This is a genomic window from Pseudomonas sp. Rh2, assembly GCF_040762985.1.
Classification (GTDB): Bacteria; Pseudomonadota; Gammaproteobacteria; order Pseudomonadales; family Pseudomonadaceae; genus Aquipseudomonas; species Aquipseudomonas taiwanensis.
In genome coordinates, this window is the sequence record NZ_CP142890.1 from 1,202,351 (window position 1) to 1,260,021 (window position 57,671).

The following is a 57,671-nucleotide window of genomic DNA, read 5'->3' on the forward strand; positions in this document are numbered from 1 at the left end:
GTCTCCCTGGGGTGGGACGGTGCCTGGGCTGGCCCTATTGCCGGCAAGCCGGGCTCGTACAGGTTCAGCGCTCGACGAGGCGGGGCTGAGTGGGGGGAAAGGGCCAGGCAGGTCGTGATGGCGGGTCAATGCAGCGTTTGCGGGTCCGCTGGTTGTTGGACCTGGGCCAGTGCGGTTTCGAGTAACCTTCGCAGGGTTTCGAGCTCGTGCATCGACGCCATGAGCAGCAACGATGCGGGCGATTTGGGCTGCATCAGCATCGCTTGATGGGCGACGGCTTCGGCACAGACTGCGTAGTCCGAGGCCAGGATGAGCGTGTCTTCCAGGGAATGGAGGTGGTGGGGTGGATCCGGCACTATCTTCAACATGATTGCTTCCATATCAGGGCTCTCACTCCCTGCTGTCAAACAGAGGGTGGCAGCTGTACGCGGGTTGACAGACCGGCGGAAACAACAAAGTTCCGGCGCACGCAAGCGTGCCCGCACGTACAGCTGCCATAGAGGCGAGCCGTGCTGTTGTTTACCGTCGCGACCTGTCAAAGTCATGCCGTTGATGAGCAACGACCGCCCGAGACTAAGACCCTGAAAAGACGTCTGAAACGGAAAACAGGCGCGGGGAGTATCTTTGGGAAACGTCCTACATGAAAGGGGTTAAATCTGATTTTCCTGGTTCGCGTACCCAATATGCCAGGCGCAAAAAGACGCACGAAGGCGTCTTCTTTTTTGGAATGTTTGGTGGGCGGGGGTAATCTGAAACAAGTCGGTATCTATTTGTTTTGGCTGGTGGACAAAAGTGCTTGGAATACCAGTTGGAACGCTGTGTGGTCTGGATTCCGATGGACGGTGCGTTTTGAGAACCGCCCCCAGAAACGAATCGGGTCGAATTTATCAAGCAAATGGTCGCACTGTTGATCGTTACCCCTGCGCTCGCCGGTACAGGGGCTTTCTAGCAAACGATATCTTCAATGATTGCCGTGTTGGCTAAGCCGACTCTCGAAGTATTGCGCCGTCTCTTTGTCGGTGCAGTACAGGTAGCAACCCTTCATCCCGCGTGTCATCAGGGTTCGGTACGTATTTTTGATGATCAGGTCTGTTTCACTTTTCGCGAGGGTAGGTTGCTCTTTCATCATTTTTTTCCAGCCGCGAATCGATTTATCGTGCTTGTCGCGCTCATCCGGGGATGTCACTACCTGACCGTCACGTACGACTAGATCTGGCCCGATAATCACGCCGATGTAGTCGACTTCCAAACCTTGGCAGGTATGAATGCAGCCAACCTGCTCGATGGAGTTCTCAGCGATGATCCATAGGCTGCCATCTTGATCCAGGTTCCATTGGCGTTTGTAGTCACCAATGACGATATCAGCAGCGGTGGGGTCTTTCTTGCTCAACCAAGGCCAGCAATAGCCCGCGACCACACGAGCTTTGTTTCCGTGGTTTTTCTCGTTGATTGCGTCATGCATCGCCTGAGGTGAGTCGAACACCTTAAACTCGTACTCTTGGGTCTCAAGCGTCGGATTTGCCGTCGAGCGAATGCCTAGCGTGTCATCCAGCCATGCCAGGTAACCGTCAGAACCACTGCAGCGAAACTGCGAAGACAGCACGTGTTCTTCAACCACAGCACCCTTGGCTTCTGCAAAGGCGCGTATCGCCTGCTTGCTGCCGATATCGCTCAAGGTTACACGCTGGTCCTCATCAATAAAGAAAATGGAGCATTTCGTTGAGTCAATCAGCTCCTTGATCTGGTTTTCCCCAAGGTTTCCATAAAGCCCGCTTTTCTCATTCAGCCGGTGAGCTTCGTCCACGATAAGCGCATCGAATGTGTTGGGCTCAGTATCGATGAATGCCCCAGAGCCTGAGAAGAAATTCGAGAAATGGCTGCGCTTGATGGTGCCAACCAGTTTGCTTTCGTAGACCTTGCGAGGGGCAGCATTCTTGGAGACGTATTTGCTCATCAGCTTCAATTCGGTGAGCTTCACCAGCAGATTGATAGCCAAGACAGTCTTCCCGGTGCCCGGCCCACCTTCGATGATCATCACCTTGGGTGCTTGGTCCGAGGCCTCGCTTGCCGCCGCCAGCGCCGACTCAAAAATTGCTTTCTGATCGTCAATCAATACGAACTCGGGTTTGCCTTTCATCAACCCCCCGAGGGCTTCGGCTAGCGCCTTGGATGGGCGAATTTTCCCTTCGGACAGCTCGTAAAGAACCTCTTTGTTGTCGCCATGACTTATATGCTTCTTCAGAAAGGTTCTGAGTTTACTGAGCTCTTCCGGGCCTTTTAGAAACAGCGGAGCCTTGCTGATGTGGGGCTCATAGTGGGCTGAATCTATGACCCCGTCGCTGACGTAGTTATGGAGGTAGGCGCACGGACGGATTTCGATGCTTTTGTCATACACCGCCTCGTTGAAGCCTTCTAACAGTGCTGCATATGACCACACCTGGTAGGACGGGTGAATGGTCTCAATGAGGCCACCACCCAATGCCGTTTTGACGATTGCGTCTTTGGTTGTGGCGTTGGCCTTGCTCCATTGCTTCAGCTCGATGAGTACGGCCTTCTTGGCCTGGTTTTCGTCGCGACCGGTGAGTAGAAAGTCGATTCGCTTCGACGACTGCGGAATGTGCAATTCAATGGCCAGGCCTGCATCGCTCGGGAGGCCCTCATCTCTAAGGACCTTGGCCATGTACGTCAGGGACCCTTGCCACGATCTGATTTCCGAGGAGCCAACGTTCTTGCCGGTAGCTTCCTTGTAATGCCTGAGGATCACCTCCTCAATGTCATCGTTATCGTTGTCTTTAAGAAATTGCTGTTTGGTCGCAGCGTAAACGATCACGGGTTGTCCTTAGGTGCGTGTGGGTCAGAGTCGGTCGTACTTTTTGCTGCTGCTTCTGGCTTTATCTACGGGGTACTTCTGACCATTCGAGGCGAGTTTCTGTGTCACGGCCTCGTTGAGGTCAATGCCGAGTACGCTGCTCAGGCGAACCAGGTACATCAGTACGTCCGCCACTTCGTCCTTCACGGCTTGGCCGATTTCGGGATCTGTTGCGGCGGAGATCGAGTCGGCATCGCTCATCCATTGGAAAATCTCGCACAGCTCGCCTACCTCGCCAGTGAGAGCCAGGATGAGATTTTTGGGGGAGTGGAATTGCTGCCAGTCGCGATCATCTGCGAACCGCTGGAGGGATGCGGCGAGCTTCACTACGTCAACCATGGGTGTGGATGAGCTGTCTGAGTCACTCACGGGGCTATCTCTTGGGCATCGTTGAGAAAATGTGTAGGAAATACGCCTGAGATTGTAAGAGTTTTTGCTGCTTTCGCATTTTTTTTGTGTCTTGTCTCGCCTGTTTGCTGTTAGCAAGACTGCTAGCCATAGTTCGCTATCCGCATCGAGCGAGGCGGCCATTCGTCCTCGCGAGATGGATGGATGAGCCAATCAAACTGATCGGCAGCAAACGCCCCAAATTTATGGTTGGTAGCGGGATGCTTTCGGCCCTCACCGGCCCATGTCGAAGGGCCGCTGACGGCCAAAAGCGGACGATTGAAGCGCCACCGGTTCAGCAGCCGTTTGGAATGTCTGCTTTAGCTAGATCACTGTGCTCTGCGAAAGGCAGCTTGGGTCGTCTGCTGCCCTCCAGTTCAAGTTGCAGATTTTCGAGATTCGGTTTTAGTTAAATTTTTTGCTGCCTTCATCTGAGATTTTCGTGGCATCTGAAGCGTTTTGCTACTTTTCGTTAAAACACAATAAGCCGATTTGTTGGGCCAATCTTTAATCTCGGTTTTTACCAGTTTTGCCGGGCAAAGCAGTAGCACCTCCCCAAAAGAAAAAAGTGGAAATGCGGAGACCAGAGGATGTGTGCGTAATGTCTCTACTGAATCCCAAACCTCAGTATCGAAGTCTTCTGTAGCGTAATTCTCGGTCAGCAAGAATTTGGCTACCATTGGGTCGCGGACCTTCATCAGGGAAGCCGCTGAGTACACAATGGTCAGAGTGCCTCCCGGTGCCCCCCCAATGATGACTACCGAGACCACGGATGCCGTCGCTAAGCATAGTGATATTCGTTTAAAAAGATCGGCTTTACTGGTATAGAATACGACTACTGGAATCAGCGTCATACTGGCGAAAATAATAGATATCAGCATCAACTTAGTAATGGCCTCAGGCGTATCTTCACCTGAGTAGGCCTTAAGAATGAGGCTCACGGGTAGCACCGTCGAAATAACCGTGCCGATCAGGCTTAATGCCAAGATAATCAAAAAGAAGACGCGAGTCACCTTGCTTTTTAAGCTTCCCGCTAGGTCTATGGTTGTGCAATAGTCCACAGCTTCTCTGAACGTCTGGCTTTTCCGAAGAGCCAAAATTGTTAAACACCCATACAAGACTACGCAAATTAGTTTATAACCGTCAGCGATCGTTACGCCTTTGAAAATCATTACCATCAGCGCTGCAATTCCAAACAGTACTGGGAAAACTAGAACTATTACCAAGTCGGCTTGAAGATTAGGACTGTCATTGAAGAGCGAGACAGATAGCCCAAATAACATGCTCGTTGTCATGAGCACAAGAAAATAGACCGCAACCAATAGCGAGATTACTGAAAGCCAAAGTACCAATGCTGACTTAGCTTCAATTGCTGAAGCCATCAAATCCGGACGACCGATGGCTGTCGTATAGGCCGACAGTGTATAGAATCCCAAAGTCGTCCCAATACCACCTATAATCATACTGAGTGGTGCCCAATATGTAAAAATCCGTTTAAATGTCCTTTTTATTTCCTCTTGAAAGGTTAAAGGCTTCTTTAGGTTCATGCATTAATTCCTTGGCATAATTTAAATACAGGGCGATCGTGCGCGAAGCTTTTGTCGCGAACTTCCCAGCCAGTCCTGTTTTCTGTGTCTGCGTCATCACCCGCGCGCCGGAGGACAAGGCCGCGGGCGCCAACTTTATGAGTATCAAAGTTCTAAGTTGTGGCTGTGTGGTGCTTCCGTCCGCTAGGGCTGGATTGATTGGCTTGTGATCAGGCCACAGTACGGGCATTAATCAGGCGGACTCCCTCGTAAATCTGTAGCAGAGAGTTTCATTCCTTGAATCGCTCATACGCTCGCCGCAAGTCGCTCGTATTCACCATCCAGGTAAGTGTCGACGGCTTTGATGTCGAGCCTTCCGTCCTGGTACCAGGAGTTGAGTTCCTTGAGTGCAAGGGTACCGAAGCGCGCCCAGGCAATAAGATTCGAGCGCAACATGAACTGGATCATGTCGCCGCCCGATCGAATCGCCGCATCGGCGCCATCCACTACGCAAAGCGTGCCGTGCGCCACCAGTAACATCCGCTGAAGTTCGGGGTTGGTGGACGATGGAATGCACTGAGCCCATTCCTTCTCGTGATAGAAGCGCTGTTTCACGATCCACATCACTCGGGTCAACATTTCGCTAAGCATCACCGGAATAGCCATTGCCAGGCCATGACGTAGGTCGTAGCCCTTTTCGAATACTTGGACGGCGATCGTGGCGAAGGTTTGCCGATGTTGCCCAAACTCGCCAACGTTGATGAATTGCAATAGCGAGTAGAACGGAATCGGAATACCCGCCCCCCGTGTCTTCGCGCCAGAGGAACCGGCCACATCCGAGAACAAGTGCCCCAGCCAGTTCATGAAACCGCAGAACAGCTTGGCCACCAGGTTCGATCCCTTGAGTTCGAAGGTATCGGTATTGACACTGATGATTCGGCCGCCATCGATGAAATGTGCGGTACTGATGAATTGATCGAGTATCGAGAAGAACAACCCGACAAGGTCCGGAGAATGCGCCAGGCTCTTGATGTGGTGGTTGCGTGTACTCATCTTGAACAGGCCGCTGACATCGCCCCCGTGCCGATGGTCGTAGTTGACCTTGTACTGCCTTTCAAGGAATCCAATGGCACTGGTTACCGGGTCACTGTCTTTGTTGGGACCTTGCCAACCGTTCCAAGAAGCAAACTTCTGCACCGCTTTATCGGTCATGTCGTCCGTAAAGTGGGTGAGCGCCCCCTTGCCGGGGAGGCCGACGAATAGAACGTCCACTAGGCCGCCGATCAAGCCGCAGGTGCCGGCGATCATGTAGTCGTATTTGTCGCAGTGAGCGCCCTTGTACGAGAACTCGTCGCGTATGCGCTTTTCCAGCGCAATGCGTTGGCTTGCGCTCATCAGGTCGCGGAACGGATCGTGGCCAAACTCGATCCGCTGCCGCTGGGCATAGGCAGTGACTTTGTCGAGGTAACCACTCCAGCCGCTGTTGCCATTCATGTCGATGAAGTCGAGGCTTGGCAACGGCGTGGCGACGCTCACGATGTTTTCCTGTACGACATAGCTGCTCTCGACAAGCACCGCATCGTCGTCATCCACCTCGAAAATCACCTGGTTCCTTTCGACCAGCGTTTGAGCTTCGAACAGCATCAGTTCGAGCTGCTTGCGCCTCTGTGACTGCGTAACCTGCAGGTTTTGCAGTACACCATCGACCAGTCCCAAGTGGTTTTGCGCGGAGTTCAACTGGTGCTTTTGCACCAGCATCGCCTGGGCCTGTTCGGTCAACGCATCCTTCTTGCTCATGAGAACAGGCCAAGCAGCTTGCCCTTGGCCTTGTCTGCGATATCGGCGGCGCCGCCGACAAGTACATCGCTGACGTTGAAATAACCGACCGCTTCGAAAGCTCGGGCAAGGTTCTCCAGTGCCTTCGGCGAAACGCCTGGTTTGATCGCGAGCTTGAACGTCTCGATCTGCTGGCCATCTTTCTCCTGGGAGAACGAACGCTCTTCGTAGAACGACCTGATGAAGTCGTAGAGCTCTGCCTTAGTAGGCTCTTTGATGAGCGTCTTTAGCTTGGCGTCGTCGAGGAAACGAGCGCAGCGCAGTTTGGTCGCGCTGCTTTGGGTCGCTTCGCACTTGTTGGTCAGCACTGTACCGGCGCCGGTCATCTGCCCCATCATGGCGGTAAGGCGCTGAATCATTTGACCTTGCTCGCCATGCTCGGCCAGGGCCTGGTTCAGCCGATCGGTGATGTGGTTGAGGTCTTGCATCAGCAGCGAGATGGTGGCCTGGGTCTGCTTGATGACCTCGATCAGCATCAGTTCGCGTCGCTTCGAGCGCGTGAGCTCATCTGCACCCGTCAGTTTGCGCATGCCTGCGTATGCGCCCACACCGAGCAACACGGCGACACCAATTCCCGTGGTCATGCCGGACAGGCCGAGTATACCGCCCATGCCCAGAGTCGCTAGGCCGGACGTAAGCCCGGCCGCGGACATGCCCACCACCGAACCCGAGAGATACACCGCGGCCAATGGAGTGCCGACAGCCGCGGCCTTCGCCGAAAGAAGTTTCAGTGCGCTGACGATTTGGTCATCGGTGACGTCATCCTTCAGCATGCTGTGGTCGTTACGGATGGCGGTGACAGCGAGATCGATCTCGTCATCGGTGACCTGCAAGAGCGCGCGATTTTTTTGCAGGAAGCCGAAGGTCTCCAGCGAGCTGCCGCCAGTGGAGAAGTACAGGTTGATCAAGTCTTTGGTCAGCGAGATGTGCAGCGGCCTGATCTGCCCCCGTGGGCAATGCCTGTCCAGCTCCGCGAGCAGCGTTTCTAGCGGTGCCACCTGGTTGAAACCGGTCATGTAGGAGCGCATAGTGAGGCGCGACTCGGGTTCCAACTCCAGCCGCGTCATCAACAGCAGGATCTCCGCGAACTCTTTTTCATCGATGACCTCGTCGTTGTCGTAGGCCATGTTCACGATGACTTTGAGGTAAGCCACCTTGACCGCTTCGTCCATCTCTTCGAGCGGGATGAGCTGCTTTTCGTCCTGGAAATCGGTGAAGTTTTCGATCACGCCCTGCAGTACGGATGCGAGCGCCGCATAGTCGCAATCACTCAGGTCCTTGATGACCAGTTGGCTATTGTCCTTGCGCTCGATGATCAGGGCGTGTTCGAGCTTGTCCATGCTTCCAGTGTGCATCTGGGTGTACTTGGCGCTGCGGATCCCCTCGTAGGGGAAATGGATCGGGTCGGCAAATCCGGAGCGGTAGATCACTTGCTCGCCAGTGAACAACAGGCCGTCCTTTGCAGTGCCGAACAGGGTGTTGTCGAACAACGCCACGACATTTCCAGGCAACCCGTTGTATGCGAATGCCTTGAGTGCGTTGTTCAGCTTTTTTTCGTCGATCCCCGGAGCAACGGAAACATTCTTGGAAGAGATAGAGCCGAGGTTTTCGCGGAGATAGGCGCTAACGCTCATGAAAGATCCTTTTCTAGGTTAAGCGAGTCGCGACATGCTAACTCGGATGATGGCGCAATGCCATTTTGACTTTAGGCGATAGCGGCTAAGCGCAGGCCGTTCACGATTGGGCATCCTTGCGTGCCGAATGGGCGCGCTTTAGCTCAGAATATTCGCGGTACAACTCGTAGCTCTTCTTGATCAGCACCACGAGCCCAATGGCTGCCAAGAGATTTTTCATGGCTTGTTCCTTTCGGGATTTGATTTGTTGGATTTGACGCAGCGCCCTGACTCGATGAGGAAAACTGTGTCAGGACAGGGGCACGATATGTAGGCTTCCAGCGCGTATCTAGAGTGTTTACATGTACAGGTAAACAATCCATGCAGGTTGTGGGGGCTGAGGCACGGGTGCATACCTGGGGTAGTTGGAAAGGGGCTGGTAGTTCGATAGGGGATATTCGAGCCTGGGGCCGGGAGGGAAGGGCGCTTGCCCGTGGACTACTCGATGTGGAGCTTCGACAAGTGAGTCAACGGGTGTCGAAGCGCCGCACATCTCTAGCACCATGGTGCGTCGCAAACTTTATATACGTCTGCACACTGGCCGCGATTCAACAGTCGTATCTCCTGCGACAGGGCTTATATATAGAGCCAAGGGGTCAATGTCTCCAGGTTCTTTACGACGATCTGCTGCGCTGAAGCCTTGGGCTCTAATTTTTTCGGATCGATTTGGTAGCGCTGAAGCACGTAACCCACGAGCGCGCACCGCGTCGAAATGACCAGTTCGCCATCGTCCATACCGAAGTCGACTTCGATGATCGCCTTCTGGTCAGGCTTCAGTCGCGAATCTGGCTCGATGATCACATCGATGAAGGTGTTCCATTCCTCGTCATCGCTGATCAGCTTCTCGCTCATACGCTCGAATTCCGGTTCCCCGCGGAATCTGCTCAACACGAAATCCCGATACTTGCGGTTCTTCTCGCAGTAGGCCCGTACATGCCAGCGCATGCCTGTGTAGATCAAGGTATGCGGCGAGATTAGTCGCGTCTCCGGAACCGGGTTGGCCAACGACACGTATTCAACGGCAATCACCTCTCCATTACGGCATGCCTTAAGCAGCGGTCTCAGCACCTCTGGACGAATTGTACGGTCCGGTACCTCCAGCACCTTGGTGTGTGCATAGGCCAGCGCCAGTCCCTCCACATGCGGTGCTCGCGAGTGGGTCTGGTTCAGCAGTTGTAGGTAAGCATTGGCACTGTCGTCGATGAACAGCGGCTTGAAGTGCTTACTCGGCACATAGCCCTTCAGTTGCTTGTCATATGTAAGGTTTTGAGGCGCATGTTCGGCGATGTAGGTATTGATGTCCTTGGACGCCTGCTGGCGGCTGATGCCGAAGCTCTGCATCAGATGGCCTGTGGTCAGGCGGCCTTCCCACCAAGCCACGGTCTCGATCAAACGATAGCGAAGTGCCAGGTCCCAGCGGATCTGATTGATCTCTTGAGTGCGTTTCATGGGCCGTCCATGTGCGTGATTTGTTTACCTGTACAAGTCTACAATCTATACGTGTAAAAAATCACTACATATCCTCTGGCTGTCTTCGGAACAAATTACCTAGCGAAAGGATGAGCATGACTACGATGGATGTGATTTCGATAGCGGCGCTGGTGATGATGGTGGTGATTGCTGTACTGCTGTTGGCCCACTACCTGAAGCTGCAGAAGATGTGGGCGGTGATCGTCAATTGTCGTACGAGCCTGCGTTGGGCGCGTATTCATGAGGCGGAGAATAGGGAACTGCGTTCGGCGTTGCGGGCGGAGAAAGCGCATGTGGATCAGTTGCAGAGGAAGGTAGCTTTAATGAACGCGGTAGGGCCAGAGGGCAAATGAATAGCGCCTCTGGGGCGAGCTGACCATCCTTGTCCTCCCTCACATGGAGGACAAGCCATGAAAACCACTTCGACCAGCAGCCATCAGACTTGGAACAAAGGAAAATTGGTCGGGCGAAAAGCACCGCTCCGACTGAAAGACAGCTGGGCCATTCCGGTAAGGCTTCAAATCGCGGAGGAAACTCGAGATATAGCTCTTTTCTATCTGGCCATCGACAGCAAGCTACGAGTATGTGATCTGACCAAGCTTCGCGTACGCGACGTTGCTCATGGGGAGCACGTGTCATCGCTAGCGATAGTGATGCAGCAGAAAACCCAGCGGCCTGTGCAGTTTGCCAGACCGCTGTGGCTTGATTTCAAACCGAAAAATCGTCGGAAAACGCACTGACGGTTGATGCGATGGGGGCTTAGCCGCAGATGTGGAATGGGCTAGGAAGGCTGTCATAAAGCTGGCATTACCGAGCCAAAACAACCCATTTAGGCACAAAAAAGGCACTTGCGAGGTTCGCTAAGTGCCTGATTTGTAAGGATTATTTGGTGGAGCCGGGGGGATTTGAACCCCCGTCCGCCAGTACTCCGCTGTCGGTACTACATGCTTAGCCGTGTCTACTGAGTTAATCCGCAGCCGCCCGACGGGCAGGGTGCTTTGGACGAGTTGGGTAAGTTTTAGTCGCTTTGCCCCCAACGTGCTACACGACGATCCTGTTCTGTATGACAATCATTTCGGGTTTACAGGCATCCCCTGATGATTGCTGGAGCCGAAGCTACCAGGAGAGCGGGCTCAGCTGCTTACGCAGCGAGAGCGTAGCCCTCGTAGTTTTCGTCATTGGCAACTATAGAAAGTTGCAACAGTGGATTTACGAGTTCTGTTACCAACTCGGCATGCACCTAGAGTTTCGCTACCGGCGTCGAATCCTGATCGGCCCCACGCTACAGCTCTCTAGCTGGCTTACCTTTCGGTACGCACGATGGAGTATACGCGTTTGCGCGGGCGACGTCGACTGTCCGTCCTGTCGCCCGCCCCTTGGGGTCACGCTCCGCTCGGGGAGCCACTGCTCTTGTCGGTTTTCTCCAGACGCTCAAGCACTTTGGTGGTGATGGCGATGCACTCTTTGGTATCGCCTGAGGCTTGTGCTGCCTTGGCTTTGTCGACGTGCTCGGTGATGGCTTTGTCCAGGCCTTCGGAGGTGGCGCCAGCGGTGGCCATGCTGTCGTCGATTTTCTGCAGGTTGGCCGTGCAAAGGTCTTCGGCGGCGAACGCTGGGGCAGCCAGGAGGGTGGCCGCGGCGAAGAGGGCGGAAAGCGCAGTACCTTTCATGGGTGTCTCCTTTGAGGGCCTCTGGAAGGTGGGCCTGTTAGGTGGACTGTGGGGAGGTGCCGAGGGTTCAATCGGGGTGGTGGTGGGGGGGAGGGCTTGGGTTGTTAGGGGGATTGGGCGCGGCGCATCGCGAGCAAGGCTCGCTCCTACACTGGTTGGGGGCCGTTTTTGCCGATGCGATATGCGTGCGAGCGCTTGGGTGCCTAGCGCGATACCGGGTCGTACATACCAGGCGGTCGCGCGGATCTGTCACTGGCGTTATTGGCCCGAAACAGACGTAGGGAGCCAACTGTCTTTGCGCTTACGCCCGACCAACGCACCTATTAGGGCGTGCAGGCGCTAATTCTGCCTCCAGGGTACACGTTCGAACTGGCTGATCACCCCCAAGGCATCGCCCATGGGGGCCTGGGAGATCGAGCGCCGCCTGCGCGGCGCATCGCGAGCAAGGCTCGCGCCTACGATTCCTGCGGGATTCGCGCGCGAACGCCTGGGTGCATGGCACCATATCGTGTCGTACAAACCAGGCGGTCGCGCGCATCTGTCACTGTCGTGACTGGCCCGAAACAGACGTAGGCGCGAGCCTTGCTCGCGATGCGCCGCGCGGGCGGCGCTCGATCTCCCACCCCCTGAACACCTCAAGGCGATCACCTCTCGAGACCACCCACCCCCCTCAACTCAGCCCCGCCGAGGCCGCGTCACGCGGTCCACCAAGTACACCAGCCCGTGGTAGTCGATACCGCTATGACTGGACAACCCAATCTCACAGGTACGACTCGTAGAAATGCCCTCACTGCAATACTGCACCGCATCCTTCAAGCTGCGCAGCGAATGCGCATTGAGCTCAGGCGTGGTGAAGCCCTTGTCACCGGCAAAGCCGCAGCAGTGAATACCTTCCGGGATCACCACCTGATTGCTGCAACGCCGCGCCAGGTCGATCAGGGCCTGGCTCTCGCCCAGGTGCTGGGTGCTGCAGGTCACATGCACGGCCACCGGCTCGTCCTGAGGGGTGAACTCCAGCTTGTCGAGCAGGTGAGTGCGGATAAAGCGCACCGGGTCGTACAGGTCCAGGCGGGTTTCACCCAGGTCCTGCACCAGGCGCAGGGTGCAGGGGCTGGTGTCGCAATAGATCGGGTCGAGGCCGCCACGGCTGGCATGCAGCAGGGCGTTGATCAGCTCCTGGCGCTTGTGCTCCGCTTGCTCGGGATAACCTTTCGAGGCGAACGGCTGGCCGCAGCACAGGCTGTCGGCGTTCTCCGGGAACACCACTTGGTAACCTGCCTTTTCCAGCATGGCGCGGGTCTTGTCGAGCAGTGAACTTTGCTCGCGGTCGGCATAAGCCGGGCCCATCACCCGCGAGACGCAGGCAGCCAGGTACACCACGCGTGGTCGGGCGTCGTTGCTGGCCGTGCCGAAATCCAGCGGGCGCAGCGGCTGGGGCATCGCCGGCGTCCACTGTGGCAAGCGGCCTTTACTGGCTTTGCTCAGGCTGGCGCTCAGGCGGCCCAGGCGGGGGGCGCCGAGCAGCTTGCGGGCGGTGTTGGCGGCGGTCAGGGTCAGGCGGGCACCGCCCAGCGCGGTGCCGAAGTGGTCGGCCAGCCAATCGGCGGTCTTGCCATGCTCGGCGGCCTGGCTGCGCAATTTCTTCACCAGTTCGCCGGTGTTGATGCCCACCGGGCAGCGCTGGGCGCACAGGCCGGTGGCAGCACAGGTGTCGATGCCTTGGTATTGGTAGGTCTGCAGCAGTTCGCGGGTGTCGATGCCGGCGCGTTTCTTGGCCTGGATGTCGCGCCACATGACGATGCGTTGGCGTGGGCTGAGGGTAAGGCCCTTGGACGGGCACACGGGCTCGCAGAAGCCGCACTCGATGCACTTGTCGACGATCTCGTCGGCCGCCGGCAGGGGCTTGAGGTGCTTGAGGTGGATGTCCGGGTCTTCGCTCAGCACCACGTCCGGGTTGAGGATGCCGTTGGGGTCGAGCAGGCGCTTGAGCGTCCACATCAGCTGATAGGCATCATGGCCCCACTCCAATTCGACGAACGGCGCCATGTTGCGGCCGGTGCCGTGTTCGGCCTTGAGCGAACCGCCGAACTCCACCGCCACCAGTTGCGCCACGTCATCCATGAAGGCTTGGTAGCGCGCCACTTCCTCGGCGCTGTTGAAGCCTTGGGTGAAGACGAAGTGCAGGTTGCCCTCCAGCGCATGGCCGAAAATGATCGCTTCGTCGTAGCGGTGCTTGTCGAACAGCTGGATCAGCCGGTTGACGCCTTCGGCCAATTGCTCGATGGGGAAGGTCACGTCTTCGATGATTACGGTGGTGCCGGTCTGGCGCACGGCGCCGACAGCGGGGAAGGTGTCCTTGCGGATTTTCCACAGCTGGTTGTACACCGCGGGGTCTTCGCTGAAGTCGACTTGCTGCTCCAGCGGGAACTCGGCGATGGAGGTCATTACCTGCTGCAGTTGTTCGTGCAGCAGGCTCCGACTGGCGGCGCGGGACTCGATCAGCAGGGCGCAGGCGTGGTCCGACAGGCCTTTTACCCACAACGGCATGCCGGGCATGTCCTGCACTGAACGCAGGCTGCGGCGGTCGAGCAGTTCGACGGCGGAAACCGGCTGGCGCTTGAGCACGGTCACGGCGCGGCAGCAGCTTTCCACGCTGGGGAACACCAGCAGGGCGCTGGCTTTGTGCGGGTGGTCCGGCACGGTGTCGTAGGTGACGGCGCTGATGAAGCCCAGGGTGCCTTCGGAACCGACCAGCAGGTGCTGCAGGATATCCAGCGGTTTGTCGTAGTCCACCAGGGCGTTCAGCGACAGACCGGTGGTGTTCTTGAGCCGGTACTTGTGGCGGATGCGGTCGGCCAGTTCGGTGTTGGCGCGGGTTTCCCGACCGAGGCGGGCCAGGGCTTCGAGCAGGCTGGCGTGGCTGTTCTCGAAGGCTGCGACGCTGGCGGGGTCCTCGCTGTCCAGGCGCGTGCCATCGGCCAGCACCAGGCGCATGCCGGCCAGGGTGTGGTAAGTGTTCTGGGCCGTGCCGCAGCACATGCCGCTGGCGTTGTTGGCGACGATGCCGCCGATCTTGCAGGCATTGATCGAGGCCGGGTCGGGGCCGATCTTGCGGCCAAAGGGGGCCAGCCAGGCGTTGGCCTGGGCACCGATGACGCCGGGCTGCAGGCGGATCTGCTCGCCCTGGCCACGGATTTCGCGGCCGTTCCAGTTGTCGCCCAGGACGATCAGCACCGAGTCGCTGATGGCCTGGCCAGACAAGCTGGTGCCAGCCGCGCGGAAGGTGACCGGCACGCGTTCGCGCTGGGCCAGGTGGAGCAGGCCGACCACTTCGTCCTCGGACTCGACGCGCACGACCAGTTTGGGAATCAACCGGTAAAAGCTGGCGTCCGTGCCGAAGGCCAGGGTCGAGGTCGGGTCGTCGAAACGGCGTTCGGCGGGGATCAGGCGCTCGGCATCACGCAGGAACGCGGCGGGCAGGCTCATGCAGTCTCCTCGCGGGGCCGGGCGTCTGTCGCGCCGCGTGCCCCGGGTTTATCAGGCAGTCAGGCGGGGATGGCTTCGTGGGAGCGGCTCAGCGCGCCCAGTTCGCGAACCAGCGAATCGCGGGTGATTTCGCTGATCGACTTGGCACCGGTCAGCACCATCGCCACGCGCATTTCCTTCTCGAACAGTTCGAGCAGGTTCTTCACCCCAGCCTGGCCGTGGACGGCGAGGGCATAGAGGAAGGCGCGGCCGATCAGGACGGTGTCGGCACCCAGGGCGATCATGCGCACCACGTCCAGGCCACTGCGAATGCCGGAGTCGGCGAGAATCTTCAGGTCGCCTTTCACCGCGTCGGCAATCGCCGGCAGGGCGCGGGCGCTGGACAGCACGCCGTCGAGCTGGCGGCCGCCGTGGTTGGACACCACGATGCCGTCGGCGCCGAACTTGACCGCGTCGCGGGCGTCGTCGGCGTCGAGGATGCCCTTGATGATCATCGGGCCGTCCCAGAATTCACGAATCCATTCCAGGTCTTTCCATGAGATCGACGGGTCGAAGTTGTTGCCCAGCCAGCCGATGTAGTCGGCCAGGCCGGTGGGGTTGCCCCGGTACTTGGAGATGTTGCCCAGGTCGTGCGGGCGGCCCATCACGCCAACATCCCACGCCCATTCAGGGTGGGTCATGGCTTGCAGCACCCGGCGCAGCGGGCCGTTCTTGCCGCTCATGCCGGAGTGGGCATCGCGGTAGCGGGCACCCGGCACTGGCATGTCGACGGTGAATACCAGCGTCTTCACGCCGGCGGCCTTGGCGCGCTCCAGGGCGTTGCGCATGAAGCCGCGGTCTTTGAGGACATACAGCTGGAACCACATGGGCCGGTCGATGGCCGGAGCCACTTCTTCGATCGGGCACACCGAAACCGTGGACAGGGTGAACGGAATGCCATGGGCAGCGGCTGCGCGCGCCGCCTGCACTTCACCACGGCGCGCGTACATGCCGGTCAGGCCAACGGGCGCCAGGGCCACGGGCATGCTCAGGGTTTCATCGAACAGCTGGGTCTTCAGGCTCAGCTCGGACATGTTCTTCAGTACGCGCTGGCGCAGGGCGATGCTGGCCAGGTCCGAGACGTTGTGACGCAAGGTGTGCTCGGCGTACGCGCCGCCGTCGGCGTAGTGGAAGAGGAAAGGGGGCAGCTTGCGTTGGGCCGCGGCGCGATAGTCGGTGGAGGCGGAAATGATCATGGATTCTCGCAGCGTGGGTTGAGGAAGTTACCGGGCGCGCCATGGCGCCCGGCCCCTTTCACTTTAGTGATGAACCAGCATGCCGGTCAGCCAGTAAGCCTGGATCAGGGTGATCAGGCCGACGATGGTGGCGAAGAACAGGCTGTGCTTGACGGTGAAGCGGAACAGGTCGGATTCCTTGCCGACCAGGCCGGTCGCGGCGCAGGCCACGGCGATCGACTGCGGCGAGATCATCTTGCCGGTCACGCCGCCGCTGGTGTTGGCAGCCACCAACAGGGTGTCGTTGACCCCGATCTGGTGCGCGGTGGTGGCCTGCAGCGAGCTGAACAGCGCGTTGGACGAGGTGTCGGAACCGGTCAGGAACACGCCCAGCCAGCCGAGGAACGGCGAGAAGAACGGGAACGCAGCGCCAGTACCAGCCAGCACCAGTGCCAGGGTCGACGACATGCCCGAGTAGTTGGTGACGAAGGCGAAGGCCAGCACCATGCCAATCGAGAGAATGGGCCAGCGCAGCTCCCAGAGGGTTTCCTTGAAAGTGGTCAGACCAGTTTTGACGTTGATCTTGAGCACTGCCATGGAGATCAGCGCCGACAGGAAGATCGCGGTGCCGGTGGCGGAGATTGGGTCGAGCTTGAACACGGCCGGCATTGCGGTGGCGGTGGTGACGATCGGCGCGGTCTTGATCACCAGCTGGTCAAGGTGCGGGATGGCGAAGTTGAACACGAAGTTGTACATCGAGCCGCCAGCGGCGAAGGCGGCTTTGAACGGCTTCAGGGTCCAGAGGGTGACCAGCACGGTGAGGATCAGGAACGGCGACCAGGCCTTGAAGATCTCGCCCAGGCTGTAGGGCGAAGGCTGGCTGCCACCGCTGCTGACCACGGCGGCGCCGACACTGCCCTTGGCTTCTGCGAACGAACGCTTGGGTTGCCACACTTTCAGGAACAGGGTCAGGGCGATCAGGCTGGCCAGTGCCGAGGTGATGTCCGGCAGTTCTGGGCCGATGAAGTTCGAGGTGAAGTACTGGGTGACGGCGAAGCTCAGGCCTGCGACCAGGGCTGCTGGCCAGGTTTCTTTCACGCCGCGCAGGCCGTCCATCATGAACACCAGCCAGAACGGTACGAACAGCGACAGCAGCGGCAGTTGACGACCGGTCATGGCGCCAATGTGGAAGGCGTCGATACCGGTGACCTGGCCCGCAACGATGATCGGGATACCCAGGGCGCCGAAGGCGACGGGCGCGGTGTTGGCGATCAGGCACAGACCGGCGGCGTACAGCGGGTTGAAGCCCAGGCCGACCAGCAGCGCGGCCGTGATGGCCACCGGTGCGCCGAAGCCGGCCGCGCCTTCGAGGAAGGCACCGAAGCAGAAGCCGATCAGCAGCACCTGCAGGCGTTGGTCATCGGTGATCGACAGCACCGAGCTGCGGATGACTTCGAACTGGCCGCTCTTGACCGTGAGTTTGTAGAGGAACACCGCGGCAACGATGATCCAGGCAATTGGCCAGAGGCCGTAGAGGAAGCCATAACCGGCGGCGGCGAAGGCCATGTCGGCAGGCATCTGGAAGGCGAAGATCGCCACCAGGATCGACAGTGCAAGGGTGATGCTGCCGGCGACGTGGCCTTTGAGGCGGAACACGGCGAGCGCGAGGAAGAAGAACACGATAGGGATGACCGCCGCCAGTGCGGACAGGCCGAGACTACCAAGCGGGGTATAGAGTTGTTGCCAGGTTTGCATATGGGGTGGCCCCTAATTGTTGTTGGTCAGGCACTGGCATTGGATAATTGGTAATACCAATTTACAATGGCTGGACGCTAGGTTAAAAGCGCTGTCGTGGGTGTGTCAATTTGTCCGAGGCAAAACTTTGGTCGCGTGCCGATGAGTGGCCAGCTGATTGGCTGGCAAAATCCATAGCTGATGGGTGTCTGCGCGGCGCGGATCGGCGAGAATAGACGCCCCCCGAAACAAGCAGGGGGTTCGTGGAGAGCATGTGATGGTTTTTGATCAGGTCCGCCAACGGCGTCTGTCCGACGACATCGTCGATCGGTTGGAAGGGATGATTCTCGAGGGTACCTTGACCTCCGGGCAGCGGCTTCCTGCGGAGCGCGTGCTGGCCGAGCAGTTCGGGGTGTCCCGTCCGTCGCTGCGCGAGGCCATCCAGAAGCTGGTGGCCAAAGGGTTGCTGGTCAGCCGTCAGGGTGGCGGCAACTATGTCGCGCAGAGCCTCGGTTCGACCTTCAGTGACCCTCTGCTCCAGCTGCTCGAGCACAGCGCCGAGGCGCAGCGCGATTTGCTCGAGTTTCGCCATACCCTGGAGGCGTCCTGCGCCTATTACGCGGCGCAGCGTGCCACCGAGCCTGATCGCGTGCGCCTGAAGGCAGCATTCGACACCTTGCAGGACTGCTATACCCGGGTCGATGAAGTCACCCGGGCGGAGGAGGGCGCAGCCGATGCGCGTTTCCACTTGGCCATTGCCGAGGCCAGCCACAATGCGGTGCTGCTGCACACCATCCGTGGGTTGTTCGACCTGCTCAAGCGTAACGTGGTGACCAATATCGGCGGCATGTACCAGCAGCGCTCAGAAACCCGGGACATGCTGATCAGTCAGCACCGGGAGCTGTACCTGGCGATTGTCGAGGGAAGGGCTGACGATGCGCGGGAGGTGTCCAGCCGGCACATTCTGTATGTGCAGGAGGTGCTGGAGGAGGCGCATGAAGAGGCGCAGCGGGTCGCGCGGGCGGAGCGGCGTAGCGGGCGTTGAGTACGCTGGCCTTTTCGCGGGTTTGCCCGCGAAAGGGCCAGCGCAGGCCGAAGCGTATTACTATTCCTTGCCCTTGTTGCGCACCGCACGCTGCAGCTCGCGGTTGGAGTCGCGTTCGCGCATGGTATCGCGCTTGTCGAACTCCTTCTTGCCCTTGCCAAGCGCGATTTCGCACTTGATCAGGTGCTTGCTCCAGTACAGCGACAGCGCCACGCAGGTGTAGCCTTTTTGCGCCACGGAGGCTTCCACGCGCTCGAGCTCGCGCTTGTTCAGCAGCAGCTTGCGGGTGCGGGTGGGGTCGGCGATGACATGCGTGCTGGCGGTGGTCAGCGGGGTGATGTGGCTGCCGAACAGCCAGGCCTCGCCATCCTTGAGCAGCACGTAGCTGTCGGTCAGGTGTGCCTTGCCGGCCCGCAGGCTCTTTACTTCCCAACCGGACAGGACCAGTCCGGCCTCGAACTTGTGTTCGATGAAGTAATCGTGTCGCGCCTTCTTGTTTTGCGCGATGGTCCCGGTCGGATGTTTCTTTTGTTTAGCCATAGGGGCGGCATTATAGGCAGTCGCTGCGTCGTCGGCTACGGGATTTCAGTGTGCTTGAGCCAGTGGAATGAATACCGGACAATACGGGCCCTGTCTTTTGCACAGAACCTGTTTTCGGCACGCTGCGAAGCGCCGCCACCCAGCCTTGGAAGTGACGCCTGGATGACTACCCATATTCAACGCTCCGCCCTGCTGCCGTATCCCGCCCAGGCGCTGTACGATCTGGTCAACGACGTAGCCAGCTACCCGAAGTTCCTGCCCTGGTGCTCGGCATCGACCGTGATCGAAGCCAGCGATACGCACATGCGCGCGAAGCTGGAAGTGGCCAAGGGTGGCATGAGCCAGCAGTTTGTAACGAGCAATGTGCTGGTGCCAGGCCAGTCCATCGAGATGAATCTCGAAGAAGGGCCGTTCACCCAGTTGCATGGTGTATGGGTGTTCAAGCCGCTGGGTGAAAAGGCCTGCAAGATCAGCCTGGACCTGTCCTTCGACTATGCCGGGCCTATCGTGCGGGCAACCCTGGGGCCGTTGTTCAACCAGGCGGCGAATACCCTGGTAGATGCGTTCTGCCAGCGCGCCAAGCAGCTCAATGGTTGAGCGCTCGCTGAAAATCGAAGTGGTCTACGCCACGCCCGAGCGCCAGTGGTTGCTTGCCTGCGAAGTGCCCCGTGGTACGACCGTACGCGAGGCGTTGCGTGTTTCGGGGATTGCGGGGCAGGTGGCCGGTCTGGATGTCGAAGGTTGCCCTGTGGGCATTTTCGGCAAGGTGGTCAGTGACCCGGCGGTGCGCGAGGTAGAGGAGGGCGATCGCCTGGAGATCTATCGGCCCCTGCTGGTCGACCCTCTGGAGGCGCGCAAGCAGCGCGCCGCCAAGGCCAGGGCCAAGCGCTAGTCGCCTGGGGTGCACAAAAAAGCCCGGATGCGATCCGGGCTTTTTGTTGTCCGCAATATTACTGCGGCGAGGTTTCCAGCGGTGCTGGGGTCGGGACCGGGGTGGTCTCGATGGTGTCGATTTCGCGCTGGATGGATTCTTCCACCGAACCGGGTTTGGCAGGTTTTTCTTCCGGCTGCGGCGTCGGTTGGCCTTCGCCGGCTGGGCTGACGGTGGTGTCGCCGCTGCCGCCGAGAATTTCCTGGTCCTTGCTCACGCCGGGCATGAAGTCGCCGGACAGGCTGACCAGTTGGTCGCTTTCGTTGAAGAAGACGCTCATGCGCTCCTGCTGGCGCTGCCCGCCACCAGGCTGCAGACTGTACAGGTAGTCCCAGCGGTTGGTGTTGAACGTGTCCTGAATCAGCGGGTTGCCCATGATAAACCTTACTTGCCGGCGGGTCATTCCGGGACGTAATTGGTCTATCATGTCTTGCGTAACGACATTGCCCTGCTGGATGTCGATTTTGTAAACCCCGGGAAACGAGCAACCGGCGAGTGCGAGCAGTCCCACAAAGGTGAGGCTGGTTAGCAAGAGCTTGGTGTTTTGCATCGGTGGGCGACTTCCACTATCTTGGCTGGACAACGTAAACCCCGATCATACCCGTATTAAGAGAAGCTGCGAAGCAGCATCGGCGAGAAAGCTGACCATGGTTGAAAATAGCGAATTGCGCAAAGCCGGTCTCAAGGTGACCCTGCCTCGAGTCAAGATCCTTCAAATGCTGGACTCGACCGAGCAGCGTCACATGAGTGCCGAGGATGTCTACAAGGCGCTGATGGAGGCGGGCGAGGACGTCGGTCTGGCTACTGTTTATCGCGTACTGACCCAGTTCGAAGCAGCGGGTCTGGTGGTTCGCCACAACTTCGACGGCGGTCATGCAGTGTTCGAGCTGGCGGACGGCGGTCACCACGACCATATGGTCAACGTGGACACCAGCGAAGTCATCGAATTCATGGATGCCGAGATCGAAAAACGTCAGAAAGAGATCGTCGCCGAGCATGGCTACGAGCTCGTGGACCACAATCTGGTCCTGTATGTACGTAAGAAGAAGTAACGATTTTTATCGTTGTTCATGACAAAGGCGACCTCAGGGTCGCCTTTGTACTTTAGGGCTCGGGTGATTCATGTCTGCCCAATCGCCAGCGCGCCGGCTCGGACACGGTTCCGGTGGGCCCGAAGATCTCAAGCCTTCCCGCTGACCACCATCTTGCGCGCATGCGCCAGGGATTCCTTGGTCAAGTCGATACCGCCGAGCATCCGCGCCACTTCCTCGACCCGCTCGCGCTTGGCCAGGCTGGTCACTGCGGTGTGAGTGGTGTCGCTGTTGCGCACCTTGTGCACGAACAAATGGTGATGCCCTTGTGCGGCGACTTGCGGTAGGTGGGTCACGGTCAGGACCTGGCCGCGTTCACCCAATCGGCGCAGCAACTGGCCGACGATTTCGGCGGTGGGGCCGCCGATGCCGACGTCGACTTCGTCGAACACCAGCGTCGGGATGCGGGAGGTTTGAGCAGTGATCACCTGGATCGCCAGGCTGATGCGTGACAGTTCACCGCCCGAGGCCACCTTGGCCAGGCCCTTTAGGGGTTGCCCAGGGTTGGCGCTGACCAGCAGTTCGATCTGCTCAAGGCCGTGGGGCGACAGTTCCTGGCCGTCGTTTGGTGTCAGTTCGATGCAGAAACGCCCGCCGGGCATGCCCAGGCGCTGGATCTCCTGCTCGACGGCAGTTGCCAGCTGGCTGGCGGCCTGCCGACGCAGTGCGCTCAGTTCGCTGGCCTTCTCTTTATAGTGGTGGGCGTAGGCGGTCAGCTCATCGCCCAGGCGTTCGATGGATTCGTCACTGGCATTGAGCCCTTCCAGCTCTTCCATCAGCTGTTGTTGCAGGTGCGGTAGCTCGGTCGGGTGCACGCGGTGCTTGCGTGCCAGGGTGTAGAGGGTGTCGAGGCGTTCTTCCAGGGCTTGCAGGCGCATGGGGTCGGCATCGAAGTTGTCCAAGAAGCGGTTGAGTTCGCCCACGGCCTCTTCGACCTGGATCTGCGCGCTGGCGATCAGGTTGGCGGCCTCTGCCAGTGCCTTGGGGGCATGGTTGGCGGCGCCCAGCCGGTTGAGGCTGGAGGTGAGGGCGCTCAGCACATTGCCCGAGTCGCTCTCGCTGCACTGGTCGATGACCTGGCGGCAAATGCCGAACAGCGCCTCGGCACTGGTCAGGTTCTTGTGTTCCTGTTCGAGTTGTTCGAGTTCGTTTTCGCCCAGGCCCAGGTTGTCGAGTTCTTCCAGTTGATAGCTGAGCAGCTGATGGCGAGCGCGTTGCTCGTCGCTCGAGTTGGTCAGGCGCTCCAGTTCGAGGCGGGTCTGGTTCCAGCGTTTGGCGGCCAATTGCACCTGGCGCGCCAGGTCGATGGCACCGGCATATTCGTCCAGCAGGCGGCGATGGGTGTCGGTCTTGAGCAGCGACTGGTGTTCGTGCTGGCTGTGAATGTCGATCAGCAGTTCGCCCAGCGCCTTCAGGTCGCCCAGCGGGCAGGGTGTGCCGTTGATGTAGCCGCGGCTTCGGCCCTCGGCGGTGATGACCCGGCGCAGGATGCACGGCCCGTCGATGTCCAGGTCGCGTTCGGCCAACCAGGCGCGTGCCTCGGGGATGTCCACCAGGTCGAAGGTGGCGAGGATGTCCGCCTTGTCTGCGCCGGGACGCACAACGCCGCTGTCGGCACGGTCACCCAGGGTGAGGCCGAGGGCGTCGAGCATGATCGACTTGCCTGCGCCGGTCTCACCGGTGATGACGGACATGCCACGGGCCAGTTCGAGGTCGAGGTGCTCGACGATGGCGTAGTTGTGAATGGACAGGTGCACCAGCATGAGGGCGGCTCCCGAAGCGGTTGGTCTGGTTATTTATACAGTAGTTTTTTCGAGGCTGACAATGCCCGTTGGCAGATTCTTGCGTTGCCTGAAAACCACATTGCCCCTTGAAGCCTGTTTTTCCGGCCCCATATAGCCGACAAACAAGGCGAGCCAGGCTCGCAGACCAGAAATTTGCGGAGGAGAACACCCATGGCTGACGAACAGCTGGATGAAAACACCCTTAATACCGAAGAGGCTGGTGCGACGTCCGTCGATGCCCGCGTCCAGGAGCTAGAGGAGCAGCTGGCCGCCGCCAAGGATCAGTCCCTGCGCACCGCCGCCGAACTGCAGAACATTCGCCGTCGTGCCGAGCAGGACGTCGAGAAGGCGCACAAGTTCGCCCTTGAGAAATTCGCCGGCGACCTGCTGCCGGTCATCGACAGCCTGGAACTCGCCCTGACGCACTCCAGTGCCGAAGACGAGCACGTCAAGCAGATTCGCGAAGGCGTCGAGCTGACCCTGAAGATGTTCCAGGACACCCTCAAGCGCTACAACCTCGAAGCCATCGACCCGCACGGCCAGCCGTTCAATGCCGAGCACCATCAGGCGATGGCCATGCAGGAAAGCGCCACTGTCGAGCCTAACAGCGTGCTGAACGTGTTCCAGAAGGGCTACCTGCTCAATGGCCGCCTGCTGCGCCCCGCCATGGTGGTGGTCAGCAAGGCGCCAGCAGCGCCACAACCTTCTATCGATGAAAAGGCTTGAAATCCGTCAGGGCATCCCCATCTAGGTGTCAAGCCTTCAAGTATTACCGCAGTTGGCTGAATGAAGTCGCTGCTACCAAATTCAAGTTTCGGGAGATTCAACATGGGTAAAATCATCGGTATCGACCTGGGGACCACCAACTCGTGCGTCTCCATTCTGGAAAACGGTAACGTCAAAGTCATCGAGAACGCCGAGGGCGCGCGTACTACCCCTTCGATCGTGGCTTACGCCAACGATGGCGAAATCCTGGTTGGCCAGTCGGCCAAGCGCCAGGCCGTCACCAACCCGCACAACACCCTGTTCGCCGTGAAGCGTCTGATTGGCCGTCGCTTCGAAGAAGACGTCGTGCAGAAAGACATCAAGCTGGTGCCGTACAAGATCGTCAAAGCCAACAATGGTGACGCTTGGGTCGAGGCCGGCGGCAAGGAAATGGCTCCGCCGCAAATCAGCGCCGAAGTCCTGAAGAAAATGAAGAAGACCGCCGAAGACTACCTCGGCGAGCCGGTCACCGAAGCGGTCATCACCGTTCCGGCCTACTTCAACGACAGCCAGCGTCAGGCCACCAAGGACGCCGGCCGCATCGCGGGTCTGGACGTAAAACGCATCATCAACGAACCGACCGCTGCTGCCCTGGCCTATGGCATGGACAAAGCGAAGGGCGACCACACCGTGATCGTCTATGACCTCGGTGGTGGTACCTTCGACGTTTCCGTGATCGAGATCGCTGAAGTCGACGGCGAGCACCAGTTCGAAGTACTGGCCACCAACGGTGACACCTTCCTGGGTGGTGAAGACTTCGACATGCGCCTGATCGACTACCTCGTCGACGAATTCAAGAAAGAGTCGGGCATGGATCTGAAGAACGATCCGCTGGCCCTGCAACGTCTGAAAGAAGCGGCTGAAAAGGCCAAGATCGAGCTGTCCTCGTCTCAGTCGACCGACGTCAACCTGCCGTACATCACTGCGGACGCTACCGGTCCTAAGCACCTGAACGTGAAGATTTCCCGCGCCAAGCTGGAATCGCTGGTCGAAGACCTGGTCAACCGTACCATCGAGCCTTGCCGCATCGCGCTGAAAGACGCGGGTATCGACGCAAGCAAGATCGACGACGTGATCCTGGTCGGTGGCCAGACCCGTATGCCGATGGTGCAGAAAGCCGTTGCCGACTTCTTCGGTAAAGAAGCACGTAAGGACGTCAACCCGGACGAAGCCGTTGCCATGGGCGCAGCCATTCAAGGCGCGGTACTGGCCGGTGACGTGAAGGACGTACTGCTGCTGGACGTCAGCCCGCTGACCCTGGGTATCGAAACCATGGGCGGCGTGATGACTCCGCTGATCGAGAAGAACACCACCATCCCGACCAAGAAGTCGCAGGTGTTCTCGACTGCCGATGACAACCAGGGCGCCGTGACCATCCACGTTCTGCAGGGTGAGCGTAAGCAGGCTGCTCAGAACAAGTCGCTGGGCAAGTTCGACCTGGCCGACATTCCGCCGGCCCCGCGCGGTGTGCCGCAGATCGAAGTGACCTTCGACATCGACGCCAACGGCATCCTGCACGTCAGCGCCAAAGACAAGGCCACCGGCAAGTCGCAGTCGATCGTGATCAAGGCCAACTCCGGTCTGTCGGACGAAGAAATCGAGCGCATGGTGCGTGACGCCGAGGCCAACGCCGAGGAAGACCGCAAGTTCGAAGAGCTGGCCGCTGCCCGTAACCAGGGTGACGCGCTGGTTCACTCGACTCGCAAGATGGTCGCTGACGCCGGTGACAAGGTTACCGCCGAAGAAAAAACCGCCATCGAAGCTGCGGTCGTTGCCCTGGAAGCCGCCGTCAAAGGCGACGACAAGGCTGCCATCGATGCCAAGGTCGAGGAGCTGTCGAAAGTCTCCGCGCCAGTGGCTCAGAAGATGTACGCCGAACAGGCTCAGCAGCCGCAGGGCGGTGCCCAGCAGGCTGAGCCGGAAGCCAAGCACGATGACGTGGTTGACGCCGAGTTCGAAGAAGTGAAAGACAACAACAAGCAGTAATCCCTGCATGTTGTCGGCCAGTTGAGCGTCATTTGACGATGAACTGGTAGGATGTCGCCGCGCGGGGGCTTGCTCCCGCGTTGGTGTGTCTGGAATACGAGAATTTTTACAGCATCTGTCAGGGCGCTTTGGGCGTGTAGCGGCAGGTGCTGACGGCATGGAGCATGCCGAACGCCCTCAAGAGTGCAAATGACCTATGGCAAAGCGTGATTATTATGAGGTCCTGGGTGTCGAGCGTGGCGCCAGCGAAGGTGACCTCAAGAAGGCTTATCGCCGCCTGGCGATGAAGTACCACCCCGACCGCAACCCGGATGACAAGGCGTCGGAAGAGCAGTTCAAGGAGGTCAGCGAGGCCTATGAAGTGCTGTCCGACGCGAACAAGCGTGCATCCTACGACCAGTATGGCCATGCCGCTTTCGACGCTGGCATGGGTGGCGGTGGCGGCGCTGGTTTCGGTGGTGCCAACTTCTCTGACATCTTCGGTGATGTCTTCAGTGATTTCTTCGGCGGCGGACGCGGTGGTGCTCGTGGCGGCGCGCAGCGCGGCAGCGACCTGCGATACACCCTGGAGCTGAATCTGGAAGAGGCTGTGCGCGGTACCACGGTCAATATCCGGGTGCCTACGCTGGTCAACTGCAAACCCTGCGACGGTTCGGGTGCGAAGAAGGGGTCGACCCCATCCACCTGCCCGACCTGCGGCGGTGCTGGCCAGGTACGCATGCAGCAGGGCTTCTTCGCCGTGCAGCAAACCTGCCCCCGTTGCCATGGGCAAGGCAAGATCATCACCGACCCTTGCACCTCTTGCCATGGCGAAGGCCGTGTCGAGGAATACAAGACCCTTTCGGTCAAGGTGCCGGCGGGCGTCGATACCGGCGACCGCATCCGCCTGTCCGGTGAGGGCGAGGCCGGTACCCATGGTGGCCCGACCGGCGACCTGTACGTGGTCATCAATGTGCGTGAGCACGCGATCTTCCAGCGTGATGGCAAGCATCTGTACTGCGAAGTGCCGATCAGCTACACCGATGCGGCCCTGGGCGGTGAGCTGGAAGTGCCGACCCTCGATGGTCGGGTCAAGTTGAAGATCCCCGAAGGCACCCAGACCGGCAAGCAGTTCCGCCTGCGTGGCAAGGGCGTGGCGCCGGTGCGTGGGGGTGCGGCGGGCGACCTGCTGTGCCGTGTCGCGGTGGAAACGCCGGTCAACCTCAGCCGCCGTCAGCGCGAGCTGCTTGAAGAACTGCGCGATTCGCTCGATGGCGACAGCTCTCATTCGCCCAAGGCCAGTGGCTGGTTCGAGGGTGTGAAGCGCTTCTTCGGCGATCTCTGACAAGGAACAGACGTATGCGACGTATTGCAGTGATGGGCGCGGCGGGGCGGATGGGCAAGACCCTCGTCGAGGCCGTGCAGCAACAGGCGCCTCAGGCAGGCCTGACGGCGGCGATCGATCGCCCCGACAGTTCCCTGGTGGGGGCGGATGCGGGTGAGTTGGCGGCCCTGGGCCGTATTGGCGTGCCGATTTCCGACGATCTGGCCAAGGTCGCCGACGAGTTCGATGTGCTGATCGACTTCACCCATCCCTCGGTCACCCTGAAGAACCTGGCGTTCTGCCGCAAGGCAGGCAAGGCCATGGTCATCGGTACCACTGGCTTTACCCCGGAAGAAAAGCAGCAACTGGTCGAGGCGGGCAAGGAGATTCCGATCGTCTTCGCCGCCAACTTCAGCGTTGGCGTCAACCTGTGCCTCAAGCTGCTGGATACCGCAGCGCGGGTATTGGGCGACGATGTGGATATCGAGATCATCGAGGCGCACCACCGACACAAAGTCGATGCACCTTCGGGTACCGCCCTGCGCATGGGTGAGGTGGTTGCCCAGGCGTTGGGGCGCGATCTGCAGGAAGTGGCCGTTTACGGTCGCGAAGGCCAGACTGGCGCGCGCGATCGTCAGACCATCGGTTTCGCTACTGTGCGTGCCGGTGACGTAGTCGGTGACCACACCGTGCTGTTCGCCGCCGAAGGCGAGCGCGTGGAGATCACCCACAAGGCGTCCAGCCGCATGACCTTTGCCAAGGGTGCCGTGCGTGCGGCGCTGTGGCTGGATGGGCGTGAGCCGGGCCTGTACGACATGCAGGATGTGCTCGAGCTGCGTTAAGCAGGTCGAGCGGCGGTGGCTTCATCGCGGTAAGCCTGCTCCCGCTCCCGCATGGAATGGCGTTGCTCCGAGGTTTGGCGCGGTGTCTGTAGGAGCGGGTTTACCCGCGAAGGGGTTTTCAGGGATGTCAGTCTGTCGCAATCATGTGTTTTAGAGACACATATGCGGTAGACCTAAAACGCACTTTTCTGTAAGCTACAGCTTTAGTGTGTCCACTAAAAGCGCGCAGCGAATTGAATTCAGCACATGAAAGCGGGGTGACGTGTCCATACGTCACTCCGCTTTTTTGCAACCTGCGATCGCCCTTTCATGCTTGATTAACGGGAGGTCTTCTTGACAAAGCCAGCCATACTCGCCCTTGCCGATGGCAGTATTTTCCGCGGTGAAGCCATCGGAGCCGACGGTCAGACCGTTGGTGAGGTGGTGTTCAACACTGCTATGACCGGCTACCAGGAAATCCTTACTGATCCTTCCTACGCGCAGCAAATCGTTACCCTGACCTACCCGCACATCGGTAATACCGGCACCACCCCGGAAGATGCCGAGTCGAACCGCGTCTGGTCCGCTGGCCTGGTCATCCGTGACCTGCCGCTGCTGGCCAGCAACTGGCGTAACACCCAGTCGCTGCCTGAGTACCTGAAGGCCAACAACGTCGTCGCCATCGCCGGTATCGACACCCGTCGCCTGACCCGCATCCTGCGTGAGAAGGGCGCCCAGAACGGTTGCATCCTGGCCGGTGACAACATCAGCGAAGAAGCCGCCATCGCCGCTGCCCGCGCCTTCCCGGGCCTCAAGGGCATGGACCTGGCCAAGGTCGTTTCCACCAAAGAGCGCTACGAGTGGCGTTCCAGCGTGTGGGAGCTGAAAACCGACAGCCACCCGACCATTGACGCTGCCGACCTGCCTTACCACGTGGTGGCCTTCGACTACGGCGTCAAGCTGAACATCCTGCGCATGCTGGTCGCCCGCGGCTGCCGCGTGACCGTGGTGCCTGCCCAGACCCCGGCGAGCGAAGTCCTGGCAATGAATCCAGATGGCGTGTTCCTGTCCAACGGCCCTGGTGACCCCGAGCCTTGCGACTACGCGATCCAGGCGATCAAGGAAATTCTGGAAACCGAGATCCCGGTCTTCGGTATCTGCCTCGGCCACCAGCTGCTGGCCCTGGCCTCCGGCGCCAAGACCGTCAAGATGGGTCATGGCCACCACGGTGCCAACCACCCGGTCCAGGACCTGGACACCGGCGTGGTGATGATCACCAGCCAGAACCACGGTTTCGCCGTCGACGAAGCCACCCTGCCGGGCAATGTCCGCGCCATCCACAAGTCGCTGTTCGACGGCACCCTGCAGGGTATCGAGCGCACCGACAAGAGCGCGTTCAGCTTCCAGGGCCACCCTGAAGCGAGCCCAGGCCCGACCGACGTCGCGCCACTGTTCGATCGTTTCATCGATGCCATGGCCAAGCGCCGCTGAGCATCCTGCTTCAAGGCCCCGGGCCGGCTCGTGCCGCGCCCGGAAGCGCCTGACCCAGATTGTTCAAGACGGCTTGCCGACTGACCCGCGGATTTGAGTGACAACCCAATGCCAAAACGTACAGACATTAAAAGCATCCTGATTCTCGGCGCTGGCCCGATCGTGATCGGCCAGGCCTGCGAATTCGACTATTCCGGCGCCCAGGCCTGCAAGGCCCTGCGCGAGGAAGGTTTCCGCGTCATCCTGGTGAACTCCAACCCAGCCACCATCATGACCGACCCGGCCATGGCCGATGCCACCTACATCGAGCCGATCAAGTGGCAATCGGTGGCCAAGATCATCGAGAAAGAGCGTCCGGATGCCCTGCTGCCGACCATGGGCGGTCAGACCGCACTGAACTGCGCCCTGGACCTGGAGCGCCACGGCGTTCTGGAGAAATTCGGCGTAGAGATGATCGGTGCCAACGCCGACACCATCGACAAGGCCGAAGACCGTTCGCGCTTCGACAAGGCGATGAAAGCCATTGGCCTGGAGTGCCCGCGTTCCGGTATCGCCCACAGCATGGAAGAGGCCAACGCCGTTCTCGAGCGCCTGGGCTTCCCGTGCATCATCCGTCCGTCGTTCACCATGGGTGGCACCGGTGGCGGTATCGCCTACAACCGTGAAGAGTTCGAAGAAATCTGCGCCCGTGGTCTGGACCTGTCGCCGACCAAGGAGCTGCTGATCGACGAATCGCTGATCGGCTGGAAGGAATACGAGATGGAGGTGGTCCGTGACAAGAAGGACAACTGCATCATCGTCTGCTCCATCGAAAACTTCGACCCGATGGGTGTGCACACCGGTGACTCCATCACTGTCGCTCCGGCGCAAACGCTGACCGACAAGGAATACCAGATCATGCGTAACGCCTCGCTGGCGGTACTGCGTGAAATCGGCGTCGAAACCGGCGGTTCCAACGTTCAGTTCGGTATCTGCCCGAACACCGGCCGCATGGTCGTGATCGAGATGAACCCGCGTGTATCGCGCTCCTCGGCCCTGGCCTCGAAGGCTACCGGCTTCCCGATCGCCAAGATCGCCGCCAAGCTGGCCGTGGGTTACACCCTCGACGAACTGCAGAACGACATCACCGGCGGCCGCACTCCGGCTTCCTTCGAGCCGTCGATCGACTACGTCGTCACCAAGCTGCCGCGCTTCGCCTTCGAGAAATTCCCGAAAGCCGACGCCCGCCTGACCACCCAGATGAAGTCGGTCGGTGAAGTCATGGCCATCGGCCGTACCTTCCAGGAATCCCTGCAGAAAGCCCTGCGCGGCCTGGAAGTCGGTGCCTGCGGTCTGGACCCGAAAGTCGACCTGGCCAGCCCTGACGCCAACAGCATCCTCAAGCGCGAGCTGACCGTACCGGGCGCCGAGCGTATCTGGTACGTGGCCGACGCCATGCGTGCTGGCATGACGTGCGAAGAAATCTTCAAGCTGACCGGCATCGACATGTGGTTCCTGGTGCAGATGGAAGATCTCATCAAGGAAGAAGAGAAGGTCAAGACCCTGGCCCTGTCGGCCATCGACAAGGACTACATGCTGCGCCTCAAGCGCAAGGGCTTCTCTGACCAGCGTCTGGCCAAGCTGCTCGGCATCACCGACAAGAACCTGCGTCGTCACCGCCACAAGCTGGAAGTGTTCCCGGTCTACAAGCGCGTCGACACCTGCGCCGCCGAGTTCGCCACCGATACCGCCTACCTGTACTCGACCTACGAGGAAGAGTGCGAGGCCAATCCGTCGACCCGCGACAAGATCATGATCCTGGGTGGCGGCCCGAACCGTATCGGTCAAGGTATCGAGTTCGACTACTGCTGCGTACACGCTGCCCTGGCGCTGCGTGATGACGGTTACGAGACCATCATGGTCAACTGCAACCCGGAAACCGTTTCCACCGACTACGACACCTCGGACCGTCTGTACTTCGAGCCGCTGACCCTGGAAGACGTGCTGGAAGTCTGCCGCGTCGAGAAACCAAAGGGCGTCATCGTCCACTACGGTGGCCAGACCCCGCTGAAGCTGGCTCGCGCCCTTGAAGAAGCTGGCGTGCCGATCATCGGTACCAGCCCGGACGCGATCGACCGCGCCGAAGACCGTGAGCGTTTCCAGCAGATGGTTCAGCGCCTGAACCTGCGCCAGCCGCCAAACGCCACCGTGCGCAGCGAAGACGAAGCCATCCGTGCCGCTGGCGACATCGGCTACCCGCTGGTCGTGCGTCCGTCGTACGTACTGGGCGGTCGCGCCATGGAGATCGTCTACGAACTGGACGAGCTCAAGCGCTACCTGCGTGAAGCGGTCCAGGTCTCCAACGACAGCCCGGTGCTGCTCGACCACTTCCTCAACTGCGCCATCGAAATGGACGTGGATGCGGTGTGCGACGGCACCGACGTGGTGATCGGCGCGATCATGCAGCACATCGAACAGGCCGGTGTTCACTCCGGTGACTCGGCGTGCTCGCTGCCACCTTACTCGTTGAGCAAGGAAGTCCAGGACGAAGTCCGTGACCAGGTGCGCAAGATGGCCCTGGAACTGGGTGTCGTCGGCCTGATGAACGTGCAGCTGGCCCTGCAGGGCGACAAGATCTACGTGATCGAAGTCAACCCGCGTGCGTCGCGTACCGTTCCGTTCGTTTCCAAGTGCATCGGTACTTCCCTGGCGATGATCGCGGCGCGCGTCATGGCGGGTAAAACGCTCAAAGAGCTGGGCTTCACCCAGGAAATCATCCCGAACTTCTACAGCGTCAAGGAAGCCGTCTTCCCGTTCGCCAAGTTCCCAGGTGTTGACCCGATCCTCGGCCCTGAGATGAAATCTACCGGTGAAGTGATGGGTGTCGGCGACAGCTTCGGTGAAGCCTTCGCCAAGGCCCAGATGGGCGCCAGCGAAGTGCTGCCGACCGGCGGTACTGCGTTCATCAGCGTGCGTGACGACGACAAGCCACAAGTGGCTGGCGTTGCCCGCGACCTGATCGCCCTGGGCTTTGAAGTGGTTGCAACTGCCGGTACCGCCAAGGTGATCGAGGCGGCTGGCCTGAAAGTGCGCCGTGTGAACAAAGTGACCGAAGGTCGCCCGCATGTGGTCGACATGATCAAGAACGACGAAGTGTCGCTGATCATCAACACCACCGAAGGTCGCCAGTCGATCGCCGATTCCTACTCGATTCGTCGCAATGCGCTGCAGCACAAGATCTACTGCACGACCACCATTGCGGCAGGTGAAGCCATCTGCGAAGCGCTGAAATTCGGCCCTGAGAAGACCGTTCGCCGCTTGCAGGATCTGCATGCAGGACTTAAAGCATGAGCATTACCAAGTACCCGATGACCGTCCAGGGCGCTCGCGCCCTGGAAGAGGAACTGACCTTCCTGAGCAAGACCGAGCGCCCGCGCCTGAGCCAGGCGATCGGTGAAGCGCGTGAGCTGGGCGACCTCAAGGAAAACGCCGAGTACCATGCTGCCCGCGAAGAGCAGGGCATGGTCGAGGCGCGTATCCGTGACATCGAAGGCCGTCTGCAGAACTCGGTGGTGATCGATGTCACCACCATCGCGCACACCGGCAAGGTGATCTTCGGTACCACCGTGGACCTGGAGAACACCGAGACCGGCGATCAGGTGACCTACCAGATCGTGGGCGAGGACGAAGCCGACGTGAAGAAAGGCAAGCTGTCGAACAGTGCGCCGATCGCCCGTGCCATCATCGGCAAGGAAGAAGGTGACACCGTTGTCGTCAAGACGCCAAACGGTACGGTCGAGTACGAGATTGTCGAAGTCAAGCACATCTGACCGGCGCCTTCGGGCGCCCTCCCTCGAGGGAATCCTCTGGCAGCTGGCCCAGGTCTTCTGGGTTGGCGGCCTCTGGGTGTTCCATGTGGGTTTGGTGCCTGCGCTCAAGGTCAGTGGCCTGGCGCCATTGCTGGTGCAGGATATCGCTGGGCAGATTGACCGCTGGTTGATCGGCGTGGCGTTGCTTGGGCTGTTGACCCAGCTGGCGGTGCTGGCGAGGGTGGAGGGCCTGGCGGCCTGGTGGCGGCAGTTTCGCGGCCAGATGCTGTTGCTCGGCTTCGGTGCTTGCGTGGGGTACTACACCCTGCGCTATGGCATCTCGATAGGCGAGCGCTGGCAGATGTTCTGTTTTCTGGTGCTGGGCTTCTCCGGCATCGTGCTGGTAGCCCAGCCTGTCCCGGTCAAGACGCGTTCACCGCGCCACTGACAGGGAAGGCGCCGAGGCCTCGACGCTGGCAAGCCGGCCCCCACAGGGTGAATACCTGCGGGGGCCTTTCCGTTACTTGTAACGGTGGATGTTGGACAGCTGCTTGTTCGGCTGCGGGTTCTTGCGGTAGATCAGCGCTTTCTTGCCGATGGTCTGCACCAGCTCCGCGCGGCCAGCCTTGCACAGCTCGGCGATGGCGGCGGCACGTTCTTCACGATCTTCGGAGCGAATCTCGACCTTGATCAGTTCGTGGTCGGTGAGTGCACGTTCCAGTTCGGCGATGACGCCTTCGTTCAAGCCGTTGCCAGCCACGATCAAGACCGGCTTCAGGTCATGACCAATGGATTTGTACTGTTTCTTCTGCTCGTTATTGAGCGGCATAATCTGACCCTTTTCGTCTGATTCTGTAAAATTGACGGGCATTTTACCCGAGGGCCCGTGGCTCCGCCCAGTCAAACACGACGCATATCATCGAGGTGCCCCGTGGCGCAACGTTCCAAAAGCAGCCATAACTGGCTGAGAGAGCATTTCAACGATCCTTTCGTCAAGCAGGCGCAAAAGGATGGCTACCGCTCGCGCGCGAGCTACAAGCTGCTTGAGATCCAGGAAAAGGACCGACTGATCCGTCCTGGCATGAGCGTGATCGACCTGGGCGCCGCCCCGGGAGGCTGGTCGCAGGTGACCAGTCGTCTGATTGGTGGGCAGGGTCGCTTGATCGCATCCGACATCCTGGAAATGGACGCGATCCCCGACGTTACCTTCATTCAGGGCGATTTCACCCAGGATGAAGTCCTCGCCAGCATTCTGCAGGCAGTCGGCGATTCGCACGTGGACCTTGTGATTTCCGACATGGCCCCCAATATGAGTGGTACGCCTGCGGTGGACATGCCGCGCGCCATGTTCCTGTGTGAGCTGGCCCTCGATCTGGCCACCCGCGTCCTCAAGCCGGGCGGCGATTTCCTGATCAAGATTTTCCAGGGCGAAGGTTTTGACGTGTACCTCAAGGACGTGCGCAGCAAGTTCGACAAGGTACAGATGCGCAAGCCGTCGTCCTCGCGGGATCGCTCGCGTGAGCAATACCTGCTGGCCAGGGGCTTCAAAGGGGTGTGAAAAGGCGGGTTGGGGGGTGGTCGATAGTTATTTCCAATCGCCCGCCCCCTCAGGATCGTCCGAACTTCGTGTAGTCTAGGTTTCACAAAGGGTTACAGACGGTGCCTGCGGATGCGTAGGTAATGTAGTAAGTTAGGCGACGAATATCATGCGAGGCACGGCTGCGTCGTGCGCCGGCCTCAGAGGGTAGCGAATTGAACGACATGGCAAAGAATCTGATCCTCTGGTTGATCATCGCGGCGGTCCTGGTGACGGTGATGAACAACTTCTCGAGCCCTAACGAGCCGCAGACCCTCAACTACTCCGACTTCATCCAGCAGGTAAAAGACGGGAAAGTCGAGCGTGTGACCGTCGATGGCTACATCATTACCGGCAAGCGTTCCGACGGCGACAACTTCAAGACCGTGCGTCCGGCCATTACCGACAATGGCCTGATCGGCGACCTGGTCGACAATCACGTCATCATCGAAGGCAAGCAGCCTGAGCAACAGAGCATCTGGACGCAGCTGCTGGTAGCCAGCTTCCCGATCCTGGTGATCATCGCCGTCTTCATGTTCTTCATGCGCCAGATGCAAGGCGGCGCGGGGGGCAAGGGCGGGCCGATGAGCTTCGGCAAGAGCAAGGCGCGCCTGTTGTCCGAAGACCAGGTCAAGACCACCCTGGCCGACGTCGCAGGTTGCGACGAAGCCAAGGAAGAGGTTGGCGAGCTGGTCGAGTTCCTGCGCGATCCGGGCAAGTTCCAGCGCCTGGGTGGCCGTATTCCGCGTGGCGTACTGATGGTAGGCCCGCCCGGTACCGGTAAGACCTTGCTGGCCAAGGCCATCGCCGGTGAAGCGAAAGTGCCGTTCTTCACCATTTCCGGTTCCGACTTCGTGGAAATGTTCGTGGGTGTCGGTGCCAGCCGCGTCCGTGACATGTTCGAGCAGGCCAAGAAGCACGCGCCTTGCATCATCTTCATCGACGAGATCGACGCCGTGGGTCGCCACCGTGGCGCGGGCATGGGCGGTGGTCACGACGAGCGCGAACAAACCCTCAACCAGTTGCTGGTCGAGATGGATGGCTTCGAAATGAACGATGGCATCATCGTCATTGCCGCCACCAACCGTCCGGACGTACTGGACCCTGCGCTGCTGCGTCCCGGCCGTTTCGACCGTCAGGTCGTGGTCGGCCTGCCGGATATCCGCGGCCGTGAACAGATTCTCAAGGTGCACATGCGCAAGGTGCCGGTCGGCGAGAACGTCAATCCGGCGGTCATCGCCCGTGGTACCCCTGGCTTCTCCGGTGCCGACCTGGCCAACCTGGTCAACGAGGCTTCGCTGTTCGCCGCACGCTCCAACAAGCGCCTGGTCGAAATGAAAGAGTTCGAACTGGCCAAGGACAAGATCATGATGGGCGCCGAGCGCAAGACCATGGTCATGTCCGAGAAGGAAAAACAGAACACTGCCTACCACGAGGCGGGTCATGCCATCGTCGGTCGTCTGGTGCCTGAGCATGACCCGGTCTACAAGGTGTCGATCATTCCTCGTGGCCGCGCCCTGGGCGTGACCATGTTCCTGCCGGAAGAGGACCGCTACAGCCTGTCCAAGCGCGCGTTGATCAGCCAGATCTGCTCGCTGTACGGTGGCCGTATCGCCGAGGAAATGACCCTGGGCTTCGACGGTGTCACCACGGGTGCCTCCAACGACATCATGCGTGCCAGCCAGATCGCCCGGAACATGGTGACCAAGTGGGGCCTGTCCGAGAAACTCGGCCCGCTGATGTACGCCGAAGAGGAGGGCGAGGTGTTCCTCGGCCGCAGCGCTGCCAGCCAGCACGCCAGTGTCTCCGGTGAAACCGCCAAGCTGATCGACTCGGAAGTGCGCAGCATCATCGACCAGTGCTATGCCACGGCCAAGCAACTGCTGACCGACAACCGCGACAAGCTCGATGCCATGGCCGAGGCGCTGATGAAGTACGAGACCATCGACGCCGAGCAGATCGACGATATCATGGCCGGCCGTCCACCCCGCGAACCGCGTGACTGGGACGACGACTCGGCTTCGGGCACCTCTGCAACCCAGGGTGATCGCCCAGAGTCGCCGATTGGCGGCCCAGCGGCACAACACTAAGGGCACTTATGAGCTCACAGCAGTACCCGACCCGGTTGCCTTGCGGCAACCGGGTTCTTGATTTGTCCCGTACCCATGTCATGGGTATTCTCAATGTCACCCCCGACTCCTTCTCCGACGGCGGGCGCTTCAATCAGCGCGACGAAGCGCTTCGGCATGCCGAGGCGATGGTCGCTGCAGGCGCCACGCTGATCGACATCGGTGGCGAGTCGACCCGGCCTGGCGCGCGGGCAGTATCGGTTACTGAAGAGCTCGAGCGCGTGGCGCCGATGGTCGAGGCGATCAACAGTCGCCTGGATGTGGTGATTTCCGTGGATACGTCCACCCCGGCCGTGATCCGCGAGTCGGCGCGCCTGGGGGCCGGCCTGATCAACGACGTGCGCGCGCTGGAGCGCGACGGTGCACTGGATGCCGCTGCCGATACCGGCCTGCCGGTCTGCCTCATGCACATGCGTGGCGAGCCGGGCAATATGCAGGATGATCCACATTACGACGATGTGACCGCCGACGTTGCGCGCTATCTTGAACAGCGGATGGCGGCCTGCGCAGCGGCCGGTATCGACGCTGACCGAATCATTCTTGATCCTGGCTTCGGTTTCGCCAAGACCCTGGCGCATAACCTGAGCCTGTTCAAACACATGGAAGCGCTCTACCGCTTGGGGCGCCCGCTTTTGGTGGGCGTTTCGCGCAAAAGCATGATCGGCTTGACCCTGGATCGCCCGGTGGGCGAGCGGTTGTACGGCAGTCTTGCGCTGGCGGCATTGGCGATGACCAAGGGTGCTAGCATCCTGCGCGTCCATGACGTGGCCGAGACCGTTGATGTCGTGCGCATGATCGCTGCGGTACAGAACGCCGAATAAGAACATTGGAGTCCCTATGAGCAGAAAATACTTTGGTACCGACGGCATTCGTGGCCGCGTCGGCGAATACCCGATCACACCGGATTTCATGCTGAAACTGGGTTGGGCTGCGGGCATGGCTTTCCGCAAGCAGGGCAATTGCCGAGTGCTGGTAGGCAAGGACACCCGTATCTCCGGGTACATGTTCGAATCGGCGCTCGAAGCCGGTCTTTCTGCCGCCGGTGCCGATGTCATGCTGCTCGGGCCGATGCCGACGCCGGCCATCGCCTACCTCACCCGGACCTTCCATGCCGAAGCGGGGATCGTCATCAGCGCCTCGCACAACCCGCATGACGACAATGGCATCAAGTTCTTCTCGGGCCAGGGCACCAAGCTGCCGGACGAAGTCGAGCTGATGATCGAGGAGTTGCTGGACCAGCCGATGACAGTGGTCGAGTCGAGCAAGCTGGGCAAGGTGTCCCGTATCAACGACGCCGCCGGTCGCTACATCGAGTTCTGCAAGAGCAGCGTGCCGAGCAGCACCAGTTTCGAAGGCCTCAAGCTGGTGGTCGACTGCGCCCATGGCGCTACCTACAAGGTTGCGCCCAGCGTGTTCCGTGAGTTGGGCGCTCAGGTGACCGTGCTGCATGCCCAGCCGGACGGCCTCAACATCAACGAGAATTGCGGATCCACGCACATCGAGTCGCTGCAGGCTGCCGTACTGGTCGGCCACGCCGACCTGGGCATCGCATTCGATGGCGATGGGGACCGTGTGCTGATGGTCGACCACACCGGCGCCATCGTCGACGGAGACGAATTGCTGTTCATCATCGCGCGCGACCTGCACGAGCGCGGCAAGCTGCAGGGTGGCGTAGTGGGTACCCTGATGAGCAACCTCGGCCTGGAGCTGGCGCTCAAGGACCTGGATATTCCGTTCGTGCGGGCCAAGGTCGGCGACCGCTATGTCATGGCGGAGTTGCTCGAGCGCGAGTGGCTGGTTGGCGGGGAAAACTCCGGGCACGTGGTTTGCTGCAACCACACCACCACTGGCGATGCGATCATTGCCGCGCTGCAGGTGCTGTTGTCGCTCAAGCGCCGTGGCGAGACCCTGGCGCAGGCCCGCCAGGCCGTTCGCAAATGCCCACAGGTGCTGATCAACGTGCGCTTTGGCGCAAGCAAGGTCGACCCGCTGGAGCATCCTGCGGTGAAGGAGGCCAGTGCCAAGGTCACCGAGGCGATGGCTGGGCGCGGACGGGTACTTTTGCGCAAGTCGGGTACCGAGCCGCTGGTGCGGGTCATGGTCGAAGGCGACGACGAAAACCAAGTGCGCAGCCACGCCGAAGCCTTGGCCAAGCTGGTCAGCGAAGTTTGTGCCTGAAATAGGCTTGCCAGCGCAGATCTGGTTGGGTAAGATCTGCGCCCACTTTGACCGACGAGGTAAAGCATGCGTCGCCCCATGGTAGCTGGTAACTGGAAGATGCACGGTACCCGCGCCAGCGTCGCTGAGCTGATCCAGGGCTTGGGCAATATGTCCTTGCCAGACGGTGTGGAAGTCGCGGTGTTTCCGCCGGCGCTGTTCATCAATCAAGTCATTGATGGGCTGCAAGGCAGGGGGATCATCGTAGGTGCACAGAATTCTGCGGTAAAACCCGAAGAGGGTGCGCTGACGGGTGAAATTGCACCCAGTCAGTTGGTTGAAGCAGGTTGCAAGTTGGTTCTGATTGGCCATTCCGAACGCCGCCAAATTATGGGTGAAACTGAGGAAGTGCTGAAAGATAAGTTTGCAGCTGCTCAACTTAGTGGTTTAATGCCGGTGCTTTGCGTAGGGGAAACTCTCGAAGAGCGCGAGGCGGGCAAGACGCTTGAAGTTGTCGGGCGTCAACTAAGCAGTATCATCGATGCATTCGGTGTTAAGGCTTTTGCCAATGCAGTAATTGCTTATGAGCCCGTGTGGGCCATTGGCACAGGTTTGACGGCTTCGCCGCAACAAGCGCAGGATGTGCATGCAGCCATTCGCGCGCAGTTGGCGGCGGAAGACGCCGAAGTTGCCGCGAACGTGCAGCTTCTCTACGGCGGCAGCGTGAAGGCGGCCAATGCGGCTGAGCTGTTCGGCATGCCGGATATCGATGGGGGGCTCATTGGTGGAGCGTCCCTGAACGCAGACGAATTCGGTGCAATTTGTCGCGCCGCAGGAAACTGAACAAATGCTGGAAACAGTTATCGTTGTTTTTCATCTGTTGGCAGCGCTGTCACTCGTAGTGCTGGTTCTGTTGCAACAGGGTAAAGGTGCGGAAGCAGGTGCATCTTTCGGCGCAGGTGCCTCTAATACTGTGTTCGGAAGCCAAGGTTCTGCTACCTTCCTGAGTAAATTGACTGCTATACTCGCTGCCACTTTCTTTTTGACAGCACTTGGGTTAGGATACTTCGCCAAGCAACAAGCTCACCAGCTGAGCCAGGCGGGTCTCCCAGATCCAGCGGTACTGGAAGTGAAAGAGCAGAAGCCGGCAGTTAATGATGATGTACCGGTGCTCCAGGAGCAGAAGAGCGAAACCACCAACGCTGGTGACGTACCTCCTCCGGCTCAAGAGCAGAAGTAACGGGTTTCAAGTAGTAATATTGCCGAGGTGGTGGAATTGGTAGACACGCAACCTTGAGGTGGTTGTGCCCATAGGGTGTAGGGGTTCGAGTCCCCTTCTCGGTACCAATTAAAGCTTGAGAGCCCGCTTTAGCGGGCTTTCTTGCAGGTGGAGGTTAGATTGACCCTGTAGCGGGTTCAGTCTTATACTTTCGCCCCAGCTTTGTCGCGGGGTGGAGCAGCTTGGTAGCTCGTCGGGCTCATAACCCGAAGGTCGTTGGTTCAAATCCAGCCCCCGCAACCAGCTTCAGCGGAGCCCCTTTTCAGGGGCTTTTTGCTAGCCGAACAGTTATCGGCGTCGTTGTCCAACGGCGCTTTCAGGGATGGGCGCTTCGCCCATTTTTTATTTGCACAGCATGCACGAGGGGGTTCAGGTGTCGAGCAAGCTAGAACAGTTGCAGGCCTTGTTGGCCCCGGTGGTCGAGGGTCTGGGCTACCAATGCTGGGGGATCGAATACATCTCCCAGGGCAAACATTCGGTCCTGCGTATCTACATCGACAAGGAAGGCGGAATCCTGGTGGACGACTGCGAAGCGGTCAGCCGTCAGGCCAGTGCCATCCTGGATGTTGAAGATCCGATCAGCAGTGAATATACCCTCGAGGTGTCCTCTCCAGGCATGGATCGCCCGCTGTTCACTCTGGAACAGTTTGCTTCGCATGCCGGCGAACAAGTGAAGATCAAGCTGCGTACGCCCTTCGAGGGTCGTCGTAACTTCCAGGGCCTTCTCCGCGGTGTGGAGGAGCAGGATGTGGTGGTCCAGGTGGACAATCACGAGTTCCTGTTGCCGATCGACTCGATCGACAAGGCCAATATTATTCCCAGTTTTGACTGAGACGTGCCGGGCCCGGCGGACTGTCCGGACCCAATGGCTTGCGCAAGGCGAGGCGTACGATGAGCAAAGAAGTACTGCTGGTTGTTGAATCGGTATCCAACGAGAAAGGTGTACCGCCCGGCGTCATTTTCGAGGCGCTGGAAGTGGCCCTGGCCACTGCAACCAAAAAACGTTTTGAGGACGAAGTCGACCTGCGTGTGGAAATCAACCGCCACACCGGTAGCTACGAGACCTTCCGCCGCTGGACCGTGGTCGACGAGAACGACCTGGACGATCCGGCTATCGAAACCTGGCTGAGCAAGATCCAGGACACGCATCCGGATGCCAAGATCGGTGACGTGATCGAAGAGAAGATCGAGTCAATCGAGTTCGGTCGTATCGCCGCCCAGACCGCCAAGCAGGTCATCGTGCAGAAAGTGCGCGAGGCCGAGCGTGCCCAAGTGGTCGACGCCTACCGCGAGCGCGTTGGCGAGATCATCTCCGGTACCGTCAAGAAGGTTACCCGCGACAACGTCATCGTCGACCTGGGTAACAACGCCGAGGCCCTGTTGGCTCGCGAAGACATCATTCCCCGTGAGACCTTCCGTGTCGGCGTGCGCCTGCGTGCGCTGCTCAAGGAAATCCGCACCGAGAACCGCGGTCCGCAACTGATCCTGTCGCGCACTGCGCCACAGATGCTGATCGAGTTGTTCCGCATCGAGGTACCGGAAATCGCCGAAGGCCTCATTGAAGTCATGGCTGCATCCCGTGATCCGGGTTCGCGTGCCAAGATCGCCGTCCGCTCCAAGGACAAGCGCATCGACCCGCAAGGTGCCTGTATCGGCATGCGCGGTTCGCGTGTCCAGGCCGTATCCGGCGAGTTGGGTGGTGAGCGTGTGGATATCGTCCTGTGGGACGAGAACCCGGCGCAGTTCGTCATCAACGCCATGTCGCCGGCTGAAGTCGCGGCGATCATCGTTGATGAAGATGCCCATGCAATGGACATCGCAGTTGCCGAAGACAACCTGGCCCAGGCTATTGGCCGTGGCGGTCAGAACGTTCGCCTGGCCAGTCAGCTGACCGGTTGGACCCTGAACGTGATGACCGAAAAGGACATCCAGGCCAAGCAGCAGGCTGAGACCGGCGACATCCTGCGCAACTTCATTGAGGAACTGGAAGTCGACGAGGAGCTGGCACAAGTGCTGGTCGACGAAGGCTTCACCAGCCTTGAAGAAATTGCCTACGTACCGTTGGAAGAAATGCTCAACATCGATGGCTTTGACGAGGATATCGTCAATGAGCTCCGCGCTCGTGCCAAGGACCGTTTGTTGACCAAGGCCATCGCTACCGAAGAAAAACTGGCAGACGCCCATCCGGCTGAAGACCTGCTCTCCCTCGAGGGCATGGACAAGGACCTGGCGGCGGAACTGGCGGTGCGCGGCGTGGTTAACCGCGAAGACCTGGCCGAGCAGTCGATCGACGATCTGCTCGACATCGACGGCATCGACGAAGAGCGTGCCGGCAAGTTGATCATGGCCGCCCGAGCCCACTGGTTCGAGTAATTAGGCGCGGCCTGAGGAGAGAAGTGCATGACGCAAGTCACGGTGAAAGAACTGGCCCAAGAGGTCGAGGCACCGGTAGAGCGCCTGCTGCAGCAGATGCGTGAGGCAGGTCTGCCGCACACCGACGCCGGTCAGGTAGTGACCGATAACGAGAAGCAGGTTTTGCTGACCCATTTGAAGAGCAGCCACAAGAGCAAGGCGGAAGAGCCGCGCAAGATCACCTTGCAGCGCAAAACCACCAGCACCCTGCGTGTAGCCGGTAGCAAGAGCATCAGCGTAGAAGTACGCAAGAAGAAAGTATTCGTGCAGCGCAGCCCGGAAGAGATCCAGGCTGAGCAGAAGCGTGAACTGGAAGAGCGTCGTGCGGCCGAGAACGCCGTTCGCGAGAAGGCTGAAGCCGAGGCTCGCCAGCGCGCCGAGGAACAAGCCCGTCGCCAGGCCGCCGAAACCACTGCTACGGCCCCTGCGGCCAAGGCAGAGCCGGCGCCTGCCCCTGCAGCTGCTGCTCCGGTAGTGGCCGAGGCGCCAGCGTCCGAAGACGCTGCCGCACGCGCTGCCGAGCGCAAGAAGGACGAGACTCGTCGCAACGAAAGCCGCACTCGCGACGAAGACCGTCGTGGCGGCGAGCGTCGTGGCGAAGCCCCGCGCGTGTCGATCAAGGTCAAGGTCAAGGAGAAAGAAAAAGCTCCTACGCCTCGTGCCGCGCCACGCACCACCGATGAAGAAAGCGATGGTTTCCGTCGCGGTCGCGGTGGCAAGGGCAAGCCGAAGAAGCGTAACCAGCATGGCTTCCAGAACCCGACCGGCCCCGTCATTCGTGACGTGACCATCGGCGAGACCATCACGGTCTCCGAACTTGCCCAGCAGATGTCGGTGAAAGCCGCTGAAGTCGTCAAGTTCATGTTCAAGCTGGGTACCCCGGTCACCATCAACCAGGTGCTCGACCAGGAAACTGCTCAGCTGGTCGCTGAAGAACTGGGCCATAAGGTCACCCTGATCAGCGACACCGCCCTGGAAGACTCCCTGGCCGAATCGCTGAAGTTCGAAGGTGAGACCGAGCCTCGTGCACCGGTAGTGACCGTCATGGGTCACGTTGACCATGGTAAGACTTCGCTGCTCGACTACATCCGTCGTGCCAAGGTTGCTGCTGGCGAGGCCGGTGGTATTACCCAGCACATCGGTGCCTACCACGTGGAAACCGACCGCGGCATGGTCACCTTCCTCGATACCCCAGGCCACGCTGCGTTTACCGCCATGCGTGCCCGTGGTGCCAAGGCCACCGACATCGTCATCCTGGTGGTGGCGGCTGACGACGGCGTGATGCCGCAGACCCGTGAGGCCGTGCAGCATGCCAAGGCAGCTGGCGTTCCGCTGGTGGTCGCGGTGAACAAGATCGACAAGCCGGGTGCAGACCTCGATCGTATCCGCAACGAACTGGCCGTCGAAGGCGTAACCTCCGAGGACTGGGGTGGTGACACTCCGTTCGTCAAGGTTTCGGCGAAGATGGGTACCGGTGTCGACGAGCTGCTCGAGGCCGTCCTGCTGCAGGCCGAGATCCTCGAACTCACCGCCACTCCGACCGCACCAGGTCGTGGCGTCGTGGTCGAATCGCGCTTGGACAAGGGCCGCGGTCCAGTGGCTACCATCCTGGTTCAGGACGGTACCCTGCGTCAGGGCGACATGGTCCTGGTCGGCTCCAACTACGGCCGCGTGCGTGCCATGCTCGACGAAAACGGCAAGCCTGTGAAGGAAGCCGGTCCGTCGATTCCGGTCGAGATCCTCGGTCTGGATGGTACGCCGGAAGCCGGTGACGAGCTGTCCGTGGTTGCCGACGAGAAGAAAGCCCGCGAAGTTGCCCTGTTCCGTCAGGGCAAGTACCGCGAGGTCAAGCTGGCCCGTGCTCACGCCGGCAAGCTGGAAAACATCTTCGAGACCATGGGTCAGGAAGAGAAGAAGACCCTCAACATCGTCCTCAAGACCGACGTGCGTGGTTCTCTGGAGGCCCTGCAAGGCTCGCTCAGCGGCCTGGGCAACGACGAGGTTCAGGTTCGTGTCATCGGTGGCGGCGTCGGTGGTATCACCGAGAGCGACGCCAACCTGGCGCTGGCGTCCAACGCGGTGCTGTTCGGCTTCAACGTGCGTGCCGATGCTGGCGCCCGCAAGATCGTCGAGCAGGAAGGTCTGGATATGCGTTACTACAACGTGATCTATGACATCATCGAAGACGTCAAGAAGGCCCTGACCGGTATGCTCGGCAGCGATGTTCGCGAGAACATCCTGGGTGTCGCCGAGGTCCGTGACGTGTTCCGCTCGCCGAAGTTCGGCGCCATTGCCGGCTGTATGGTCATCGAGGGTACTGTGTACCGCAACCGTCCGATCCGCGTACTGCGCGAGGACGTGGTGATCTTCGAAGGCGAACTGGAATCGCTGCGTCGCTTCAAGGACGACGCCTCCGAAGTGCGTAGTGGCATGGAGTGCGGTATCGGCGTCAAGAGCTACAACGACGTCAAGGTCGGCGACAAGATCGAAGTCTTCGAGAAAGTCCAGGTGGCTCGTACCCTGTAAGGGGTGGGCATGGCGCAGGCCTCGCCCCAGGGCGTTTGGCAGTGCCTCTGAAGGTAGCGCCCGGTCAGGCTTCAGCTTGACCGGGCGTTTGCCGCTTTACGTTACAGGTAGCAAGAATGGCAAAAGAATATAGCCGTACCCAACGCATCGGTGATCAGATGCAGCGTGAGCTGTCGGAGCTGATTCGCCGTGAAGTCAAAGATCCGCGCGTCGGCCTGGTGACCATCACCGCCGTGGACGTCAGCCGCGACCTGGGGCACGCCAAGGTCTTCATCACCGTCATGGGCCAGGACGGGACCAACGCCGTACCTCAGACCCTCAAGGCCCTTACCAGTGCCGCGAGCTTCCTGCGCCTGCACCTTGGGCGTGTCATGCAACTGCGCAGCGTGCCGCAGCTGCACTTCCACTTCGACGAGAGCGTCAGCCGTGGTGCCCATCTGTCGGCACTGATCGAGCGCGCGGTCGCCGAAGACCGTCTGCACCAGGATGCCGACAAGCCGGACGCCGGGGAGTAAGCGGTGGCCCAGGTCAAACGTATTCGCCGTAATGTCAGCGGCATCATCCTGCTCGACAAGCCATTGGGGTTCACCTCCAACGCCGCGCTGCAGAAAGTCCGCTGGTTGCTCAATGCCGAAAAGGCCGGTCACACCGGTAGCCTCGACCCACTTGCCTCCGGCGTACTGCCGCTGTGCTTCGGTGAGGCGACCAAGTTCTCGCAGTACCTGCTCGATTCCGACAAGGGCTACGAAACGGTCATGCAGCTGGGGCAGACTACCAGCACCGGCGATGCCGAAGGGGAAGTACTCAAGACTCGCGACGTGACCGTTGGTCGCGCCGAGATCGAGGCTGTGCTGCCGCGTTTTCGTGGTCAAATCAGCCAGGTACCGCCGATGTACTCCGCCCTCAAGCGCGACGGCCAGCCGCTTTACAAGCTAGCTCGTGCAGGAGAGGTAGTGGAGCGCGAGGCGCGTTCTGTTACTATTGGCCGCTTGGAATTGCTCGAGTGCGAAGGCACCCGTGCGCGCCTGACCGTCGGTTGCAGCAAAGGCACCTATATCCGCACCCTGGTGGAGGATATCGGCGAGGCCCTGGGCTGTGGCGCCTATGTCGCCGAGCTGCGCAGGACCCAGGCCGGGCCCTTCGAGCTGGCGCAGACGGTAACGCTCGAAGAACTCGAGCAGGCCCACGCCGAAGGGGGCAACGAAGCGCTCGATCGCTTCCTCATGCCGTCCGACAGCGGCTTGCAGGACTGGCCGTTGGTGCGCCTGTCCGAGCACAGTGCGTTCTACTGGCTGCATGGGCAGGCCGTGCGTGCTCCGGACGCGCCGCAATTCGGCATGGTTCGGGTACAGGATCACAATGCCCGCTTCATCGGTATCGGTGAGGTGAGCGAGGACGGGCGCATTGCGCCGCGTCGACTGATTCGGTCGGAATGACCGAACACACAGGGTCAGGCTTGCGCCGAGCCCTGTGGATACGAGGGTGGCTGTCAGTAGGCACGGTCACACCTCTTTTATTAATACGGGGATATTGTCCCTGGCCTATTGGACCCCGCTTGCGGGATCCGTTTATCAGGAGAAGCCAAATGGCCCTCAGCGTTGAAGAAAAAGCTCAGATCGTTGCCGAATACCAGCAAGCCGCCGGCGATACCGGTAGCCCGGAAGTGCAGGTTGCTCTGCTGACCGCCAACATCAACAAGCTGCAAGGCCACTTCAAGGCCAACGAGAAAGACCACCACTCCCGTCGTGGTCTGATCCGTATGGTTAACCAGCGTCGTAAGCTGCTGGACTACCTGAAGGGCAAAGACACCACTCGTTACAGCGCCCTGATCGGTCGCCTGGGTCTGCGTCGCTAATAGCGGCCTGGCCAGTGGTGTGCATGGCGTGTTGCATGCTCGATGCTGTATGGCAGCAATGCTGTACAGCGTTGGCGTCCAACACGCCACGCGTATCTCCGAGGTTGGCAGCCTGGTGATGTCGAGCGGATTTTCCGCTGGGCAGCCAGGCTCCCAGCCTCGTGTTGTATCTGGACGGTCAATGGGGCCGATTCCCCGTTCTGCCCAAGAATTCGCAAGAAACCAGTTCCCCCAGAGCCACTGAAAAAGGTAGGAAACCGTGAACCCGGTAATCAAGAAGTTCCAGTTCGGTCAATCGACCGTTACCCTCGAAACGGGCCGCATTGCCCGTCAGGCGACCGGCGCCGTGCTGGTCACCGTCGACAACGACGTCACCGTGCTGGTGACCGTGGTTGGCGCCAAGCAGGCCGACCCAGGCAAGGGCTTCTTCCCGCTGTCGGTCCACTATCAGGAAAAGACCTACGCCGCCGGTAAAATCCCAGGTGGCTTCTTCAAGCGCGAAGGCCGTCCTTCCGAGAAAGAGACGCTGACCTCGCGCCTGATCGACCGTCCGATCCGCCCGCTGTTCCCAGAAGGTTTCATGAACGAAGTGCAGGTTGTCTGCACCGTCGTCTCCACCAGCAAGAAGACCGATCCGGACATCGCTGCGATGATCGGTACCTCGGCTGCCCTGGCGATTTCCGGCATTCCGTTCGAAGGCCCGATCGGCGCCGCCCGCGTTGCCTTCCACGAGAGCACCGGCTACCTGCTGAACCCGACTTACGAGCAGCTGCAGGCTTCGAGCCTGGACATGGTCGTGGCCGGTACCGAAACCGCCGTTCTGATGGTTGAATCCGAAGCCCAAGAGCTGACCGAAGACCAGATGCTGGGCGCTGTCCTGTTCGCCCATGACGAGTTCCAGGCCGTGATCAAGGCCGTCAAGGAACTGGCCGCCGAAGCCGGCAAGCCAACCTGGGACTGGCAGGCGCCAGCCGCCAACACCGAACTGCTCAACCTGGTACGTGCCGAGTTCGGCGAGGCTATCTCGCAGGCCTACACCATCACCATCAAGGCCGACCGCTACAACCGCCTGGGCGAATTGCGCGACCAGGCCGTTGCCCGTCTGGCCAACGAAGAAACCGGCCCGACCGCTGGCCAGATCAAAGAGATCTTCGGCGAGCTGGAATACCGCACCGTTCGCGAGAACATCGTCAACGGCAAGCCGCGTATCGACGGCCGTGACACCCGCACCGTGCGTCCGCTGAACATCGAAGTCGGCGTTCTGCCGAAAACCCACGGTTCGGCCCTGTTCACCCGTGGCGAAACCCAGGCCCTGGTCGTTGCGACCCTGGGTACCGCCCGTGACGCCCAGTTGCTGGACACCCTGGAAGGCGAGAAGAAAGACCCCTTCATGCTGCACTACAACTTCCCGCCGTTCTCGGTGGGCGAGTGTGGTCGCATGGGCGGTGCTGGCCGTCGTGAAATCGGTCATGGCCGTCTGGCGCGTCGTGGCGTTCAGGCCATGCTGCCGAGCGACACCGAGTTCCCGTACACCATCCGTGTGGTTTCGGAAATCACCGAATCCAACGGTTCTAGCTCCATGGCTTCGGTCTGCGGTGCTTCCCTGGCCCTGATGGACGCCGGTGTACCGATGAAGGCGCCGGTTGCTGGTATCGCCATGGGTCTGGTCAAGGAAGGCGACAAGTTCGCGGTCCTGACCGACATCCTGGGTGACGAAGACCACCTGGGCGACATGGACTTCAAGGTAGCCGGTACCGCCAAGGGTGTTACCGCGCTGCAGATGGACATCAAGATCAACGGCATCACCGAAGAAATCATGGAAATCGCCCTGGGCCAGGCCCTGGAAGCGCGCCTGAACATCCTCGGCCAGATGAACCAGGTCATCGCTCAGTCGCGCAGCGAGCTGTCGGCCAACGCTCCGACCATGATCGCGATGAAGATCGACACCGACAAGATCCGTGACGTCATCGGTAAAGGCGGCGCCACCATCCGCGCGATCTGCGAAGAAACCAAGGCCTCGATCGACATCGAAGACGATGGTTCGATCAAGATCTTCGGCGAAACCAAGGAAGCGGCCGATGCAGCCAAGCAGCGCATCCTGGGCATCACTGCCGAGGCCGAGATCGGCAAGATCTACTTGGGCAAGGTCGAGCGCATCGTCGACTTCGGTGCCTTCGTGAACATCCTGCCTGGCAAGGACGGCCTGGTGCACATCTCCATGCTCAGCGATGCGCGTGTCGAGAAAGTCACCGACGTGCTGAAAGAAGGTCAGGAAGTCGAAGTGCTGGTACTGGACGTGGACAACCGCGGCCGCATCAAGCTGTCGATCAAGGACGTTGCCGCTGCCAAGGCATCGGGCGTCTAAGTCTTTTTCGAAAGGCTGGAAAGAAGGACCCTTCGGGGTCCTTTTTTTGTGCGTGCGATTCTATTTGGCGGACTTGCATCTTGCATGCAGGAAATACCCCCGGCGTGCAAAATGCACGATGAACGATCCCGGGGTTTTCTATAAGTCATTGATTTAATTGGTTTTTTTATAAAGGCAAAAGCTGGCACATGCCGTGCAATATCTCTTGTACCTGCCGCCAGGAATCAAGGCGCAGACCTTTCGACAAACAGGAGTGACCTAAATGAAGAAGTTCGCCATTGCTGCCGCTACTGCTACCGCTCTGACCCTGACCATGGCTAACGCGGCATTCGCCCAGCAGTCCACCCAGGCCCCGATGACGCTGGCGGCCGGTGAGGTGACCAAAGCCAAGGAAGCAACCTCCGATACCTGGATCACCACCAAGGTCAAAGCTGACTTGATGACCGAGAAAGGCGTGCCTGGCAGCGATATCAAAGTCGAAACCAACAAGGGTGTGGTCTCGCTCTCTTCCGACGTTGCCATCACCGATTCGCAGAAAGAAATGGCCATTGCCATCGCCAAGAAGATCAAGGGCGTTCAGGCCGTGTCGGCCGATGGCCTGAAATCCGAGTAAGGGATGTCCCGTCGGCCAAATGGATTTGGCCACTCATTCAAGAAAGCCCCGGCATTGGCCGGGGCTTTTCTTTATGCGACGGGGTTTCGCGCTACCACATCGCTTTCGAAGCACACCTGCTCGATGATCAGGGGCTCGACGAGCGGCCTGCTGTCGCGAAAGTGCGCAGTCTGGGTATGGGCTTCATAGGCGTGCTCATCGCGGTAGATTTCGTAGAGGTAGATCAGATCCGGGTCAGCGCGGTCCTGGGATACGTCGAACACCAGGCAACCAGGCTCGGTGGCCACCGAAGCCGCAGCGTTGGCTTTGATAGCGCTGAGGAACGCGGCAGCGGTACCGGGTTTAACCCGGGTCTTGATGAAGAGACTGTACACAAGCGGATCCTTTTGTTTTAAATTCACAAACGAATTGTATACAAAATAGGAGCCGCGCGAATGTCCGAATTACCCACCCGTCCTGGTCGACTCAACGGCCTGCGTCATATCGCATTACTGGTGCCCAACCTGGAGGAGTGCGAGCGCTTCTACGTGGACGTGCTGGGAATGCAGGTGCTGCACCGGGCCAACGAAGACCTGGTGTACCTCACCTGTGGCAACGACAACCTTTCGCTTGGACGTGGGGCGGGCGCGTCGAACGGTTTTCAGACCCTGGATCACTACGGCTTCATCGTCGATACCGTGCAGGAGCTGGAAGCCTGGTACCACTACTTCAAGGCACACGGCGTGACCCTGCTGGATCGGCCCTTCGACCATGGCGACGGTGCCCGGAGCTTCCACCTGCTTGACCCGGCGGGCAACAAGGTCCAACCGCTTTATCACCCAGCGGTGTCGGGGCAGCGTTTGGCGTGAGGATGTATGTGGCTCTCTGGCCGGCAAACGGGCTCCTACAGGCGCCTGTTTGCCGGCGATGAAGACCTGGCGATCACTCCGCGTCCAGGTGCATTGGCGTCACCACGCGGCCATCGCGCTCGGCTTGCCCCAGGTTGGTGTCGATGAAGTACACCCGGTCGTCCTCGAGCTTGCCCTTGTCGACCAGATAGTCCTTGATGCTGCTGGCGCGCTCCTGGCCCAGGGTGCGCAACAGTGCTGTGCTTTCAGCCCAGGACTTGATCACCGCTTCGCGTAGCTTGGCCGTGCGCTCTTCGCGGCTCAGTTGCTCCCATTCGGCCGGTGGCTGCTGCTTGAGCCTGTTACGGTAGATGCCTTCGAGCATGGCGGGCTTGTCGCTGTCGTCGACTACCAGCATCGAGGCATTGGCCGGGACCTTGTCGCCACGGCGTTGAAGGATCTTGTACCAAGTGGCCTGATACTCACGCTCCAGGCGCTGTTCAGCGATCAATGGGCCATCGCTGCTCTGGGCACTGGTGCCTTCGATCTCCAGGCGCAGTTCTGGGCGCTGTTTGAGCGCGGCCGACAGTTTGTCCAGTGCAGCCTGCGCATCGGCGCTCAGTTCGCTGGAGCCTGGTGCGAAGGCGACGCTGCCAAGGTCTTCCGCGCCGCCGCCGGCAATCAGCCCGCCAATGAACTTGAACGGTGCCTGTGCCGCACGCAGCACCAGGTTGCGCAGTGTCTGCCAGACGATGGGCATGACGCTGAACTGAGGGTTGTTCAGGTCGCCCGCAACCGGCAGTTCGATGGAGATCTTCCCTTCGGTGTCCTTGAGCAGCGCCACCGCCAGACGAATCGGCAAATCGACCGCGTCCGGGCTGTCGACCTTCTCGCCCAATTGCAGCTGCTCGACGACCACTTTGTTCTCGGCCTTCAGCTGGCCATTGGTGATCAGGTAGTGCAGGTCGAGATTCAGCCGGCCTTTGCGGATGCGAAAGCCTGCGAACTTGCCGGAGTAAGGCGTAAGCGTAGTCAGCTCGACTCGCTTGAAGCTGGTGGCGATGTCCAGGCTGGCCAGTGGGTTGAAGGGGTTCAAGGCACCTTTGATGGTAACCGGCGCATAACGGTCGACTTTGCCTTTGATATCGACCTTGGCCGGTGACGGCCTACGGTTGTCGATGGTGCCGATCTGACCGTTAAGCTGCTGGATGGCGGTGGCGAAGTTCGGGGTAAGGGTCAGGTCGGCGAAGTTTGCCGAGCCATCGTTGATGTCGATCTGGCCGATGTGTATGCCCAGCGGCTTGTCGCTGCCGCCTCCGGCTGGCTTGGCCTTGGCCGAGGCAGGGGCATTGGCCGGTTGAGGGATCAGCAGGTCGTCAATATTGGTGGTGCGGTCTTCATTGATGATGAAGCGGGCATAGGGCTGCAGCAGGGTCACCTTGTCGATGGCCAGGGCGTCGCCGTGCACGTACGAGAGACCGTCAACGTTGACCTGCTGCCATTTCACGAAATCGCGGTTCTTGATGGTATCCAAGGTGTGCAATTGGCTGACCTGCGCTTTGCCGGCGACCGTGAAGGCCAGTGGCTCGGTGCTCTTGAGGTCGACCTTCAGGTCGCTGCCCAGCATGCCGCTGCGCAGCTCCAGGCGGATGAACGGGCTGATGTAGGACTGGGCGACACGCAAGTCGATGTCCCGGGTGCTGACATCGAGCTTGGCGCTGACCGGTGCCAGGTTCACCTGACCTGCCGCTTGCAGCTTGCCCTGTTTACCGACGCCCGTGTCGAGCTTCAGGGTGAAGGGTGATTGGTTGAGGCTGTCGAAGCCCTGCAAGTCCAGGTTCAGGGGGCCGACGTCCAGTGCCACGGGCTCCGGCTGGCTGCGGTCGGCCAGGTGCACCCTGTAGTTGCGCAGCTGCACGTCCTTGAGCAGCACCTGCCAGGGCTTGGCCGGCTCCTTGGCGGCTTTTTCTTCGGGTGTAGGCTCGGCGGCGGCGGGCTCGGCTTTCTCCTGTGGGGTGGCCTTGGCCGGCTGGCTGGCGAACAGCTTCTGCCAATCGAGCTGGCCGTCTTTCTCGCGTGCTGCCCAGGTTTCGAGCTGTTCGCTGCGGACCTTGCCGACGGTGACCAACTGCTTGGCCAGGTCGATCGACGTATCACTGACTTCCAGGCTGGCCAGGCGCGCCAGCTGACGGCCATCCGGCGCCTTGATGGCGAAGGGCGCGACCCGCACGGAGGTCTTGTCGAGCAACAGCTGTGTTTCTTTGGACAGGTTGAGAGTGTAGTGGGTGTCGAGGTTGATCACGCCGTCTTCCAGCACCAGCGGTACGGCATCGCGTACATAAGGCCAGAACACTTTCATTTTGCCGTCGGTGACCTTCAGGGTGCCTTCCGAGGCGATCGGCGACAGGCTGAACGTGCCGTTCCAGTCGATGCGCCCGCCGTTGGGACCCGCGGCCACCAGGGTCATGTCGGCGTTGTCATCTGGCAGGGTGCTGAGGTTTTTCAGCTCCAGATTCATCGCGTCGTAGAGGAACTCGATCGGCTCGCTGGGGCGGTCGTCCTTGAAGTGCAGGTAGCCGTCCTTGAGCTTGATGCTGCCGATGCGCAGGGGGAACGGATCGCTCGGTGGCTCCTCGGGCTTGGGCTCACTGGGCGGCAGCTTGAACAGCTGAGTCAGGTTGAGCGTGCCGTCCTTGGCGAACAGCAGTTCGCTGCGCGGCTTGTCGAGCTCGACCGCATCCAAGTGCAGTGCGCCTTTCCACAGGCTGTCCAGCGACAGGTTGGCGTACAGCCGCTCGAAGCCGACCTGCTCCTTGCCAGGCTCACCCAACTGCAAGCCCCATAGCGTCAGTTCGAGGCTGAAGGGGTTGAGTTCGATACGTTGCAGGTGCGCAGGTAGCGTGGCGTATTGGGCCAACTGCTGGTTGGCGATGCGCAGGGCGACGCCAGGGAGGATAAGGAAGCCGAGCAGGCTGTAGAGGGCAACGAGGGCCAGCAGTGCGCCGAGGGCGCGAGTCAATCCTTTGTACATGTGTCGCTTCGTCTGTCTAAGCAGGGGTCGTTGGAGTATGGCACGTTAAATCGGTTCCGCAGCGGCGACCATTTGACCTCACTCAATGCCCATGCGCCGTTTGGCCCGGTGGGCGGAGCCATTGCGCATGGCCCAGCGCAACACGGGGGCCGTGCGTTCGATTCCCAGGCGGATCATGCGCCGCTGTAAAGGGCCTTGCTCAAGGCCCAGCATGGCTTGCGCCCATTCCGGCAACAGGTCGATGCCTGCCTGCAGCATCAGCTTGCCGATCGGCTCGGCCAGTCGGCTGGGGGCAGGGGCGTTGAGCAGGATCTCTACCACTTCCAGGCTACGGGCATCACATTGCAGGTGTGGGCGCATGCGCTGCAGATAATCCTCGACCTGTTGGCGTGAGCGCGGCACATCGCGGGCGCCCAGGCGTTCGGCGATCAGGGCGATCTCGTCGTAGTAGGCATCCTGGTCGGCAAGAGACAGTTGCGGATTGCGGTAGCGCAAGTGGGCGGCCAGGAAACTGCTGACCTCGGCAACGTGCACCCAGGTCAGCAGGTCGGGATCGCTGGCGGAATACGGACGGCCGTCGGGTGCGACGCCGGTCACCTTGAGGTGAATGGTGCGCACTTTCTCGATCAGCCATTCGGCATCGCGGGTGGAGCCGAAGGTGGTGCCCGAGATGAACTGGCTGGTGCGGCGCAGGCGGCCAAGCAGGTCGTGGCGGAAGTTGGAATGATCCCACACCCCTGCCAGTGCCAGCGGGTGCAGCAATTGGAGCATCAGCGCGCTGATACCACCGACCAGCATGCTGGGAAAATCGCCATGCACGCGCCAGCTGATGCTGTGCGGGCCGAACAGGCCCGGGTCGCCCTTGGGCGACTCCAGGTCGAGCTGGCCTAGCGCCAGCCCGGTGAGGCTCATGACCTGGGTTTCGATGCGGCGACGTAGGGTTTCCATGGCGACCTGTCTTCAGGGCGGCCATGAACCCAGGCCGCCGGTTATTTGTTGAGGCGTGTGTCGATCAACCCCTGGACCACGCTTGGGTCAGCCAGGGTCGAGGTATCGCCCAGGTTCTCCAGTTCATTGCAGGCGATTTTGCGCAGTATACGCCGCATGATCTTGCCCGAGCGGGTCTTGGGCAGTGCGGGGGCCCATTGGATCAGCTCGGGTTTGGCGAAACTGCCGATTTCCTTGCTAACCAGATCGAGCAGCGCTTTCTTGAGCTCATCGTCCGGGGTGACACCGTTCATGGGCGTGACGAAGGCATATACCCCTTGGCCCTTCAGATCGTGCGGGTAGCCGACAACGGCCGCCTCGGCGACGCTGTCATGCAGCACCAGTGCACTTTCCACTTCGGCGGTGCCGATGCGGTGGCCGGAAACGTTGATTACATCGTCGATGCGACCGGTGATCCAGTAGTCACCCTCGGCATCGCGCCGAGCACCGTCGCCGGTGAAGTAGTAGCCTGGCATGGGTTTGAAATAGGTGTCGACCATACGCTGGTGGTCGCCATAGACACTGCGGATCTGCCCCGGCCAGCTGGCCTTGATGGCCAGAATGCCAGCCCCGGGCCCTTCGATGAGCTTGCCTTTGTCATCCAGCAGCACCGGTTGCACGCCGAACATCGGTTGCGTGGCGCAGCCTGGCTTGAGCTTCTGCGCGCCGGGCAGGGGTGTGATCATGATGCCGCCGGTTTCGGTCTGCCACCAGGTGTCGACGATGGGGCAGCGTTTCTGCCCGACTGCCTCGAAATACCATTCCCAGGCTTCCGGGTTGATCGGCTCGCCAACGCTGCCCAGCAGCCTCAGGCTTTGACGCGAGGTGCTCTGCAGCGGCCCGGAGCCTTCACGCATCAGCGCCCGCAGGGCGGTGGGGGCGGTGTAGAAGATATTCACCTTGTGTTTATCCACGACCTGCCAGAAGCGTGAAGTGTCCGGATAGTTGGGCACGCCTTCGAACATCAGCGAGATGGCGCCGTTGGCCAGCGGGCCGTAGACGATGTAGCTGTGGCCGGTGACCCAGCCGACATCGGCGGTGCACCAGAACACCTCGCCCTCGCGGTAGTCGAACACCACCTTGAAGGTGAGGGTGGCCTGCAGCAAGTAGCCTGCGGTGGTGTGCAGGACTCCCTTGGGTTTGCCGGTGCTGCCGGAGGTGTACAGGATGAACAGCGGGTCCTCCGCTTCCATGGCCTCTGGCGGGCAGTCGTCGCCGGCCTGTTCGGTCGCCTCGTGGTACCAGAGGTCGCGCTGGTTGATCCAGGCCACTTCGCTGCCGGTGCGACGCACGACGAATACGCTGCTGACATTGGGGCAACTGGCCAGGGCTTTGTCGACGTTCTGTTTCAGCGGGATGCGTTTGCCGCCGCGGATACCTTCGTCGGCGGTAATCACCGTACGGCAGTCGGCATCGAGGATACGGTCGCGCAACGCATCAGGGGAAAAACCACCGAACACCACTGAATGGATGGCGCCGATGCGTGTGCAGGCGAGCATGGCATAGGCGGCCTCCGGGACCATCGGCATGTAGATGCAGACCCGATCGCCTTTCTTCACGCCCCGCGCTTTCAGGGCATTGGCCAGGCGGCAGACCTGGCGGTGCAGCGCTCGGTAGGTGATGGCCTTGGACTCGCCAGGGTCATCGCCCTCCCAGAGCAGGGCGGTTTGCTCGCCCCGTTTGGCCAGGTGGCGGTCGATGCAGTTGTAGCTCACGTTCAGTTGGGCGCCGTCGAACCAGCGCGCCTTGCCACTTTTCATGTCGCACTGCTGCACGCTTGACCAGGGTTTGATCCAGTCCAGGCGTTTGGCCTGTTCGGCCCAGAAGGTCTCGGGGTCTTCGACCGATTGACGGTAGAGGCGACGGTAGTCGTCGGGGGTGATGGCGGCAGATTGGCTGACGGCGAGCGCCTGGGGAAAATCGCGGATATCGAACATGGCGGGTTGTCCTGCTCTTGTCGGGGCGATGGACTGCTTCGGCTATTCGATAGGACAGTGTAGCTGGAGGGGTGTTCAACTGGTGCCGACCCTTCGCGGAGGAACCCAGGGGTACTGCGCCGCTTCACGGCGTGCGCAGTACCTGGAGAGGCGGGTTCACCCGCGAGCAAGCCGGTGTCGGCGCGGAATCAGCCGCGGTGACGGCCGCGGAAGTAGTTGATCAGGCCTTGCGTCGAGCCGTCCTCGGCGCTGTCTTCCAGGCTGCCGACCAAGCGTTGGTAGACGCCCTTGCCGAGCTCTTTGCCCAGCTCCACGCCCCACTGGTCGAAGGCATTGATGCCCCAGATCACGCTTTGCACGAAGACCTTGTGTTCATACATGGCCACCAGGGCGCCCAGGCGGCGCGGGCTGATGCGTTCGACCACCAGGGTGTTGCTCGGCCGGTTGCCCGGAATCACCTTGTGCGGGGCGAGCTTCTCGATATCGGCCTCGTTCAGGCCTTTCTGGCGCAGTTCCGCCTCGGCTTCCTCTCGGGTTTTGCCCAGCATCAGTGCCTGGCTCTGCGAC

The 57,671-nt window shown here is 60.3% G+C and carries 48 protein-coding genes, 2 tRNA genes, 1 other RNA gene and 1 pseudogene (1 of these 52 cut by a window edge); 31 read left to right on the forward strand and 21 right to left on the reverse strand.

What is annotated here, in order from left to right:
* Window positions 1–125 precede the first annotated feature (125 nt).
* From VXM67_RS05415 to VXM67_RS05445, 7 genes are all read right to left on the reverse strand, one after another.
* Window positions 126–368: a hypothetical protein gene (locus VXM67_RS05415; RefSeq protein ID WP_277686815.1), complete on the reverse strand. Its 243-nt coding sequence runs from the start codon at window positions 366–368 to the stop codon at window positions 126–128.
* A gap of 593 nt (window positions 369–961) precedes the next feature.
* Window positions 962–2,830 (reverse strand): DNA/RNA helicase domain-containing protein, encoded by a 1,869-nt coding sequence (locus VXM67_RS05420; protein ID WP_367237537.1) that lies wholly within the window; start codon window positions 2,828–2,830, stop codon window positions 962–964.
* Window positions 2,831–2,854: 24 nt separating this feature from the next.
* A complete protein-coding gene (locus VXM67_RS05425) occupies window positions 2,855–3,238 on the reverse strand; it encodes a nucleotide pyrophosphohydrolase (RefSeq protein ID WP_367237538.1) in 384 nt (127 codons plus the stop codon).
* 395 nt (window positions 3,239–3,633) lie between these two features.
* Window positions 3,634–4,803, reverse strand: a complete 1,170-nt coding sequence (locus VXM67_RS05430; protein WP_367237539.1) for a hypothetical protein — start codon at window positions 4,801–4,803, stop codon at window positions 3,634–3,636.
* A gap of 285 nt (window positions 4,804–5,088) precedes the next feature.
* Complete coding sequence (locus VXM67_RS05435) at window positions 5,089–6,579, reverse strand: hypothetical protein (RefSeq protein WP_367237540.1); 1,491 nt, start codon at window positions 6,577–6,579, stop codon at window positions 5,089–5,091.
* Complete coding sequence (locus VXM67_RS05440; protein WP_027908014.1) at window positions 6,576–8,252, reverse strand: hypothetical protein; 1,677 nt, start codon at window positions 8,250–8,252, stop codon at window positions 6,576–6,578. The genes VXM67_RS05435 and VXM67_RS05440 overlap by 4 nt, the downstream gene beginning before the upstream one ends.
* Window positions 8,253–8,867: 615 nt before the next feature.
* Window positions 8,868–9,740: a YafY family protein gene (locus VXM67_RS05445; RefSeq protein WP_027908015.1), complete on the reverse strand. Its 873-nt coding sequence runs from the start codon at window positions 9,738–9,740 to the stop codon at window positions 8,868–8,870.
* A gap of 116 nt (window positions 9,741–9,856) precedes the next feature.
* Here VXM67_RS05445 and VXM67_RS05450 point away from each other — a divergent pair, with 116 nt between their 5' ends.
* Window positions 9,857–10,114 carry a hypothetical protein gene (locus tag VXM67_RS05450; RefSeq protein ID WP_027908016.1) on the forward strand — a complete coding sequence of 86 codons (258 nt, stop codon included), beginning with the start codon at window positions 9,857–9,859 and terminating at the stop codon, window positions 10,112–10,114.
* Window positions 10,115–10,171: 57 nt separating this feature from the next.
* A pseudogene (locus tag VXM67_RS05455) lies at window positions 10,172–10,447 on the forward strand (integrase); the annotation flags it as partial.
* A 201-nt stretch (window positions 10,448–10,648) separates the two neighbouring features.
* On the opposite strand, the gene ssrA reads toward VXM67_RS05455, so the two are convergent.
* The 5 genes from ssrA to VXM67_RS05480 all read right to left on the reverse strand — a co-directional run bounded on the left by ssrA (window position 10,649) and on the right by VXM67_RS05480 (window position 17,886).
* Window positions 10,649–11,040, reverse strand: a transfer-messenger RNA (tmRNA) gene (gene ssrA / locus VXM67_RS05460).
* Between the two features lie 103 nt (window positions 11,041–11,143).
* Entirely contained in the window at window positions 11,144–11,431 is a 288-nt protein-coding gene (locus VXM67_RS05465) for a hypothetical protein (RefSeq protein ID WP_023378599.1), read from the reverse strand.
* 675 nt (window positions 11,432–12,106) lie between these two features.
* Complete coding sequence (locus VXM67_RS05470; protein WP_367237542.1) at window positions 12,107–14,917, reverse strand: FAD-binding and (Fe-S)-binding domain-containing protein; 2,811 nt, start codon at window positions 14,915–14,917, stop codon at window positions 12,107–12,109.
* Between the two features lie 59 nt (window positions 14,918–14,976).
* The gene (lldD, locus tag VXM67_RS05475; protein WP_023378601.1) at window positions 14,977–16,152 is read right to left on the reverse strand and encodes an FMN-dependent L-lactate dehydrogenase LldD; all 1,176 of its coding nucleotides are present in this window, start codon (window positions 16,150–16,152) and stop codon (window positions 14,977–14,979) included.
* A 63-nt stretch (window positions 16,153–16,215) separates the two neighbouring features.
* Window positions 16,216–17,886: a lactate permease LctP family transporter gene (locus VXM67_RS05480; protein ID WP_023378602.1), complete on the reverse strand. Its 1,671-nt coding sequence runs from the start codon at window positions 17,884–17,886 to the stop codon at window positions 16,216–16,218.
* Window positions 17,887–18,142: 256 nt separating this feature from the next.
* Here VXM67_RS05480 and VXM67_RS05485 point away from each other — a divergent pair, with 256 nt between their 5' ends.
* Window positions 18,143–18,910, forward strand: a complete 768-nt coding sequence (locus VXM67_RS05485) for an FCD domain-containing protein (protein WP_023378603.1) — start codon at window positions 18,143–18,145, stop codon at window positions 18,908–18,910.
* A 60-nt stretch (window positions 18,911–18,970) separates the two neighbouring features.
* On the opposite strand, the gene smpB is transcribed toward VXM67_RS05485, so the two are convergent.
* A complete protein-coding gene (smpB, locus tag VXM67_RS05490) occupies window positions 18,971–19,450 on the reverse strand; it encodes an SsrA-binding protein SmpB (protein WP_367237544.1) in 480 nt (159 codons plus the stop codon).
* 162 nt (window positions 19,451–19,612) lie between these two features.
* Between smpB and VXM67_RS05495 the strand changes: the two genes are divergently transcribed.
* A complete protein-coding gene (locus tag VXM67_RS05495; RefSeq protein WP_023378606.1) occupies window positions 19,613–20,047 on the forward strand; it encodes a type II toxin-antitoxin system RatA family toxin in 435 nt (144 codons plus the stop codon).
* Window positions 20,040–20,342, forward strand: a complete 303-nt coding sequence (locus VXM67_RS05500) for an RnfH family protein (RefSeq protein ID WP_104882192.1) — start codon at window positions 20,040–20,042, stop codon at window positions 20,340–20,342. The genes VXM67_RS05495 and VXM67_RS05500 overlap by 8 nt, the downstream gene beginning before the upstream one ends.
* A 58-nt stretch (window positions 20,343–20,400) precedes the next feature.
* On the opposite strand, the gene VXM67_RS05505 is transcribed toward VXM67_RS05500, so the two are convergent.
* Window positions 20,401–20,931 carry an outer membrane protein assembly factor BamE gene (locus tag VXM67_RS05505; protein WP_023378608.1) on the reverse strand — a complete coding sequence of 177 codons (531 nt, stop codon included), beginning with the start codon at window positions 20,929–20,931 and terminating at the stop codon, window positions 20,401–20,403.
* A gap of 97 nt (window positions 20,932–21,028) precedes the next feature.
* On the opposite strand from VXM67_RS05505, the gene fur reads away from it, so the two are divergent.
* On the forward strand, window positions 21,029–21,433 hold the full coding sequence (fur, locus tag VXM67_RS05510; RefSeq protein WP_023378609.1) for a ferric iron uptake transcriptional regulator: 405 nt from the start codon (window positions 21,029–21,031) through the stop codon (window positions 21,431–21,433).
* A 128-nt stretch (window positions 21,434–21,561) separates the two neighbouring features.
* Here the strand turns inward: fur and recN are convergent, their stop codons facing one another.
* A complete protein-coding gene (gene recN, locus VXM67_RS05515) occupies window positions 21,562–23,235 on the reverse strand; it encodes a DNA repair protein RecN (RefSeq protein ID WP_023378610.1) in 1,674 nt (557 codons plus the stop codon).
* Window positions 23,236–23,427: 192 nt separating this feature from the next.
* Between recN and grpE the strand changes: the two genes are divergently transcribed.
* The 8 genes from grpE (at window position 23,428) to VXM67_RS05555 (ending at window position 33,858) form a co-directional block, all read left to right on the forward strand.
* Window positions 23,428–23,982, forward strand: coding sequence for a nucleotide exchange factor GrpE (gene grpE, locus VXM67_RS05520; protein ID WP_023378611.1), 555 nt, complete (start codon window positions 23,428–23,430; stop codon window positions 23,980–23,982).
* Window positions 23,983–24,084: 102 nt separating this feature from the next.
* Entirely contained in the window at window positions 24,085–26,007 is a 1,923-nt protein-coding gene (gene dnaK / locus VXM67_RS05525; protein WP_023378612.1) for a molecular chaperone DnaK, read from the forward strand.
* 196 nt (window positions 26,008–26,203) lie between these two features.
* Window positions 26,204–27,331, forward strand: coding sequence for a molecular chaperone DnaJ (dnaJ, locus tag VXM67_RS05530; RefSeq protein ID WP_023378613.1), 1,128 nt, complete (start codon window positions 26,204–26,206; stop codon window positions 27,329–27,331).
* Between the two features lie 14 nt (window positions 27,332–27,345).
* Window positions 27,346–28,152 carry a 4-hydroxy-tetrahydrodipicolinate reductase gene (gene dapB, locus VXM67_RS05535; RefSeq protein ID WP_023378614.1) on the forward strand — a complete coding sequence of 269 codons (807 nt, stop codon included), beginning with the start codon at window positions 27,346–27,348 and terminating at the stop codon, window positions 28,150–28,152.
* A 333-nt stretch (window positions 28,153–28,485) separates the two neighbouring features.
* Entirely contained in the window at window positions 28,486–29,622 is a 1,137-nt protein-coding gene (carA, locus tag VXM67_RS05540; RefSeq protein ID WP_023378615.1) for a glutamine-hydrolyzing carbamoyl-phosphate synthase small subunit, read from the forward strand.
* Between the two features lie 108 nt (window positions 29,623–29,730).
* Window positions 29,731–32,952, forward strand: a complete 3,222-nt coding sequence (gene carB / locus VXM67_RS05545; RefSeq protein WP_023378617.1) for a carbamoyl-phosphate synthase large subunit — start codon at window positions 29,731–29,733, stop codon at window positions 32,950–32,952.
* Window positions 32,949–33,431, forward strand: coding sequence for a transcription elongation factor GreA (gene greA, locus VXM67_RS05550; protein ID WP_023378618.1), 483 nt, complete (start codon window positions 32,949–32,951; stop codon window positions 33,429–33,431). Before carB ends, greA begins: the two co-directional genes overlap by 4 nt.
* Window positions 33,409–33,858, forward strand: coding sequence for an MFS transporter (locus VXM67_RS05555; RefSeq protein WP_186598300.1), 450 nt, complete (start codon window positions 33,409–33,411; stop codon window positions 33,856–33,858). The genes greA and VXM67_RS05555 overlap by 23 nt, the downstream gene beginning before the upstream one ends.
* A gap of 72 nt (window positions 33,859–33,930) precedes the next feature.
* On the opposite strand, the gene yhbY is transcribed toward VXM67_RS05555, so the two are convergent.
* Complete coding sequence (gene yhbY, locus VXM67_RS05560; protein WP_023378620.1) at window positions 33,931–34,239, reverse strand: ribosome assembly RNA-binding protein YhbY; 309 nt, start codon at window positions 34,237–34,239, stop codon at window positions 33,931–33,933.
* A 102-nt stretch (window positions 34,240–34,341) separates the two neighbouring features.
* On the opposite strand from yhbY, the gene rlmE reads away from it, so the two are divergent.
* The 16 genes from rlmE (at window position 34,342) to VXM67_RS05640 (ending at window position 50,322) form a co-directional block, all read left to right on the forward strand.
* Window positions 34,342–34,968, forward strand: coding sequence for a 23S rRNA (uridine(2552)-2'-O)-methyltransferase RlmE (rlmE, locus tag VXM67_RS05565; RefSeq protein WP_023378621.1), 627 nt, complete (start codon window positions 34,342–34,344; stop codon window positions 34,966–34,968).
* A 203-nt stretch (window positions 34,969–35,171) separates the two neighbouring features.
* Complete coding sequence (gene ftsH / locus VXM67_RS05570) at window positions 35,172–37,076, forward strand: ATP-dependent zinc metalloprotease FtsH (RefSeq protein WP_023378622.1); 1,905 nt, start codon at window positions 35,172–35,174, stop codon at window positions 37,074–37,076.
* 8 nt (window positions 37,077–37,084) lie between these two features.
* Window positions 37,085–37,936 carry a dihydropteroate synthase gene (folP, locus tag VXM67_RS05575; RefSeq protein ID WP_027908022.1) on the forward strand — a complete coding sequence of 284 codons (852 nt, stop codon included), beginning with the start codon at window positions 37,085–37,087 and terminating at the stop codon, window positions 37,934–37,936.
* A gap of 16 nt (window positions 37,937–37,952) precedes the next feature.
* Window positions 37,953–39,293 (forward strand): phosphoglucosamine mutase, encoded by a 1,341-nt coding sequence (glmM, locus tag VXM67_RS05580; protein WP_023378624.1) that lies wholly within the window; start codon window positions 37,953–37,955, stop codon window positions 39,291–39,293.
* 66 nt (window positions 39,294–39,359) lie between these two features.
* Window positions 39,360–40,115 (forward strand): triose-phosphate isomerase, encoded by a 756-nt coding sequence (tpiA, locus tag VXM67_RS05585; protein WP_027908023.1) that lies wholly within the window; start codon window positions 39,360–39,362, stop codon window positions 40,113–40,115.
* 4 nt (window positions 40,116–40,119) lie between these two features.
* Window positions 40,120–40,512: a preprotein translocase subunit SecG gene (gene secG, locus VXM67_RS05590; protein ID WP_023378626.1), complete on the forward strand. Its 393-nt coding sequence runs from the start codon at window positions 40,120–40,122 to the stop codon at window positions 40,510–40,512.
* 21 nt (window positions 40,513–40,533) lie between these two features.
* Window positions 40,534–40,619 (forward strand) — tRNA-Leu (locus VXM67_RS05595).
* Between the two features lie 98 nt (window positions 40,620–40,717).
* A tRNA-Met gene (locus tag VXM67_RS05600) sits at window positions 40,718–40,794 on the forward strand.
* 130 nt (window positions 40,795–40,924) lie between these two features.
* Window positions 40,925–41,383, forward strand: a complete 459-nt coding sequence (rimP, locus tag VXM67_RS05605; RefSeq protein WP_023378627.1) for a ribosome maturation factor RimP — start codon at window positions 40,925–40,927, stop codon at window positions 41,381–41,383.
* A 59-nt stretch (window positions 41,384–41,442) separates the two neighbouring features.
* On the forward strand, window positions 41,443–42,924 hold the full coding sequence (gene nusA / locus VXM67_RS05610) for a transcription termination factor NusA (RefSeq protein ID WP_023378628.1): 1,482 nt from the start codon (window positions 41,443–41,445) through the stop codon (window positions 42,922–42,924).
* A 27-nt stretch (window positions 42,925–42,951) separates the two neighbouring features.
* Complete coding sequence (gene infB, locus VXM67_RS05615; protein WP_023378629.1) at window positions 42,952–45,489, forward strand: translation initiation factor IF-2; 2,538 nt, start codon at window positions 42,952–42,954, stop codon at window positions 45,487–45,489.
* A gap of 116 nt (window positions 45,490–45,605) precedes the next feature.
* Entirely contained in the window at window positions 45,606–46,004 is a 399-nt protein-coding gene (rbfA, locus tag VXM67_RS05620; RefSeq protein ID WP_367237549.1) for a 30S ribosome-binding factor RbfA, read from the forward strand.
* Window positions 46,005–46,007: 3 nt separating this feature from the next.
* The gene (truB, locus tag VXM67_RS05625; protein ID WP_023378631.1) at window positions 46,008–46,925 is read left to right on the forward strand and encodes a tRNA pseudouridine(55) synthase TruB; all 918 of its coding nucleotides are present in this window, start codon (window positions 46,008–46,010) and stop codon (window positions 46,923–46,925) included.
* 149 nt (window positions 46,926–47,074) lie between these two features.
* A complete protein-coding gene (gene rpsO / locus VXM67_RS05630) occupies window positions 47,075–47,344 on the forward strand; it encodes a 30S ribosomal protein S15 (RefSeq protein WP_011532144.1) in 270 nt (89 codons plus the stop codon).
* Window positions 47,345–47,603: 259 nt separating this feature from the next.
* Window positions 47,604–49,709 (forward strand): polyribonucleotide nucleotidyltransferase, encoded by a 2,106-nt coding sequence (pnp, locus tag VXM67_RS05635; RefSeq protein WP_023378632.1) that lies wholly within the window; start codon window positions 47,604–47,606, stop codon window positions 49,707–49,709.
* A 262-nt stretch (window positions 49,710–49,971) separates the two neighbouring features.
* Window positions 49,972–50,322, forward strand: a complete 351-nt coding sequence (locus VXM67_RS05640; protein ID WP_023378633.1) for a BON domain-containing protein — start codon at window positions 49,972–49,974, stop codon at window positions 50,320–50,322.
* A gap of 71 nt (window positions 50,323–50,393) precedes the next feature.
* Here the strand turns inward: VXM67_RS05640 and VXM67_RS05645 are convergent, their stop codons facing one another.
* Window positions 50,394–50,696 (reverse strand): putative quinol monooxygenase, encoded by a 303-nt coding sequence (locus VXM67_RS05645; protein WP_023378634.1) that lies wholly within the window; start codon window positions 50,694–50,696, stop codon window positions 50,394–50,396.
* Between the two features lie 60 nt (window positions 50,697–50,756).
* Between VXM67_RS05645 and VXM67_RS05650 the strand changes: the two genes are divergently transcribed.
* Entirely contained in the window at window positions 50,757–51,170 is a 414-nt protein-coding gene (locus VXM67_RS05650; protein WP_023378635.1) for a VOC family protein, read from the forward strand.
* Between the two features lie 73 nt (window positions 51,171–51,243).
* Here VXM67_RS05650 and VXM67_RS05655 read toward each other — a convergent pair whose 3' ends face one another.
* The 4 genes from VXM67_RS05655 to pgi form a co-directional block, all read right to left on the reverse strand.
* Window positions 51,244–54,180, reverse strand: coding sequence for a DUF748 domain-containing protein (locus tag VXM67_RS05655; RefSeq protein WP_367237550.1), 2,937 nt, complete (start codon window positions 54,178–54,180; stop codon window positions 51,244–51,246).
* Window positions 54,181–54,258: 78 nt separating this feature from the next.
* The gene (locus VXM67_RS05660) at window positions 54,259–55,128 is read right to left on the reverse strand and encodes an oxygenase MpaB family protein (RefSeq protein WP_023378637.1); all 870 of its coding nucleotides are present in this window, start codon (window positions 55,126–55,128) and stop codon (window positions 54,259–54,261) included.
* A 41-nt stretch (window positions 55,129–55,169) separates the two neighbouring features.
* The gene (acs, locus tag VXM67_RS05665) at window positions 55,170–57,104 is read right to left on the reverse strand and encodes an acetate--CoA ligase (RefSeq protein WP_367237551.1); all 1,935 of its coding nucleotides are present in this window, start codon (window positions 57,102–57,104) and stop codon (window positions 55,170–55,172) included.
* A gap of 188 nt (window positions 57,105–57,292) precedes the next feature.
* On the reverse strand, window positions 57,293–57,671 hold the final stretch of the coding sequence (pgi, locus tag VXM67_RS05670; protein ID WP_023378639.1) for a glucose-6-phosphate isomerase. The gene runs 1,286 nt beyond the window's last position; 379 of the gene's 1,665 nt are visible here — the last part of the coding sequence; the start codon falls outside the window, past its right edge — the gene reads right to left on this strand; the stop codon is at window positions 57,293–57,295.

What these genes read in the sequence shown, in the direction of transcription:
- VXM67_RS05450 (WP_027908016.1), top strand. Translation starts at nt 9,857, where the DNA reads ATGACTACGATGGATGTGATTTCGATAGCGGCGCTGGTGATGATGGTG.
- VXM67_RS05660 (WP_023378637.1), bottom strand. Translation starts at nt 55,128, where the DNA reads ATGGAAACCCTACGTCGCCGCATCGAAACCCAGGTCATGAGCCTCACC.
- grpE (WP_023378611.1), top strand. Translation starts at nt 23,428, where the DNA reads ATGGCTGACGAACAGCTGGATGAAAACACCCTTAATACCGAAGAGGCT.
- carB (WP_023378617.1), top strand. Translation starts at nt 29,731, where the DNA reads ATGCCAAAACGTACAGACATTAAAAGCATCCTGATTCTCGGCGCTGGC.
- VXM67_RS05470 (WP_367237542.1), bottom strand. Translation starts at nt 14,917, where the DNA reads ATGAGCCTGCCCGCCGCGTTCCTGCGTGATGCCGAGCGCCTGATCCCC.
- VXM67_RS05495 (WP_023378606.1), top strand. Translation starts at nt 19,613, where the DNA reads ATGACTACCCATATTCAACGCTCCGCCCTGCTGCCGTATCCCGCCCAG.
- acs (WP_367237551.1), bottom strand. Translation starts at nt 57,104, where the DNA reads ATGTTCGATATCCGCGATTTTCCCCAGGCGCTCGCCGTCAGCCAATCT.
- VXM67_RS05640 (WP_023378633.1), top strand. Translation starts at nt 49,972, where the DNA reads ATGAAGAAGTTCGCCATTGCTGCCGCTACTGCTACCGCTCTGACCCTG.
- folP (WP_027908022.1), top strand. Translation starts at nt 37,085, where the DNA reads ATGAGCTCACAGCAGTACCCGACCCGGTTGCCTTGCGGCAACCGGGTT.
- dnaJ (WP_023378613.1), top strand. Translation starts at nt 26,204, where the DNA reads ATGGCAAAGCGTGATTATTATGAGGTCCTGGGTGTCGAGCGTGGCGCC.
- fur (WP_023378609.1), top strand. Translation starts at nt 21,029, where the DNA reads ATGGTTGAAAATAGCGAATTGCGCAAAGCCGGTCTCAAGGTGACCCTG.
- rbfA (WP_367237549.1), top strand. Translation starts at nt 45,606, where the DNA reads ATGGCAAAAGAATATAGCCGTACCCAACGCATCGGTGATCAGATGCAG.
- VXM67_RS05440 (WP_027908014.1), bottom strand. Translation starts at nt 8,252, where the DNA reads ATGAGCGTTAGCGCCTATCTCCGCGAAAACCTCGGCTCTATCTCTTCC.
- secG (WP_023378626.1), top strand. Translation starts at nt 40,120, where the DNA reads ATGCTGGAAACAGTTATCGTTGTTTTTCATCTGTTGGCAGCGCTGTCA.
- smpB (WP_367237544.1), bottom strand. Translation starts at nt 19,450, where the DNA reads ATGGCTAAACAAAAGAAACATCCGACCGGGACCATCGCGCAAAACAAG.
- yhbY (WP_023378620.1), bottom strand. Translation starts at nt 34,239, where the DNA reads ATGCCGCTCAATAACGAGCAGAAGAAACAGTACAAATCCATTGGTCAT.
- VXM67_RS05500 (WP_104882192.1), top strand. Translation starts at nt 20,040, where the DNA reads ATGGTTGAGCGCTCGCTGAAAATCGAAGTGGTCTACGCCACGCCCGAG.
- VXM67_RS05430 (WP_367237539.1), bottom strand. Translation starts at nt 4,803, where the DNA reads ATGAACCTAAAGAAGCCTTTAACCTTTCAAGAGGAAATAAAAAGGACA.
- VXM67_RS05485 (WP_023378603.1), top strand. Translation starts at nt 18,143, where the DNA reads ATGGTTTTTGATCAGGTCCGCCAACGGCGTCTGTCCGACGACATCGTC.
- VXM67_RS05480 (WP_023378602.1), bottom strand. Translation starts at nt 17,886, where the DNA reads ATGCAAACCTGGCAACAACTCTATACCCCGCTTGGTAGTCTCGGCCTG.
- dapB (WP_023378614.1), top strand. Translation starts at nt 27,346, where the DNA reads ATGCGACGTATTGCAGTGATGGGCGCGGCGGGGCGGATGGGCAAGACC.
- VXM67_RS05655 (WP_367237550.1), bottom strand. Translation starts at nt 54,180, where the DNA reads ATGTACAAAGGATTGACTCGCGCCCTCGGCGCACTGCTGGCCCTCGTT.
- tpiA (WP_027908023.1), top strand. Translation starts at nt 39,360, where the DNA reads ATGCGTCGCCCCATGGTAGCTGGTAACTGGAAGATGCACGGTACCCGC.
- lldD (WP_023378601.1), bottom strand. Translation starts at nt 16,152, where the DNA reads ATGATCATTTCCGCCTCCACCGACTATCGCGCCGCGGCCCAACGCAAG.
- dnaK (WP_023378612.1), top strand. Translation starts at nt 24,085, where the DNA reads ATGGGTAAAATCATCGGTATCGACCTGGGGACCACCAACTCGTGCGTC.
- recN (WP_023378610.1), bottom strand. Translation starts at nt 23,235, where the DNA reads ATGCTGGTGCACCTGTCCATTCACAACTACGCCATCGTCGAGCACCTC.
- ftsH (WP_023378622.1), top strand. Translation starts at nt 35,172, where the DNA reads ATGGCAAAGAATCTGATCCTCTGGTTGATCATCGCGGCGGTCCTGGTG.
- glmM (WP_023378624.1), top strand. Translation starts at nt 37,953, where the DNA reads ATGAGCAGAAAATACTTTGGTACCGACGGCATTCGTGGCCGCGTCGGC.
- VXM67_RS05505 (WP_023378608.1), bottom strand. Translation starts at nt 20,931, where the DNA reads ATGCAAAACACCAAGCTCTTGCTAACCAGCCTCACCTTTGTGGGACTG.
- VXM67_RS05435 (WP_367237540.1), bottom strand. Translation starts at nt 6,579, where the DNA reads ATGAGCAAGAAGGATGCGTTGACCGAACAGGCCCAGGCGATGCTGGTG.
- VXM67_RS05465 (WP_023378599.1), bottom strand. Translation starts at nt 11,431, where the DNA reads ATGAAAGGTACTGCGCTTTCCGCCCTCTTCGCCGCGGCCACCCTCCTG.
- VXM67_RS05650 (WP_023378635.1), top strand. Translation starts at nt 50,757, where the DNA reads ATGTCCGAATTACCCACCCGTCCTGGTCGACTCAACGGCCTGCGTCAT.
- rpsO (WP_011532144.1), top strand. Translation starts at nt 47,075, where the DNA reads ATGGCCCTCAGCGTTGAAGAAAAAGCTCAGATCGTTGCCGAATACCAG.
- VXM67_RS05445 (WP_027908015.1), bottom strand. Translation starts at nt 9,740, where the DNA reads ATGAAACGCACTCAAGAGATCAATCAGATCCGCTGGGACCTGGCACTT.
- infB (WP_023378629.1), top strand. Translation starts at nt 42,952, where the DNA reads ATGACGCAAGTCACGGTGAAAGAACTGGCCCAAGAGGTCGAGGCACCG.
- VXM67_RS05415 (WP_277686815.1), bottom strand. Translation starts at nt 368, where the DNA reads ATGTTGAAGATAGTGCCGGATCCACCCCACCACCTCCATTCCCTGGAA.
- greA (WP_023378618.1), top strand. Translation starts at nt 32,949, where the DNA reads ATGAGCATTACCAAGTACCCGATGACCGTCCAGGGCGCTCGCGCCCTG.
- nusA (WP_023378628.1), top strand. Translation starts at nt 41,443, where the DNA reads ATGAGCAAAGAAGTACTGCTGGTTGTTGAATCGGTATCCAACGAGAAA.